General features: G+C 73.8%; 43 protein-coding genes. 23 read left to right on the top strand and 20 right to left on the bottom strand.

The window, feature by feature from the left end:
* Positions 1-153: 153 nt before the first annotated feature.
* Positions 154-1,401, bottom strand: coding sequence for a glycoside hydrolase family 18 protein (locus ACFYU0_RS34745; protein ID WP_351663799.1), 1,248 nt, complete (start codon positions 1,399-1,401; stop codon positions 154-156).
* A 347-nt stretch (positions 1,402-1,748) separates the two neighbouring features.
* On the opposite strand from ACFYU0_RS34745, the gene ACFYU0_RS34750 reads away from it, so the two are divergent.
* On the top strand, positions 1,749-2,921 hold the full coding sequence (locus ACFYU0_RS34750) for an acyl-CoA dehydrogenase (protein WP_389306381.1): 1,173 nt from the start codon (positions 1,749-1,751) through the stop codon (positions 2,919-2,921).
* 416 nt (positions 2,922-3,337) lie between these two features.
* On the opposite strand, the gene ACFYU0_RS34755 is transcribed toward ACFYU0_RS34750, so the two are convergent.
* Positions 3,338-3,775 carry a hypothetical protein gene (locus tag ACFYU0_RS34755; RefSeq protein ID WP_351663795.1) on the bottom strand — a complete coding sequence of 146 codons (438 nt, stop codon included), beginning with the start codon at positions 3,773-3,775 and terminating at the stop codon, positions 3,338-3,340.
* A gap of 290 nt (positions 3,776-4,065) precedes the next feature.
* On the opposite strand from ACFYU0_RS34755, the gene ACFYU0_RS34760 reads away from it, so the two are divergent.
* From ACFYU0_RS34760 to fxsA, 4 genes are all read left to right on the top strand, one after another.
* Positions 4,066-4,506 carry an Lrp/AsnC family transcriptional regulator gene (locus tag ACFYU0_RS34760; protein ID WP_351663793.1) on the top strand — a complete coding sequence of 147 codons (441 nt, stop codon included), beginning with the start codon at positions 4,066-4,068 and terminating at the stop codon, positions 4,504-4,506.
* A gap of 51 nt (positions 4,507-4,557) precedes the next feature.
* Positions 4,558-6,162 carry an amidohydrolase gene (locus ACFYU0_RS34765; protein WP_389306383.1) on the top strand — a complete coding sequence of 535 codons (1,605 nt, stop codon included), beginning with the start codon at positions 4,558-4,560 and terminating at the stop codon, positions 6,160-6,162.
* 534 nt (positions 6,163-6,696) lie between these two features.
* Positions 6,697-7,515, top strand: a complete 819-nt coding sequence (locus ACFYU0_RS34770) for a polyprenol monophosphomannose synthase (protein WP_351663789.1) — start codon at positions 6,697-6,699, stop codon at positions 7,513-7,515.
* Between the two features lie 55 nt (positions 7,516-7,570).
* On the top strand, positions 7,571-8,122 hold the full coding sequence (gene fxsA, locus ACFYU0_RS34775) for an FxsA family membrane protein (protein ID WP_351663787.1): 552 nt from the start codon (positions 7,571-7,573) through the stop codon (positions 8,120-8,122).
* Between the two features lie 89 nt (positions 8,123-8,211).
* On the opposite strand, the gene ACFYU0_RS34780 is transcribed toward fxsA, so the two are convergent.
* The 4 genes from ACFYU0_RS34780 to ACFYU0_RS34795 form a co-directional block, all read right to left on the bottom strand.
* Entirely contained in the window at positions 8,212-8,586 is a 375-nt protein-coding gene (locus ACFYU0_RS34780; RefSeq protein WP_003977404.1) for an RNA polymerase-binding protein RbpA, read from the bottom strand.
* A gap of 255 nt (positions 8,587-8,841) precedes the next feature.
* Positions 8,842-10,191 (bottom strand): MFS transporter, encoded by a 1,350-nt coding sequence (locus ACFYU0_RS34785; protein ID WP_389306386.1) that lies wholly within the window; start codon positions 10,189-10,191, stop codon positions 8,842-8,844.
* Between the two features lie 61 nt (positions 10,192-10,252).
* Positions 10,253-11,029, bottom strand: a complete 777-nt coding sequence (locus ACFYU0_RS34790) for a glycerophosphodiester phosphodiesterase (RefSeq protein ID WP_351663783.1) — start codon at positions 11,027-11,029, stop codon at positions 10,253-10,255.
* The gene (locus tag ACFYU0_RS34795) at positions 11,026-11,679 is read right to left on the bottom strand and encodes a hypothetical protein (protein ID WP_351663781.1); all 654 of its coding nucleotides are present in this window, start codon (positions 11,677-11,679) and stop codon (positions 11,026-11,028) included. The genes ACFYU0_RS34790 and ACFYU0_RS34795 overlap by 4 nt, the downstream gene beginning before the upstream one ends.
* 101 nt (positions 11,680-11,780) lie before the next feature.
* Between ACFYU0_RS34795 and ACFYU0_RS34800 the strand changes: the two genes are divergently transcribed.
* Complete coding sequence (locus ACFYU0_RS34800) at positions 11,781-13,286, top strand: PLP-dependent aminotransferase family protein (RefSeq protein WP_351663779.1); 1,506 nt, start codon at positions 11,781-11,783, stop codon at positions 13,284-13,286.
* An 88-nt stretch (positions 13,287-13,374) separates the two neighbouring features.
* On the opposite strand, the gene ACFYU0_RS34805 is transcribed toward ACFYU0_RS34800, so the two are convergent.
* Complete coding sequence (locus tag ACFYU0_RS34805; protein WP_389306389.1) at positions 13,375-14,976, bottom strand: hypothetical protein; 1,602 nt, start codon at positions 14,974-14,976, stop codon at positions 13,375-13,377.
* 42 nt (positions 14,977-15,018) lie between these two features.
* Complete coding sequence (locus ACFYU0_RS34810) at positions 15,019-15,213, bottom strand: hypothetical protein (RefSeq protein WP_143638022.1); 195 nt, start codon at positions 15,211-15,213, stop codon at positions 15,019-15,021.
* 264 nt (positions 15,214-15,477) lie between these two features.
* On the opposite strand from ACFYU0_RS34810, the gene ACFYU0_RS34815 reads away from it, so the two are divergent.
* The 5 genes from ACFYU0_RS34815 to ACFYU0_RS34835 all read left to right on the top strand — a co-directional run bounded on the left by ACFYU0_RS34815 (position 15,478) and on the right by ACFYU0_RS34835 (position 21,285).
* Entirely contained in the window at positions 15,478-15,870 is a 393-nt protein-coding gene (locus tag ACFYU0_RS34815) for an ankyrin repeat domain-containing protein (RefSeq protein WP_351663777.1), read from the top strand.
* A 300-nt stretch (positions 15,871-16,170) separates the two neighbouring features.
* Positions 16,171-17,589 (top strand): HEAT repeat domain-containing protein, encoded by a 1,419-nt coding sequence (locus ACFYU0_RS34820; RefSeq protein WP_351663776.1) that lies wholly within the window; start codon positions 16,171-16,173, stop codon positions 17,587-17,589.
* 413 nt (positions 17,590-18,002) lie between these two features.
* The gene (locus ACFYU0_RS34825) at positions 18,003-19,133 is read left to right on the top strand and encodes a glycosyltransferase family 4 protein (RefSeq protein ID WP_389306391.1); all 1,131 of its coding nucleotides are present in this window, start codon (positions 18,003-18,005) and stop codon (positions 19,131-19,133) included.
* On the top strand, positions 19,130-20,320 hold the full coding sequence (locus ACFYU0_RS34830; RefSeq protein WP_389306393.1) for a glycosyltransferase: 1,191 nt from the start codon (positions 19,130-19,132) through the stop codon (positions 20,318-20,320). The genes ACFYU0_RS34825 and ACFYU0_RS34830 overlap by 4 nt, the downstream gene beginning before the upstream one ends.
* A complete protein-coding gene (locus tag ACFYU0_RS34835; RefSeq protein WP_389306395.1) occupies positions 20,317-21,285 on the top strand; it encodes an SGNH/GDSL hydrolase family protein in 969 nt (322 codons plus the stop codon). Before ACFYU0_RS34830 ends, ACFYU0_RS34835 begins: the two co-directional genes overlap by 4 nt.
* Here ACFYU0_RS34835 and ACFYU0_RS34840 read toward each other — a convergent pair.
* From ACFYU0_RS34840 to ACFYU0_RS34860, 5 genes are all read right to left on the bottom strand, one after another.
* Positions 21,186-22,055 carry a biotin-dependent carboxyltransferase family protein gene (locus tag ACFYU0_RS34840; RefSeq protein ID WP_389306397.1) on the bottom strand — a complete coding sequence of 290 codons (870 nt, stop codon included), beginning with the start codon at positions 22,053-22,055 and terminating at the stop codon, positions 21,186-21,188. The two genes, ACFYU0_RS34835 and ACFYU0_RS34840, sit on opposite strands and share 100 nt — an antisense overlap.
* A gap of 40 nt (positions 22,056-22,095) precedes the next feature.
* Positions 22,096-22,713, bottom strand: coding sequence for an allophanate hydrolase subunit 1 (locus ACFYU0_RS34845; protein WP_389306428.1), 618 nt, complete (start codon positions 22,711-22,713; stop codon positions 22,096-22,098).
* 5 nt (positions 22,714-22,718) lie between these two features.
* The gene (locus ACFYU0_RS34850) at positions 22,719-23,477 is read right to left on the bottom strand and encodes a LamB/YcsF family protein (protein WP_389306399.1); all 759 of its coding nucleotides are present in this window, start codon (positions 23,475-23,477) and stop codon (positions 22,719-22,721) included.
* A 73-nt stretch (positions 23,478-23,550) separates the two neighbouring features.
* Complete coding sequence (locus tag ACFYU0_RS34855; RefSeq protein ID WP_351664163.1) at positions 23,551-24,381, bottom strand: putative hydro-lyase; 831 nt, start codon at positions 24,379-24,381, stop codon at positions 23,551-23,553.
* Between the two features lie 5 nt (positions 24,382-24,386).
* Entirely contained in the window at positions 24,387-25,706 is a 1,320-nt protein-coding gene (locus tag ACFYU0_RS34860) for an MFS transporter (protein WP_351663770.1), read from the bottom strand.
* 148 nt (positions 25,707-25,854) lie between these two features.
* Between ACFYU0_RS34860 and ACFYU0_RS34865 the strand changes: the two genes are divergently transcribed.
* From ACFYU0_RS34865 to ACFYU0_RS34880, 4 genes are all read left to right on the top strand, one after another.
* Positions 25,855-26,556, top strand: coding sequence for a GntR family transcriptional regulator (locus ACFYU0_RS34865; protein WP_351663769.1), 702 nt, complete (start codon positions 25,855-25,857; stop codon positions 26,554-26,556).
* A 165-nt stretch (positions 26,557-26,721) separates the two neighbouring features.
* Positions 26,722-28,248, top strand: a complete 1,527-nt coding sequence (locus ACFYU0_RS34870; protein WP_389306401.1) for a hypothetical protein — start codon at positions 26,722-26,724, stop codon at positions 28,246-28,248.
* 34 nt (positions 28,249-28,282) lie between these two features.
* On the top strand, positions 28,283-29,161 hold the full coding sequence (locus ACFYU0_RS34875) for a hypothetical protein (RefSeq protein WP_351663767.1): 879 nt from the start codon (positions 28,283-28,285) through the stop codon (positions 29,159-29,161).
* Between the two features lie 37 nt (positions 29,162-29,198).
* Complete coding sequence (locus ACFYU0_RS34880) at positions 29,199-33,863, top strand: hypothetical protein (RefSeq protein ID WP_389306404.1); 4,665 nt, start codon at positions 29,199-29,201, stop codon at positions 33,861-33,863.
* 76 nt (positions 33,864-33,939) lie between these two features.
* Here ACFYU0_RS34880 and ACFYU0_RS34885 read toward each other — a convergent pair whose 3' ends face one another.
* Positions 33,940-34,470 carry a hypothetical protein gene (locus ACFYU0_RS34885; RefSeq protein ID WP_389306430.1) on the bottom strand — a complete coding sequence of 177 codons (531 nt, stop codon included), beginning with the start codon at positions 34,468-34,470 and terminating at the stop codon, positions 33,940-33,942.
* 418 nt (positions 34,471-34,888) lie between these two features.
* Between ACFYU0_RS34885 and ACFYU0_RS34890 the strand changes: the two genes are divergently transcribed.
* From ACFYU0_RS34890 to ACFYU0_RS34910, 5 genes are read left to right on the top strand one after another with little or no spacing between them, the layout of a single operon-like run.
* Positions 34,889-37,714 carry a nitrate- and nitrite sensing domain-containing protein gene (locus ACFYU0_RS34890; RefSeq protein WP_389306406.1) on the top strand — a complete coding sequence of 942 codons (2,826 nt, stop codon included), beginning with the start codon at positions 34,889-34,891 and terminating at the stop codon, positions 37,712-37,714.
* Positions 37,711-38,145, top strand: coding sequence for a roadblock/LC7 domain-containing protein (locus ACFYU0_RS34895; RefSeq protein WP_351663762.1), 435 nt, complete (start codon positions 37,711-37,713; stop codon positions 38,143-38,145). Before ACFYU0_RS34890 ends, ACFYU0_RS34895 begins: the two co-directional genes overlap by 4 nt.
* Positions 38,146-38,154: 9 nt before the next feature.
* Entirely contained in the window at positions 38,155-38,550 is a 396-nt protein-coding gene (locus ACFYU0_RS34900; RefSeq protein WP_351663760.1) for a DUF742 domain-containing protein, read from the top strand.
* Between the two features lie 24 nt (positions 38,551-38,574).
* Positions 38,575-42,213: a hydantoinase B/oxoprolinase family protein gene (locus ACFYU0_RS34905; protein WP_389306408.1), complete on the top strand. Its 3,639-nt coding sequence runs from the start codon at positions 38,575-38,577 to the stop codon at positions 42,211-42,213.
* Positions 42,194-42,799 (top strand): ATP/GTP-binding protein, encoded by a 606-nt coding sequence (locus ACFYU0_RS34910; protein ID WP_389306410.1) that lies wholly within the window; start codon positions 42,194-42,196, stop codon positions 42,797-42,799. Before ACFYU0_RS34905 ends, ACFYU0_RS34910 begins: the two co-directional genes overlap by 20 nt.
* Positions 42,800-42,936: 137 nt before the next feature.
* Here the strand turns inward: ACFYU0_RS34910 and glpK are convergent, their stop codons facing one another.
* The 3 genes from glpK to ACFYU0_RS34925 all read right to left on the bottom strand — a co-directional run bounded on the left by glpK (position 42,937) and on the right by ACFYU0_RS34925 (position 47,287).
* Positions 42,937-44,457, bottom strand: coding sequence for a glycerol kinase GlpK (gene glpK / locus ACFYU0_RS34915; RefSeq protein ID WP_389306412.1), 1,521 nt, complete (start codon positions 44,455-44,457; stop codon positions 42,937-42,939).
* Positions 44,458-44,531: 74 nt separating this feature from the next.
* The gene (locus ACFYU0_RS34920) at positions 44,532-45,281 is read right to left on the bottom strand and encodes an MIP/aquaporin family protein (protein ID WP_389306414.1); all 750 of its coding nucleotides are present in this window, start codon (positions 45,279-45,281) and stop codon (positions 44,532-44,534) included.
* Positions 45,282-45,643: 362 nt separating this feature from the next.
* Positions 45,644-47,287 (bottom strand): GGDEF domain-containing protein, encoded by a 1,644-nt coding sequence (locus ACFYU0_RS34925; RefSeq protein WP_389306416.1) that lies wholly within the window; start codon positions 47,285-47,287, stop codon positions 45,644-45,646.
* A gap of 201 nt (positions 47,288-47,488) precedes the next feature.
* On the opposite strand from ACFYU0_RS34925, the gene ACFYU0_RS34930 reads away from it, so the two are divergent.
* The gene (locus tag ACFYU0_RS34930; RefSeq protein WP_389306418.1) at positions 47,489-48,025 is read left to right on the top strand and encodes an NUDIX domain-containing protein; all 537 of its coding nucleotides are present in this window, start codon (positions 47,489-47,491) and stop codon (positions 48,023-48,025) included.
* Between the two features lie 9 nt (positions 48,026-48,034).
* Here the strand turns inward: ACFYU0_RS34930 and ACFYU0_RS34935 are convergent, their stop codons facing one another.
* Positions 48,035-50,395, bottom strand: coding sequence for a glycoside hydrolase family 31 protein (locus ACFYU0_RS34935; protein ID WP_389306420.1), 2,361 nt, complete (start codon positions 50,393-50,395; stop codon positions 48,035-48,037).
* 214 nt (positions 50,396-50,609) lie between these two features.
* On the opposite strand from ACFYU0_RS34935, the gene ACFYU0_RS34940 reads away from it, so the two are divergent.
* Together ACFYU0_RS34940 and ACFYU0_RS34945 are read left to right on the top strand one after the other, a co-directional pair.
* Positions 50,610-52,577, top strand: a complete 1,968-nt coding sequence (locus ACFYU0_RS34940) for an acetoacetate--CoA ligase (RefSeq protein ID WP_389306422.1) — start codon at positions 50,610-50,612, stop codon at positions 52,575-52,577.
* A gap of 174 nt (positions 52,578-52,751) precedes the next feature.
* On the top strand, positions 52,752-53,645 hold the full coding sequence (locus tag ACFYU0_RS34945; RefSeq protein WP_389306424.1) for a hypothetical protein: 894 nt from the start codon (positions 52,752-52,754) through the stop codon (positions 53,643-53,645).
* Between the two features lie 70 nt (positions 53,646-53,715).
* Here the strand turns inward: ACFYU0_RS34945 and ptsP are convergent, their stop codons facing one another.
* Positions 53,716-55,386, bottom strand: a complete 1,671-nt coding sequence (gene ptsP / locus ACFYU0_RS34950; protein WP_351663740.1) for a phosphoenolpyruvate--protein phosphotransferase — start codon at positions 55,384-55,386, stop codon at positions 53,716-53,718.
* Between the two features lie 76 nt (positions 55,387-55,462).
* On the bottom strand, positions 55,463-55,912 hold the full coding sequence (locus ACFYU0_RS34955) for a PTS glucose transporter subunit IIA (RefSeq protein ID WP_389306426.1): 450 nt from the start codon (positions 55,910-55,912) through the stop codon (positions 55,463-55,465).
* Positions 55,913-56,344 lie beyond the last annotated feature (432 nt).

A 56,344-nucleotide genomic window follows, 5' to 3' on the forward strand; every position in this document is an offset into this window, starting at 1 on the left:
CAGCCTTCGGCCGGGGGGACCCCCAGAGCACGCACCGGACGCCGCGACGCCCGCCCTGCGGGCGAACGACGCGACTTTGCGGACACGACCTAGCGGGCGTGGCGCGGAGACCCTGCTCCTCCGCGCCACGCCCGGACGCCGCACCCGCGAGGGCTAGCCGATCGCCTTGATCAGCTCGCCGTTCGCGGTGTCGCCGCTCAGCTCCCAGAAGAACGTGCCGCCGAGACCCTGCTGGTTCTTGTACGCCATCTTCGTGCCGATGGTCGCCGGGGTGTCGTAACTCCACCAGTCGCTGCCGCACTTGGCGTAGGCCGTGCCGCCCACGGTGCCGGTGGCCGGGCACTTGCCCTTGAGCACCTTGTAGTCCTCGATGCCCTGCTCGTACGTGCCCGCCGCCGGGCCGGTCGCCGTACCGCCCGGCGCCGCCTGCGTGACGCCGGTCCAGCCGCGGCCGTAGAAGCCGATGCCGAGCAGCAGCTTGGACGCCGGGACGCCGAGGCCCCTGAGCTTGGCGATGGTCGCCGAGGTGTGGAAGCCGGCCTTCGGTATGCCCGCGTAGGAGGTCAGCGGGGAGTGCGGGGCGGTCGGGCCGGCCGCGTCCCAGGCGCCGAAGTAGTCGTAGGTCATCGGGTTGTACCAGTCGACGTACTGCGCCGCGCCCGCGTAGTCCGCCGCGTCGATCTTGCCGCCGCCGGTGGCGTCCGCGGTGATCGCCGCGGTGACCAGGCCGCCGGAGCCGAACTTGGACCGCAGCGCGGCCATGACGTTCCTGAACGCCGCCCGGCCGCTGGTGTCGCAGGTGTTGCCGCAGGCGTTCGGGTACTCCCAGTCGATGTCGATGCCGTCGAAGACGCCCGCCCACTTGGGGTTCTTCACCAGGTCGTAGCAGGACTGGGCGAAGGCGGCCGGGTTCCGGGCGGCCTCGCCGAAGCCGCCGGACCAGGTCCAGCCGCCGAACGACCACAGCACCTTCAGGCCCGGGTGCTTCTTCTTCAGCTTCAGCAGCTGGTTGAAGTTGCCGCGCAGCGGCTGGTCCCAGGTGTCGGCCGCGCCGTCGACGGACTCGGCGGCGGTGTAGGCGCGGTCGGTCGCCGCGTAGGAGTCACCCATCGCGCACTTGCCGCCGGTGACGTTGCCGAAGGCGTAGTTGATGTGGGTGAGCCTCGCCGCGGAGCCCGAGGTCTCGATGTTCTTGACGTAGTACTTGCGGTCGTAGGTGCCCCATTCGGTGAAGTAGCCGACGACCTTGGAACCGGCCTTGACGTGCGGGGCCGCCGGGCCGCCCGGGGCGGCGGCGGTCGCGGTGCCCGCGCCGGCCAGCAGTCCGGCGCCGAGGACGGCGGAACACGCGGCGGCGACCAGCGCCCGGAACCGGGCGCGGGGGCGGTGGGGAGTGTGCATCGGGTGGCTCCTCGTGGGGGTGAGGGGAACGCGCGCCGATTGGCATGAACGCGGTAAAGCGTTGGTCATGCACAGTAGGAGGACTAGACCAATAGGTCAATGGTGCGTACCAATCCCGGGTCGATGGCGGAGGTCGATAACGCTTCGGCTGGATTCTTGGAGTAAGCGGTCGTTAACTGGTGACGGGAGGTCGCTGATCGGGCATACTCACGGCACACAGCCGCTGGTCAGCAGCTTCCGAGACCCGGAAGCGGGTGCCTCGGCCGGAACCGGAACGACCAGGCGGAGCCGCCCCACCCAAGGCGCACATCCGCCCCGTGTGCCCGAACAGGGAGGAGACCGACGCCATGTCCGACCGCGACCCGCAGCCGGTGGAGCGTCAACTGCCGACGGAAGAGGCGAGGGACCTGCTCGCACTCGTCCGCGAGCTCGCGCAGCGCGAGATCGCGCCGAAGGCGGCCGAGGAGGAGGACGCCGGGCGCTTCCCGCGCGAGGTCTTCACCCTGCTCTCGGAGACGGGCCTGCTGGGCCTGCCCTACGACTCCGAGTACGGCGGCGGAGACCAGCCCTACGAGGTCTACCTCCAGGTCCTGGAGGAACTGGCCGCGGCCCGCCTGACCGTCGGCCTGGGCGTCAGCGTGCACACCCTCGCCTCCTACGGGCTCGCCGCCTACGGCACCAAGCAGCAGCAGGTCGAGCACCTGCCCGCCATGCTCGGCGGCGGCCTGCTGGGCGCCTACTGCCTGTCCGAGCCGTCCTCCGGCTCCGACGCGGCCTCCCTGCGCACCAAGGCCGTGCGCGAGGGCGACGACTGGGTGATCACCGGCACCAAGGCCTGGATCACGCACGGCGGCATCGCCGACTTCTACACGGTCATGGCCCGCACCGGCGAGGACGGCCCGCGTGGGATCACCGCCTTCCTGGTGCCCGGCGACGCCGAGGGGCTGAGCGGCGCGGCGCCGGAGAAGAAGATGGGCATGAAGGGCAGCCCGACCGCCCAGGTCCACCTCGACGGCGTACGGGTGCCCGACAGCCGGCGCCTCGGCGAGGAGGGACAGGGCTTCGCCATCGCCCTGTCCGCCCTGGACTCGGGCCGGCTGGGCATCGCGGCCTGCGCCATCGGCCTGGCCCAGGCGGCGCTGGACGAGGCGGTCGGCTACGCCGCGCAGCGCCGGCAGTTCGGACGGACCATCGGCGACTTCCAGGGCCTGCGCTTCATGATCGCCGACATGGCCACCCAGATCGAGGCCGGCCGCGCGCTGTACCTCGCCGCGGCCCGGCTGCGCGACGCGGGCAGGCCGTTCGCCAAGCAGGCCGCCATGGCCAAGCTGCACTGCACCGACACGGCCATGAAGGTCACCACGGACGCCGTGCAGATACTCGGCGGCTACGGCTACACCGCCGACTTCCCGGCCGAGCGCTACATGCGCGAGGCCAAGGTCCTGCAGATCGTCGAGGGCACGAACCAGATCCAGCGGATGGTCATCGCCCGTCACGTGGCAGGGCCGGAGGGTCGCTGAACTCGCCGCTGCGCACCGTCGGAGCCGCCAGCCTGATCCACTCCGGGTCGTGGCGGCCCGGCAGGGTGCGGCCTCCGTCGGCCCAGGCGCGCATGAGGTCCCGGTAGATGGGCGGGTCCGGCGGCGCGGACGGCGGAACCGATCCCGCGGGGCGGGGTACGAAGATCCGGCGCTGACGCCCGGTGGCCGTGTGCAAGGCGGTCATGCCCGGTAGAACGCGGCGCGGGCCGGGCGGGTCACCGCCCGGCGGAATCGAGCTTCAGTTCACCGGCGTCCGCTCCCGCGTGCCGCTGACGCGGCCGTACCAGCGGGCGGGCGCTCCGCGAGCGGCTGTCCGAGGGCGTGTCCGTCCCGCACCACGGCGGCTCACGCCGGCCGTGGTGCGGATCGGGATGTCCGCTACGGGGCGGGGCGGCTCAGGCCGCCTGGCTGCCCATCGCCCGCACGCGCAGCGGGCGCGAGCCCGGGCCGCCGACGTGCGAGAAGGGCTGGGTCCGCCAGTCGAGACCCTGGGGGAGCGTCAGCAGCAATGCGGTGTCCTGCTCCTGCGGGGCGAAGGACTCGTCCGCGGGACGGGCCTCGGCCGCGGCGCGGCCGGTGCCGGCGCAGACCGTGAGGCCGAACGGGTTCCACGGCGAGGCGCACAGCGCGTGTTCCGGCAGGAACTCCTCGTCCGCGAGCAGCGCGATGGGCTGCGAGCAGTCCGGGCACAGCACCCGGTACATCTCGAAGGTGTCGTAGGCGTCGAGTTCGTCGGCCAGGTCGGCGTCGGGTTCGACGCCCTCCGGCTCGGGCTCGACGACCGGCTGCTGCCGCTTGGACGCGGATCGACCAGGGCGCTTGACACTCTGCATGGGATTCTCCCCCTAAGGCTGGGCCGTGACGGCACTGCGGCCTCGACCACAGCAAGCACTTCCCGCCACGTCCGGGAGGTAATCACGGCAGCATCACGGAGGATGCCCGGGTGCTGTGGTCTTCGTCACATGCCGCGCGCGGTTGTCCGGTGCGGTGCTTTTGTCCCCCGCCGTCCGCCCGGCCGGCCCCCCGGCGGCCCGTCCCGGGCTTCCGCGCACCCCGCGGACCGGGCATGACCAGCGGTGCCCAGGTATCCGAGGAGATCACGCGCACGGTAGGTTTTGGCGCCATGGAGGAGCTGGACCGTCAGATCGTGCAGCTGCTCGTCACGGACGGGCGGATGAGCTACACAGACCTGGGCAAGGCCACGGGCCTGTCCACGTCGGCCGTGCACCAGCGGGTGCGCCGGCTCGAACAGCGTGGCGTCATCCGCGGCTACGCCGCGGTCGTCGACCCCGAGGCCGTCGGGCTGCCGATGACGGCTTTCATCTCGGTGAAACCGTTCGACCCCAGCGCCCCCGACGACATCGCGGACCGCCTCGCCGGCGTCCCCGAGATCGAGGCCTGCCACAGCGTCGCCGGCGACGAGAACTACATCCTCAAGGTGCGGGTGGCCACCCCGCACGAGCTGGAGGAGTTGCTCGCCCGGCTGCGCAGCCTGGCCGGGGTCTCCACGCGCACCACCGTCGTGCTGTCCACCCCGTACGAGGCGCGGCCCCCGAGGATCTGAACCGGCCGCCCCGGTCCCCACGCGCCCCACGGGCGCGAGAGACTGTGGGACATGAGTGAGCAGTCCGCCGACCCCAAGACCGTCCTCCTGCGCCGCGGAGAGGTGCACAGCCCCGCCGACCCCTTCGCCACCGCCATGGTGGTGGAGCGGGGCCAGGTCGCCTGGGTCGGCTCCGAGGGCGCGGCGGACGCCTTCGCCGACGGCGTGGACGAGGTGGTGGACCTCGACGGCGCCCTGGTCACCCCCGCCTTCACCGATGCCCATGTGCACACCACCGCCACCGGCCTCGCGCTGACCGGCCTCGACCTGTCCGACGCCCCTTCCCTGGAGGCGGCACTCGCCCTGGTCCGCGACTTCGCCGCCGCCCGGCCCGGCGACCGGGTGCTGCTGGGCCACGGCTGGGACGCCGCCCGCTGGCCCGGCGGCCGGCCGCCGACCCGCGCGGAACTGGACGCCGCCACCGGCGGACGCCCGCTCTACCTCTCCCGGATCGACGTGCACTCGGCGGTCGTCACCACCGCCCTGCTGGACCTGGTCCCCGGCGACGTCGCCCGCGAGGACGCTCCGCTCACCGCCGACGCCCACCACGCCGTGCGCGAGGCCGCCCTCGCCGCCGTCACCCCCGCCCAGCGCGCCGAGGCGCAGCGCACCGCCCTCGCCCACGCCGCCTCCCTCGGCATCGGCTCGGTGCACGAGTGCGGCGGCCCGCGGATCTCCTCCGAGGACGACTTCACCGCCCTGCTGCGGCTCGCGGCCGAGGCGCCCGGGCCCCGTGTGATCGGCTACTGGGCCGAGCAGAACGTCGACAAGGCCCGCGAGCTGGGGGCGCTCGGCGCCGCCGGAGACCTCTTCGTGGACGGCGCCCTCGGCTCGCACACCGCCTGCCTGCACCAGCCGTACGCCGACGCCGGGCACACCGGCACCGCCTACCTGGACGCCGGCGCCGTCGCCGCCCATGTCGTCGCCTGCACCGAGGCGGGGCTCCAGGCCGGCTTCCACGCCATCGGCGACGCGGCGGTGACCGCGGTCGTGGAGGGGGTGCGCGCGGCCGCCGAGAAGACCGGCCTCGGCCGGATCCGCGCGGCCCGGCACCGCGTCGAGCACGCCGAGATGCTCACCCCCGAGGCCGTGGCCGCCTTCGCCGAGCTGGGCCTGATCGCCTCCGTGCAGCCGGCCTTCGACGCGCTCTGGGGCGGCGAGGACGGCATGTACGCCCGGCGGCTCGGCGCCGAGCGGGCCCGCACCCTCAACCCGTTCGCCGCCCTGCTGCGGGCCGGGGTCCCCCTCGCGTTCGGCTCCGACAGCCCGGTCACCCCGCTCGACCCCTGGGGCACGGTCCGCGCCGCCGCGTTCCACCGCACGCCCGAGCACCGGGTCTCCGTGCGCGCCGCGTTCACCGCTCACACCCGCGGCGGCTGGCGCGCCATCGGCCGTGACGACGCCGGCGTCCTGGTGCCCGGCGCACCCGCCGACTACGCCGTCTGGCACACCGGTGAGCTGGTCGTCCAGGCCCCCGACGACCGGGTGGCCCGCTGGTCGACCGACCCGCGCTCCGGCACCCCCGGCCTGCCCGATCTCAGCCCCGGCGGCGAGCTGCCCCGCTGCCTGCGCACCGTGGTCGGCGGGCGGACGGTCTTCGTACGGCCGGGCGAGTGATCTCCCGGGGTGGCGAGACGGCGCTCATCGGCCGCCGCGGCCTCGCCCTACCTGGGAATCCTCCGGGTCCACCCCGGTAAGCGCTACTCCCGCGCAGGTCAGACGGCTGTTGACAGTCGACGGCCGGGGGCCGGTAGGTTCGGCGGAGTCCACCACCGGACGCCCGACCGTGGAGTGTTCGCGCACTCGTCGCAGCGCCGCTGGGTCAGGGACGGTGTGCCCCACCGGGCACCGTCACTGGCAGCCAGGCTCAGCGCCCGCGCCGACGGGGGAACGCTCCGGCCGGTCGGCAAGGTGTGACCCGGGTGGGGCCCGGTCGCTCAGTAGACAACGGCTTTCGGTCGACCCGCAGCCAGCGGGTCCCAGGTCGGCCCGAAGGGCGCCGGGCCCCCATCCGCAGCGGAACCCGGATGCCGAAAAGCACATTCTTACCCCACGCTTGAGGAAACAACACCACCGTACGACCGTGCCGTCGCGTCATCGCAGGCCGCGGCCACTATGGTGGACGCCTGCGTACGACATGAAGGGGCAGCAGTGAACGACGGCGACGGGACCCTCGCGGCCAAGGCCCAGGGGAGGCAGTTCGGTCCGCTCGGCACGGCCTTGGTGATCATCCCGACCTACAACGAGGCGGAGAACATCAAGTCCATCGTCGGCCGGGTGCGCAAAGCCGTCCCCGAGGCGCACGTGCTGGTGGCGGACGACAACAGCCCCGACGGCACGGGCAAGCTGGCCGACGAGCTGGCCGCCGAGGACGAGCACGTCCAGGTCCTGCACCGCAAGGGCAAGGAGGGCCTGGGCGCCGCCTACCTGGCGGGCTTCCGCTGGGGCCTGGAGAACGGCTACGGCGTGCTGGTCGAGATGGACGCCGACGGCTCCCACCAGCCCGAGGAACTGCCCCGGCTGCTCACCGCGCTCAAGGGCGCCGACCTGGTGCTCGGCTCGCGCTGGGTCCCCGGCGGCCGGGTGGTGAACTGGCCCAAGTCCCGCGAGTTCATCTCCCGCGGCGGCAGCCTCTACTCCCGCCTCGCCCTCGACCTGCCGCTGCGCGACATCACCGGCGGCTACCGCGCATTCCGCCGCGAGACCCTGGAGGGCCTCGGCCTGGCCGACGTCGCCTCCCAGGGCTACTGCTTCCAGGTCGACCTGGCCCGGCGCGCGGTGAAGGCCGGATACCACGTGGTCGAGGTGCCCATCACCTTCGTGGAGCGCGAACTCGGCGACTCCAAGATGAGCCGCAACATCGTGGTCGAGGCGCTGTGGCGGGTCACCGCCTGGGGTGTCGGGGACCGCGTCGGCAAGGTTACCGGCAAGGGCGGCCAGGACCGGTCCCGGTCGCACGGCTCGCGCTGACCGTCCCGCCGCCCCGCTTATCCCGCGCTGAGCCGCGCCCAGGCACACTGGGAGCATGACGACTGGCGTTCCCACCTCCCCGTCCACCACCCGGCCGCGCCGATCCCGGCTGCGCAGGTACCTGCCGCTGGGGCTGGTCGTGTGGCTGGTGCTGGAGGTCTGGCTGCTGACGCGGGTCGCCGGCGCGGCGGGCGGCCCCACCGTGTTCCTGCTCCTGGTGGCGGGCGTCGTCGCCGGCTCGGTGATCATCAAGCGGGCGGGGCGCCGGGCCTTCCGCAACCTCAACGAAGCGCTCCAGCGCGGCGGCTCGCCGTCCCGCGGCGGCGGCAACGGACTGCTGATGCTCGGCGGTCTGCTGCTGATCATCCCGGGTCTGATCTCCGACCTGGCCGGACTGCTCCTGCTGCTCCCGCCGGTGCAGCGGGCCGTGAGCCGCTGGACCGAGCGCACTCTCGACCGCAGGCTCCGCCGCGTCGTCCCGGGCGGCCTGGGCGACGCCTTCCAGCAGGCCCGCATGCACCGGCCCGACGGCAAGGTGGTGCAGGGCGAGGTCATCAGGGAGGACACCGCCGAGCCCGGCGGGCAGCGCCCCCCGCTGACCCGCTGAGGTCCGCCGGCCCGGTCGGCCGGGACATGGGAAAACCGCGGGCGCCGTACGTGATCACGTACGGCGCCCGCGGTATTGCGTGTCTCGCGTTACGCGCTCTTGCGGCTGTCCCTGGGGTGAACCGCGATGTTCATCGCCCCCGAGCGCAGAACCGCCAGGCGCTCCTCGAGGACCTCTTCGAGTTCCTCACGGGTGCGCCGCTCCATCAGCATGTCCCAATGGGTACGCGCGGGCTTGGCCTTCTTCTCTTCAGGGCCGTCGCCGTCCACCAGGAGTGCCTGGGCCCCGCAGACCTTGCACTCCCACTCCGGCGGGATCTCCGCCTCGACCGAGAAGGGCATCTCGAACCGGTGCCCTTTCTCGCATGCGTACTCCACGGCCTGGCGCGGAGCCAGGTCGATACCGCGGTCCGTCTCGTAGCTGGTCACTACGAGGCGCGTACCGCGAAGAGCTCGCTCACTCATGAATCGTGCCTCCCGGGCTTGTCGCCCACAGGACAGGTGTCGCTGTCGTCGTCATCCGGTCAACGTCCGGTCGGCGGTAAAGATTCCCGTTCCGGGTCATGCGTCGCCGTCGTAGCCGCCCCTTGTTCTACCCACAGGCGCCCGGTTTGTCACATCTGCTCACAGATGTCACCCAGCGTTTCGGCATCTTTGACGCGCAGTAACGGTACGCCTGGCAGGCCAAACGCGTACACTACCGCCCTTTCGTGTCGAGTGCTAAATCGTGTCCGGAACCGGGTTACCCGCTTTCTCGATCGCACGCCGCACGGGTACCCGGGCGAGCAGCGCGAACCCGAGCACGAAGAAGGCCACCAGCGAGATGATCGCCGAGCGGTAGCTGCCGCTGAGCTGGTAGGTCACCCCGAACAGCAGCGGGCCGAGCCAGCTCATCCCGCGGTCGCTCATCTCGTAGGCCGAGAAGTACTCCGCCTCCTTGCCGGCCGGCACCAGATGGGAGAAGAGCGACCGGGACAGCGCCTGGCTGCCGCCGAGCACCAGCCCGATGCTGGCGGCCAGCACGAAGAACCACACCGGCACCCCGGCGGGCAGGAAGTACCCGGCCCCCAGGGTGAGCGTCCAGGCCACCAGCGACCCGAGGATCGTCCGCTTGGCCCCGTACACCCGCGCCAGCCGCCCCATGGCGAGCGCCCCCGCCACGGCCAGCACCTGCACCAGCAGCACCGCCGTGATCAGCGTGGACTGCCCGAGCCCCAGTTCCTCGGAGCCGTAGACGGAGGCCTGGGAGATCACCGTCTGGATGCCGTCGTTGTAGACGAGGTACGCCAGCAGGAAGGCCAGCGTCAGCGGATGCCGGCGCATGTCCCGGAGCGTCGCCGCGAGCTGCCGCAGGCCGGGGGTGACGGCGGCGCCCTCCACGCGCGTGTGCCGGTCGCGCAGCCGGCGCAGCGGCACGAGGGTGAAGACGCCCCACCACAGCCCGGCCGAGGCCAGGCAGACGCGGACGGCGGCGGTCTCCGTCAGCCCGAAGGAGTCGTGCGCCGAGTACAGGACCAGGTTCGCGACGAGCACCAGGGACCCGGCCGCGTAGCCGAAGGCCCAGCCCCGGGAGGACACCGCGTCGCGCTCCGCGGGCGGCGCGATCTGCGGCAGGTAGGAGTTGTAGAGCATCATCGCCACGGACTGCGCCGCGTTGGCGACGACGAGGAGCGCCCCGCCGAGCAGGTACCGGTCGCCGTCCAGGAAGAACATGCCGGTCGTGGCCGCGGCCCCGGTGTACGCCGCCGCCCCGAGCAGCGGCTTCTTGCGGCCCGTGCGGTCCGCCGCGCTGCCCACCAGGGGCATCACCACCACCGCGAGGATCACCGACAGGGAGACCGAGTAGGCGAAGAACGAGCCGGCCCGGACCGGGATGCCCAGGGGGTGCACATAGCCGTCGGCGTCGGCCGCGTGCTTGGCGACCGAGGTGAGGTACGGGCCGAGGAACACGGTCAGCACGCTGGTCGAGTAGACCGAGCACGCCCAGTCGTAGAAGTACCAGCCGCGCTGCTCGCGCCGCCGGCCCGCGGCTTCGCCGGCCGTCCCCGCCCGCACGGTGTCGATGCCCACCCGTGCCCTCGCTTCCCCGCCGCAGTGCCGTGCGAAGGCCGGGACGCGGGTGCCGGGGCGCTCAGACCCAGACGCCGCGGTCCTCCATGACCTTGCGCAACGTGTCGATGTGATCGGTCATGATGCCATCGACGCCGAGGTCCAGCAGCCGGTGCATCCGCTCCGGCTCGTTGACCGTCCACACGTGCACCTGCAGCCCGCGCGCGTGGGCGGCGCGCACGAAGCGGTGGTCCACCACCGGCACCCCCGACTGCGCTTCGGGCACCTGGGCGGCCACCGCCGACCTGCGCACCGCGGCCGGCAGCCCCCAGGAGCGCAGCCGCAGGCTGAGCACCCCCCGCGTGCCGAACGAGGTGGCCAGGCGCGGCCCGGCCAGCCGCTGCGCCCGCAGCACCCGGGCCTCGGAGAACGAGCCCACGCACACCCGGTCCCAGGCGCCCGTGCGCTCGATCAGCTCCAGCAGGGGGCGCAGCGCCGGTTCCGCCTTGACGTCCACGTTCCAACGGGCCCCGGGGAAGGTCTCCAGCAGTTCCTCGAACAGCGGCACCGGCTCCCGCCCCGCCACGCGCGCGTCCCGCACGTCCTGCCACGGCAGGTCGGCTATGCGGCCCGCGCCGTCGGTGACCCGGTCCAGCGTCGCGTCGTGGAAGGCGACGAGCCTGCCGTCCGCCGTCGCGTGCACGTCGGTCTCGATGTACCGGTAGCCCAGCTCGACGGCGCGCCGGAACTGGGCCACCGTGTTCTCCAGCCCGTCGGCCGCCCCGCCCCGGTGGGCGAAGGCGATCGGGCCCGGATGATCGAGGTAGGGGTGGCGCGGGGGCTGCGTCGTGAGGGTCACGGACGCAGTATCGCCCCATCGGGTGTCACCGCGGCGACGACGGTGCTGCCGCCCGGTGCCGGCGGGGCGGCGAACACCTTCAGGAACAGCTGTGCCAGGGGTCCGATGGACACCGCGTAGAGCACGGTCCCGATCCCGATGGTGCCGCCCAGGGCGAACCCGGTGATCACCACGGTGACCTCGACCACGGTCCGCATCAGCCGGATCGAACGGCCGGTGCGCCGGTGCAGCCCCGTCATCAGCCCGTCGCGCGGGCCCGGTCCGAAACTCGCCGCTATGTACAGGCCGGTCGCCGCGCCGTTGAGCACGATGCCCGCCACCAGCAGCGGGACGCGCACGGCGAGGGTGCGCACGTCCGGCAGCAGGGCCAGGGTGCCGTCCATGGCGAGACCGACCACGAAGACGTTGGAGACGGTGCCGAGGCCGGGCCGCTGGCGCAGCGGGATCCACAGCAGCAGCACCACCGCCCCCACGGCGATCGACACCACGCCGATGGTCAGGCCGGTGAGCTCCGCCAGCCCCTGGTGCAGCACGTTCCAGGGTTCGAGGCCCAGGCCCGCCGCCACGAGCAGCGCGGAACTCGCGCCGTACAGCGCGAGTCCCGCGTACAACTGGATCAGCCGTCGTCCGAGACGGCCGGAGGTGGACACGACATACCCCCCTGGGTGGTGACAGTGGACTGACGCATGTCACTCTGGAGCCAGGGAGGACATCCCATCCATGGCCAATCCGGGGAAGGTGGACTGATCGCATGGCGCATTGGACCTCTGCGGTGGGCGCCGCGCAGCTCGCCAGACTGCTCACGTCCCAGCAGGACCGCCCGGCGGGCCCCGGCAGCCGCCGCCCGCCCGCCTACCGCGCCCTGGCCGACGGCATCCGGCTGCTGGTCCTGGAGGGCCGGGTCCCCGTGGCCGCCCGCCTCCCCGCCGAGCGCGAACTCGCCCTCGCCCTCACCGTCAGCCGCACCACGGTCGCCGCCGCCTACGAGGCGCTGCGCGCCGAGGGCTTCCTCGAGTCCCGGCGCGGAGCCGGCAGCTGGACGGCCGTGCCGGCCGGCAACCCGCTGCCCGCGCGGGGCCTGGAGCCCCTGCCGCCCGAGGCCCTCGGCTCCGTCATCGACCTGGGCTGTGCGTCGCTCCCGGCCCCGGAGCCCTGGCTCACCCGTGCCGTCCAGGGCGCTCTGGAGGAACTGCCGCCCTACGCCCACACCCACGGCGACTACCCGGCCGGTCTGCCCGCCCTGCGTTCGATGATCGCCGAGCGCTACACCGCGCGCGGAATCCCCACCATGCCCGAGCAGATCATGGTGACGACCGGCGCGATGGGCGCCATGGACGCGATCTGCCATCTCTTCGCGGGCCGCGGCGAGCGCATCGCCGTCGAGTCGCCGTCGTACGCCAACATCCTCCAGCTCATGCGGGAGGCGGGCGCGCGGCTCGTGCCCGTCGCCATGGCCGAGGGACTGGCCGGATGGGACCTGGACCGCTGGCGGCAGGTGCTGCGCGAGGCCGCGCCCCGGCTGGCCTACGTCGTCGCCGACTTCCACAACCCGACCGGCGCGCTCGCCGACGAGGACCAGCGGCGGCGGCTGGTGGACGCGGCCCGCTCGGCGGGCACCGTCCTCGTCGCCGACGAGACGATGACCGAGCTGTGGCTCGACGAGGAGTACGACGCCGGGATGCCGCGCCCGGTCTGCGGCTTCGACCCGGCCGGTTCCACGGTCATCACGGTCGGCTCGGCCAGCAAGGCCTTCTGGGCGGGCATGCGCATCGGCTGGGTGCGGGCGGCCCCGGACGTCATCCGCAGCCTGGTCGCCGCGCGCGCGTACGCCGATCTCGGCACCCCCGTACTGGAACAGCTGGCGGTGAACTGGCTCTTCAGCACCGGCGGCTGGGAGCAGGCGGTCGCGCTGCGCCGGGCCCAGGCCCGCGAGAACCGCGACGCCCTGGTGGCCGCGCTGCGCCGGGAACTGCCCGACTGGGAGTTCGAGGTCCCCAAGGGCGGCCTGACCCTGTGGGTCCGCGCGGGCGGCCTGTCCGGTTCGCGGCTGGCCGAGGCGGGGGAGCGGGTCGGCGTCCGGGTGCCTTCGGGCCCCCGCTTCGGCGTCGACGGCGCCTTCGAGGGGTACGTACGCCTGCCGTTCACGGTGGGCGGCGCCGTGGCGGACGAGGCGGCGACCCGCCTGGCGGCGGCGTCCCACCTGGTGAGAACGGGCGCGACGGGGGACGCGGAGTCGCCCCGGACCTTCGTGGCGTAGCCGCCACTCCGCTGTGGCCGGGGCGGGGGAGGCGCCCCGGAAGCGCGGGTCCGCCGAACGCCCACGCCCGGCTGCGGCTGACGGCGGCTCAGGAACTCTCGGCGGCGACCGCCTTGGCGGCCACCGGCTCCGCCGCGACCGCCTCGACGGCCTCGCCGTCGACCGGCGTCGTACGCGGCGGCAGCAGCCCCAGCACGGCCTGCCGGTCCGTGTCGCTCGTCGCGTCGTCGTAGGGGTCCGGCGTCGCCGGCACCTGAAGCCGGTGCACCGGCCCCGTGCCCAGTCGCGCGTACCCGCGCCCCGGCGGCATATGGGCCGGCGGACTCGTGTGCGGCGGCATTCCCAGCACCGCCTCCACCTGCTGCGGGGCCGCGGGCCCCAGCACGACACGCGCGCGCGTGTGCTGCCGTACCGCCTCGCTCAGCGACTCCGCGCTGTCGAACTGCTCGGCCACCACCACCGTCACGTTGGCGGCGCGCCCGTGCCGGAGCGGCACCTGCAGGAACGTCTGCGGATCCCTGCGGTGGTCCGCCTCCGCGAGGTGGGTGAAGACGGTCGGCCGGTCCAGCAGGATCCACAGCGGGCGCCGCGTGTCCTCGGGCGGCGGGTCGCCCGCCTGCCGGGCGCGGTTGACGGCGGTGAGCCGCCGCTCGGTCTCCTGCGCGGCCCATTCCAGGCTGGCCAGCGCCCCGGCCGGCGCGCACTCCACGGCCAGCACGCCGTCCCGGCCGATCAGGCACGCGTACTCACCGGTGCCGCCGCCGTCGACGACGAGCACGTCGCCGTGCTGGAGGGCCTGCAGGGCGATCGAGCGCAGCAGGGTAGAGGTGCCGCTGCCGGGGTCGCCCATGGCCAGCAGGTGCGGCTCGGTGGAGCGGATGCCGGTGCGCCACACGACCGGCGGCACGTCGCGCCGCTCCTCCTCGTAGGAGAGCGGCAGCGTGCGCTGGACCTCGCTCGGGTCGGTGAACCCGAGGACCGTCTCGCCGGGCGTGGTGACGAACCGCTGGGCGGCGATGCCGGCGGGCAGCGGCTCGAGGACGGACACCGTGAGCCGGTTGCCCTCCTCGTCCCAGCCGAAGTGGTACTCGCGGCCCCGCCCGGCCTTCGCGGCGAGCAGGTGCTCGACTCGCGCGCGGGCCGTGGCCTCGCCGTCCGGGAAGTACGCGGGATAGCGGATCACGAGGTGGGCGACGCGTCCGCCGTCGTCGAACTCGTGCGCCTCGAAGGCCCTCGGCCACTCCCCGCCGTGCGCGTACAGCGGCGCCGGGTCCTCGGCGGTGGTGAAGTACGGCACGAGGGCTTCGTAGAGCGACTGGAGGCGCTCGGCCTGTGTCTCGTCCGGCCCTTCGGGCGCCGGCGGCGTGCGGTCGCGGCCCTGCCAGGCCGCCGCCGCCATCACCGTGATGACGGCGAGCAGCGGTCCGTACGGCATCAGCGCCACGACCAGGACCACGGAGGCCGCGAGGAACAGCAGTGGCCCGCGCTTGTCCTTGGGTGTCTCGGCCCACCTGCGCCGTCCGGCCGAGGCCAGCCGGCGCAGCCCGCGCGAGATCGTGATCAGCGGGTGGAGGACGTCGGTGGCGCTGTCGGCCGCCGTCCGGGCCAGTTCCCGGCTCCGGGCGATCTGCGTCCGGGCGATCTGCGCGCTGTCCTTGCTCAGAATGCGGGGAAGAGGGCGCCGGGCCACTGCTGTCTCCTGTTGGTGTGCGTACGGGCGGGGGTACGGGCGTCAGAACTTGATGCCGCCCAGCAGGCTCGCCAGGCTCTCCCCGCCCGCCTTGATGCTCGGGGCGATGGCCGTGCTGGAGAGATAGAAGCCGAACAGGGCCGAGACGCAGGCATGCGAGCCCTTGAGCCCGTCCTTGCGGAAGAAGAGGAAGACGACGACGCCGAGCAGGACGACGCCGGACATGGAGAGGATCATTTGAGACCTCCTGGTGTCGAGGGGGACAGTCACCGTGAGTTCTTCCAGGATCACAGGATGTATCTATACGATAAAAGGTGCAACTGGGTGAATTGCGGTGCTTTTCCCTCGACCGGTGGAGCCGTGGGCGGGCCGCTTGATCCGGGCGCTTGCGTCCACCGGTGTCTCGGGTGATCTTCACCTCGGGCGGTTCGGGCCATGCGAGGCGCGAGCCAGTACCCTTGCGATTCACCTGAACGGTTGCAACGAGAGGCGGTCACGTCGATGAGTGACGTTCCCGACCCCGAGGTCGTGGAGCTGGCGACCAAGATCTTCGATCTGGCGCGGCAGGGGCGGACGGACGAGCTCGTGGCGTATGTCGACGCCGGTGTGCCCGCCAACCTCACCAACGACCGGGGCGACTCCCTGGTCATGCTCGCCGCGTACCACGGTCACGCCGACGCGGTACGCGCCCTGCTCGCCCGGGGCGCCGAGGCCGACCGGATCAACGACCGGGGTCAGACCCCGCTCGCGGGAGCCGTGTTCAAAGGTGAGACGGAAGTGATCAGAGCGCTCCTGGAGGGCGGCGCCGACCCGGCCGCGGGGACCCCCTCGGCCGTCGACACGGCGCGCATGTTCGGCAAGGCGGAACTCCTGGAGCTGTTCGGCGCGCACTGAAGCGGCCGTTCTGACCAGGCACGACACGGACAACGGGGGAGGCGGTACAAGGCCGCCGGAAATACGGTCGCGGCAGCTCACAGCGCGGGTCATCATGACGACGTGATTCACGGACGCGATGGCCGGGCAGGTGTTGCCGCACCGCGCGGACCGTGACGCGGTCCGCATGGGCCACCGACGAGAGGCAGAGAGAGATGGTCTACAGCAAGCAAGAGACGGCGGGCGCTCCGACGTTGTGTCACGCGGCCAGGTAATGCGTGTTTCCCGGTTGCGTCGACGCTTGATGTGAGGCTGTTTCCCATGTTCGATCCGGTCATAGCGCCCAGCGGTACGCTGCTCGGCCTGCTCCAGCGGGGCCGCGGCGACGGCACGCTGCACGCGCTCACCGCCCCGCGCGCCGAGGCGCTCGCGGCCCTGAACCACTGTGTGCTGCGCGACCCCCGCCACGACTGGCAGGTGGAGAACCGCTCCCTCTACTACGCCCGGCTCTACCTCGACCTGAACGGCGAACTGGACGCCGTCGAAGCGCACCTCTTCGGCGCCGAGGACGTCCTCGACACCGAGGAGTCCCGCACCGGCCTCGCCCTGGCCGTGCTCGGACACCTCGCCTCCTACGGCAGGCGGGACGCGCTCGAACTGCTGCGCAGGTACGCCGCTCACGGCTCCAACTGGGCCTGGGCCCTCGACGAACTGGCCCTCCGGGACGACGACGCGGGCCTGCGCGCCCTCGCCGCCCCGGTCCTGGCCCGCTTCGCCACCGACCCGGAGGGCGAGGCCGAACTGGCCGCCGCCGTCCGCGACGCCTTCGAGCCGCGGCCCTGGCGGCTGTGGGCCGAGGATCCGCGCGCGTCGGTCGCCACACGCGTGCGTGCCGCCCAGGAGACCGGTTGCTTCGACCGCTGGCAGCGCCAGATGCGGCCCACCGGGCCACGTCCGGGCTGGAGCGTGCGAGCCGTCTTCGAGTGGGCCCAGCAGGGCATCGAACGCGGCGCCGCCCTCCATGTGCCGGCCGCCCGCTGCCTCGTCGCCGTGGCCGGTCCGGACGACCGGCCGGAGATCCTCCAGGCCGCCCGGTCCGGCACCGACGGGGCCCGCTGTACGGCCCTGCGCTACCTCGCCGACAGCAACGATCCCGACGTCCTCGGTCTGATCGAGGCAGCGGTGGCCGACGGAACGTCGGTCGTCGTCGAGGCCGCCGTCGACGCCTTCGAACGGATGCGCAGCATCGCCGCCGTCCAGCGGGCCCGGCGCTGGGCCCAGCGCCCCGACGCCCTCGGGGCCGCCGCCGGCCGGATGCTCGCCTGCCGCGGCGGGGCCCAGGACAGCGACCTCGTCCTCGGCGCCCTGCGCGAGGCCGTACGCGGCGAGGGGCCCGACGCGCCCACCCTGTGGACCCTGGTCGACGGCGCCGGACGCCTCGGCATCGCCTGCGCGGCCCCGGTGCTGCGCCACGTCTACCGCGAGACGGCCTCCTCCCACCTGCGCGGCCGCGCCGCCCGCGCCCTGGCCGCCACCGACCCCTCCTTCGCCACCGGCTTCGCCGTCGAGTGCCTGTGGGACTGCGAGGAGACCACCCGGGAGATCGCCGCCCGGCACGCCGAGACCGGCGACGTCCGCGTCGTGGAGAGGCTCCGCCGCCTCGCCGCCGACCCGGCCGAGGAGGACGAGGTGCAGACGGCGGTCCGCAGCCGCTTCGGACCGGACGCGCAGATCATGTGACGCGGACCTTCCAAGCTCGGATCGTCCAAGCTCGGATCGTCCACGCCCGGATCGTCCAACCTCGGATCGTCCAATCTGGACCGTCCACGCCCGGATCGTCCAACCTCGGATCGTCCAATCTGGACCGTCCAAGCCCGGACCGCCCGCACCCGGACCAGGCCGGAGCCACGGCTCCGGCGGGCGCCGGCCGGGGACGCGTGCCGGGGGACGCGCGCGGCGGCCGGCACGGGTGCCGTACGTACGCCGCCCGGGTGGACGGCCCGCCCGTGGGTGAACACCGGGTGACCCGCGGGGCAGGCGGGCATGGCGGCCGTGCGGCCCGCACGGGTGCGGAATCCAACGCTCACAGGACGTTCCCCGGCCGGAAAGATCGACGTTGACGCGGCCACGTCCGGCACGGCGACAACACCCGTATGCGTGTCGTCATCGTGACCGAATCCTTTCCCCCCGACGTGAACGGCGTCGCCCACTGCGCGCTCCAGACCGCCCGCCACCTCGTGGACCGCGGTCACCATCCGCTCGTCGTCGCTCCCGCCACCGCACCCGGCACCAGGGCCGACGCCCTGGCGGAGCCGTGTCCCGTCGTCCGGATCCCCTCCCTCCCGCTCCCCGGCTACCCGCAGGTCCGGGTCGCCCTGCCCAGCCGGCGGCTCGCCGCCGCGCTCACCGGGCATCGGGCCGACCTGGTCCACCTGGCCGGCCCGTTCGTCCTCGGCGTCCGGGGCATGGCGGCCGCCGCCCGGCTCGGCATACCCGCCGTCGCCGTCTACCAGACCGACCTGGCCGGATACGCCCGTACCTACATGGGCGCCGGCGAGGCCGCCGCCTGGCGGCGCATCCGCTCCGTGCACACCGCCGCCGACCGCACCCTCGCCCCGTCCAGCGCCGCTCTGCGCGACCTCGAGGCACACGATGTGCCCCGGGTCCGGCTGTGGCCGCGCGGCGTGGACACCGTCCGTTTCCGGCCGGACCACCGGGACGAGGCGCTGCGCCGCGAACTCGCGCCGAACGGCGAGGTGCTCGTCGGCTACGTCGGCAGGCTCGCCCCCGAGAAGCAGGTCGACCTGCTGTCCGGTGTCTGCGGGCTGCCGGGCGTGCGGGTCGTGGTGGTCGGCGACGGACCCAGCCGCGCCCACCTGACCGAGGCCCTGCCGGGCGCGGTCTTCCTCGGCCGGCGCACCGGCGACGACCTAGCCCGGATCTTCGCCTCGCTGGACGTGTTCGCGCACACCGGCCCCTTCGAGACCTTCTGCCAGACCGTCCAGGAGGCCATGGCCAGCGGCGTGTCCGTGGTGGCCCCCGCCGCCGGCGGTCCGCTCGACCTGGTCGCCCACGGACGCACCGGCCTGCTGGTCCCTCCGCGTGACGCGGTCGCCGTACGGGAGGCCGTGCGCGCCCTGGCCGCCGACGCGGGGCTGCGGGCCGCCTATGGCGCCACCGGGCGGGCGACGGTCGAGGGACGCACCTGGGCCGCCGTCGGCGACCGGCTGATCGAGCACTACGAGGACGTGCTCGCCGCCCGGAAGACGGCGGTGGCGGCATGACCGGCACAACCGGCACACCCCTGCGCATCGTCCGGCTCGCCAACTTCGTCACCCCGGCCTCCGGCGGCCTGCGCACCGCCCTGCGGGAACTGGGCAGGGGCTTCCGGGCGGCGGGCCACGAGCCGGTGCTGGTCGTGCCGGGCGAACGGCACACCGACCGCGACACCGAGCAGGGCCGGGTCATCACCCTGCCCGGACCGGTGGTGCCCGGCACGGGCGGCTACCGCGTCCTGGCCGACCGGCGGCGTCTGGCCGCGCTCCTGGAGCGGCTGGCCCCGGACCGCCTGGAGGTCTCCGACCGCACCACCCTGCGCTGGACCGGCCGCTGGGCGCGCCGCGCGCGGATACCCGCCGTGATGGTCTCCCACGAGACCGCCGACGGCGTCCTGCGCACCTGGGGCCTGCCGGAGCACCTCGCCCGGCGGACCGCCGACGCCCTCAACACCCGTACCGCGCACGTCTACGCGCGCGTGGTGTGCACCACGGAGTTCGCCGAGCGCGAGTTCGTGCGCATCGGCGCGCGCAACGTCGTACGCGCCCCGCTGGGCGTCGACCTGACGGAGCGGCACCCCGGTCTGCGCGATCCCGGGCTTCGGGCCCTGCACGCGCGCGGCGACGAGGCGCTGCTCGTCATGTGCTCGCGGCTGTCGGTGGAGAAGCGGCCCGGCACCGCCCTGGACGCACTGGAGGCGCTGCTGCGGCGCGGCCGGCGGGCGGTGCTGGTGGTGGCCGGGGACGGGCCGCTGCGGGCGCGGCTGGAGCACCGGGCGCGCGAACGCGGCCTGCCGGTGGCCTTCCTGGGCCATGTCGCGGACCGGGCGGACCTCGGCGCGCTCCAGGCGTCCGCCGACGTGTGCCTCGCGCCCGGGCCCGCCGAGACCTTCGGGCTGGCCGCGCTGGAGGCCATGGCGTGCGGGACGCCCGTGGTGGCGAGCGCGTCCTCGGCGCTGCCCGAGGTGCTCGGTTCCGCGGGCGTGGCGGCGGCCGACCGGGGCGAGGCCTTCGCGGACGCCGTGGAACTGCTGCTGGCGCGCTCCGGGCCCGAACGGCGGGAGGCGGCACGCGCGCGTGCGGAGTGCTTCGGCTGGGGCGCGGCGGTGGAGGCGTTCCTCGCCGCGCACGACGCGGAGGTGCTCGGGCGCGCGGAGGCTCCGGCCCGCCCCGCGACCCGCGAGGGCGCGTCATGAGACCCGTGCGTTTCGTGGCGCTCGGCGACTCGCTCACCGAGGGCGTGGGCGACCCGCTGGGGGAGGCCTGGCGCGGCTGGGCCGCCCTGCTGGCCGCCGCCCTCACCGAGGACCCCGGCCGGACGGAGTTCACGAACCTGGCCGGCAGCGGGGCGCGGACGCACGACGTGCGCGCGTCGCAGACCCCGGCCGGGCTCGCGCTCCGCCCGGACCTGGTCTCCGTCGTCGTCGGCGTCAACGACACGCTGCGCCACACCTTCGACATCGACGCCGTGGCCGTCCGGCTCGACCAGGTCTACGCGGCGTTCACCGGCCAGGGCGCCACGCTGCTCACCGCCTGTCTGCCCGACCCCGGCGCGATGCTCGGACTCCCCGGCGCCCTGGCCCGCCCGCTGGCCCGACGGCAACGGGCGGTCAACGCCGTCGTGCACGCGCTGTCCGGCCGGTACGCGGCGGTCCACCTGCACGCCTCGGAGGGCGCCTGGCTCGGCGACCGCGCCCTGTGGAGCGCGGACCGGCTGCACCCGGGCGAGCGCGGCCACCGGCAGCTCGCCGTCCGCTTCCACGCCCTCCTCGCCGCGGCGGGTCTGGCCACCGGGGCGCCGCCGTCCACCGAACCGGAGTTCCCGGCCCCGACCCGCGCGGCGAGCCTGTGGTGGCTCGCCACGGCGGGGACCGGCTGGGTGGCCAGGCGCTGCACCGATCTGCTGCCCCAGCTGCTGCGGCTGGCGGCGGACGAGGCACGGCACCGCGCGCGGGGCACCGCCGACCAGCTCGACCTGCGCGCGTCCGCCGCGGTGTCGCGGGCGCTCGCCGCCCTGCCCCCGGCCCGGTGCGTCGAGGGCGCCCGGACCGGCTTCGGGGATCAGCGGCGCCGTACCGCCACGAACCGCACCGGGGTGCCCGGGACCGCATGCGCGGCCGCCGGGAGGTCGGCCGCGCGGACCACGGCGATCACCGGGTAGCCCCCGGTGGTCGGGTGGTCGGCGAGGAAGACCACCGGGCGGCCGTCGGGCGGGACCTGGACCGCGCCGAGCACCATGCCCTCGCTGGGGAGTTCGCCCTGGCGGGCCCGCTCCAGGGCGGGCCCCTCGGTGCGCAGGCCGATGCGGTTGCTCGCCGGGGACACCCGGTACGCGCGCGTGGTCAGCGTCCGCAGCGCCCCCGCCGTGAACCAGTCGTCGCGCGGGCCCGTCGTCACCCGGAGCACCAGCTCGGCCGGCGGCCCCGGCTGCGGGACGGGGTCCACGCGCGCGGGCGGGCCGGCCGGGACCCCCAGCGGCAGCACCGTGCCGTCGGTGAGGGGCGCCGGACCGAGGCCGGACAGCAGATCGCGGGAGCGGCTGCCGAGGACCGGTTCCACGGCGATGCCGCCGGACACGGCCACGTAGGCGCGCAGGCCGGCCACGGCCGTGCCCACCTCCAGCAGTTCACCGGCGGGCACGGTGACCGGGGCGCCCCAGGCGACCGGCCGTCCGGCCACCGTGACCGGGCACGGCGCCCCCGCGACGGCGACGGTCACCGTGGAACGCGGGCGCAGCGCGCAGCCGTTGACCGTGGTCTCCAGGACCGCCGCGTCCGCCGGGTTGCCGGCCAGCCGGTTGACGAGGGCCGCCGCGCGCGGATCGAGCGCCCCGGAGCGGGGCACGCCGAGGTGTGCGTACCCGGGGCGCCCGCGGTCCTGCACGGTGGTGAGCGCCCCGGCCCGCACCACGACGAGCGCGCGGTCGCTCACGTGTCCTCCCCGGCTGCCGGGCACGCCCGCGCGTGCGCCCTCACGCGTCGCCCACCGGTGTGAAGCGCACCCGTGTGCCCGGTGAGAGCAGCGCGGCCGGTACGCGCGCGTGGTCCCACAGCACCGCGTCCGTGGTGCCGATCAGCTGCCAGCCGCCCGGCGAGGAGCGCGGGTAGACACCCGTGTACGGTCCCGCCAGCGCCACGGCGCCCGCCGGCACCGCCGTGCGCGGGGTGGCCCGGCGCGGGACGTCGTAGCGGGCGGGCAGCCCGGTGAGGTAGCCGAAGCCTGGCGCGAACCCGCAGAAGGCCACCGTGAACTCGGTGTCCGCGTGGATCCGGACGGCCTCGCGCACGGACACCCGCCAGCGGGCGGCGACCTCCGCGAGGTCCGGGCCGTCGTAGCGCACGGGCAGTTCGACCCGCTCGGGCGTCTGCGGGGGAGCGGCGGGCGTTTCCGAGCAGGCCAGATCGGATGCCAGGCGGGCCGGGTCGGCGAGCCCGTCGAGCAGGACCGTACGGGCCGCCGGGACGATCTCGCGTACGGTCAGCGACCCTTCCGCCCGCCGTCGCAGCAACTCCGCGTGCAGGGCCCGCGCCTGCGCGCCGGAGGCGACCTCGACCAGGAGGGCGTCGTCGCCGACGGGGAGTGCCGTCAGGCCGCTCATGCGAAGGCCTCCACCCGCACGCCCGCCGCCACCAGCCGCTCGCGCACCCGGCGGGCCAGATCCACCGCGCCGGCCGTGTCGCCGTGCAGGCACAGCGAGCGGGCGCGGACCCGGATCCGCGCGCCGGAGTGAGCGATCACCGAGCCGGAGCGCGCGAGACCCACCGAGCGCTCCACGACGGTCTCCGGATCGCTCACCACGGCGCCCTCCCGGCCGCGCGGCACCAGCGTGCCCGCGTCGGTGTAGGCGCGGTCGGCGAACGCCTCCGTGACGGTCGGCAGGCCCGCCTTCCCGGCCAGCTCCAGCAGCCGGGAGCCGGGAAGGCCGAGCACCGGGAGCGAGGCGTCCGCCAGCAGCACGCCGTCCACCACCGCCGCGGCCTGGTCCTCGTCGTGCACCACCCGGTTGTAGAGCGCGCCGTGCGGCTTGACGTACGCCACGCGCGCGCCCGCCGCCCGGGCGAACACCTCGAGGGCGCCGATCTGGTAGGCCACTTCGGCGGCCAGCTCGGCGGGCGGCACGTCCATCGCGCGCCGCCCGAACCCGGCGAGGTCCCGGTAGGAGACCTGCGCGCCGATCGTCACCCCGCGCGCCGCGGCCAGCTCGCACACCCGGCGCATGGTGGCCGCGTCGCCGGCGTGGAACCCGCAGGCCACGTTGGCGCTGGTGACGACGGACAGCAGTTGCTCGTCGTCGGTCAGCCGCCAGCGGCCGAAGCCCTCGCCCAGGTCGGCGTTCAGATCGATCGCGGTCATGGTCCCTCGTATCTTTCCGGTCCTCGTGTCGGGTGCTGTCCGGGCCCCGTGCCCGGTGTGCCGCTCGCCGGCGTCAGTCGACGCCGACCACGCGGTACTGCTCGTCCCGCGCGTCGGTCAGGAACATCTGGCCCGGTGCGTGGGTGATGGCGAACGGCGGCCGGGACGCCATCACCGCCGCCTGCGGGGTCACCCCGCAGGCCCAGAACACCGGGATGTCGTCGGGCGCGGCGTCCACCGGGTCGCCGAAGTCGGGCCGCCCGAGGTCCTCGATGCCGAGGGCCGCCGGATCGCCGCAGTGCACCGGGCCGCCGTGCACGGCGGGCAGCAGGCCGCTCTCCCGGATCGCGGCGCGCAGGTGCTGCGGCGGCACCGGACGCATGGACACCACCATCGGCCCGCGCAGCCGGCCCGCCGGGCGGCACTCCCTGCCGGTCACGTACATCGGCACGTTGCGGCCCTGCTCGACGTGCCGGATCGGGACGCCCGCCCCGGCCAGCGCCCACTCGAAGGTGAAGCTGCAGCCCAGCAGGAACGACACCAGGTCGTCCCGCCAGTACGCGCGCGCGTCCGTCGGCTCCTCGGCCAGTTCGCCGTTCCGCCACACCCGGTAGCGCGGCAGGTCGGTGCGCAGATCCGCGCCCGGGGCGAGCACGGTGGTGGCGGAGCCCGCGTCCGTGACGTCCAGCACGGGACACGGCTTGGGGTTGCGCTGGCAGAACAGCAGCATGTCGTAGGCCCAGTCGGCCGGCACCGCGATCAGGTTGGCCTGCGTGTGCCCGGCCGAGACACCCGCCGTGGGGCCGGTGAGCCCCGCCCGGAAGCGGGCCCGCGCTTCCTCGGGGCTCCACGCGTGCGCGTGCTCGTCGACGAGGGTCACGGGCCGGTCGGAGGTACGGTTCACCCGCGTCACGCCAGCTCCTTCCCGCGCGTCTCCGGCAGCCCGAGCAGGGCGAGCGCCGCGAGGCCGTAGCCGATCGCGCCGAAGACCAGCGCGCCGCCCACGCCCCAGCTGTCCGCCAGGAAGCCCACCAGGGTCGGGAACACCGCGCCCACCGCGCGGCCGGTGTTGTACGTGAAGCCCTGCCCGGTGCCGCGCACCTCCGTCGGGTACAGCTCGCTCAGGTAGGAGCCGAAGCCGCTGAAGATGGCCGACATGCAGAAGCCGAGCGGGAAGCCGAGCACCAGCAGCAGCGTGTCGGCGCCGTGCGGGATGTCGGCGTAGGCGAGCACGCAGATCGCCGAGAGCAGCGCGAACAGCCAGATGTTGCGGCGCCGGCCGAGCCGGTCGGTGAGGTGTCCACCGGTCAGGTAGCCGAGGAAGGCCCCCGAGATCAGCAGGGTCAGATAGCCGCCGGTGCCCACGACGGACAGGCCGCGCTCGCTCTTGAGGTACGTCGGCACCCAGGTCGCCAGCGTGTAGTAGCCGCCCTGCACGCCCGTGGACAGCAGGCTCGCGAAGACCGTCGTGCGCAGCAGGCCCGGCTCGCCGTTCGAAGCCGGCCGGAAGATCGCCGCGAACGAACCGCGCCGGGGGCTCTGTTCACGGGCGGCCGTCGCCTCGGGCGCGTCGTGCACCCGGCGGCGCAGCCACACCACGAGCAGCGCGGGCAGCGCCCCGGTCCAGAACATGATCCGCCAGGCCAGGTCGTCGCCGGCGACGGAGAAGACCAGCGTGTAGACGACCGCCGCCAGTGCCCAGCCGACCGCCCAGGAGCTCTGGACGGCGCCGAGCGTGCGGCCCCGGTGCCGGGCGCTCGCGTACTCGGCGACCAGGATGGCGCCCACTGCCCACTCGCCGCCGAAGCCGAGCCCTTGCAGGGCGCGGAACACCAGCAGCGTCTCGTAGTTGGGTGCGAAGCCGCAGGCCACGGTGAAGACGGCGTACGTGATCACGGTGATCATCAGCGCCCGGACCCGGCCCAGCCGGTCCGCGACCACCCCGGCCACCGCCCCGCCGATCGCGGAGACCACCAGCGTGACGGTGGTGAACAGGCCGGTCTGGCCGCTGTCCAGACCGAAGTACGCCGCGAGCGCCACCATGCTCAGCGGCAGCGTGAAGTAGTCGTAGGAATCCAGGGCATATCCGCCGAAAGCTCCGGCGAACGCCTGGCGGCCGCGCGGGCCGAGGGCCCGCAGCCAGCCGAACGCGCCGTCTTCGGCGACGCGTTCGCCTGTGGCCGGCCGGAGGTCCGGTGTCGCGGACCGGGGCGGGGGAGTCGTGCTCATGGGCACCTCGCAGAAGGGGGACGGGGGGTGCGGTGAACCGAGCCATGCCGTGCGGGAGTTGTGCCGTGCCGAGCACCGTAGAGGATCGTTCAACGATCCTTCAATACCCCTGTTGTCTCGTCCTCCCGACTGCGATTGAATTCCGGGCATGGCAGAGCAGCTGACGGGACTGGCCGACGACCGCGCCCTCCTGGGGCGCACCAGCACCGCCGAACGGGTCTCCGACATCCTCCGCAGCCGGGTCGCCGAGGGCTATTTCCCGCCGGGCACCCGCCTGTCCGAGGACGCCATCGGCGGCGCGCTCGGGGTCTCCCGCAACACCCTGCGCGAGGCGTTCCGGCTGCTCACCCACGAGCGACTGCTCGTCCACGAACTCAACCGCGGCGTCTTCGTCCGGGTCCTGACCGTGGAGGACGTCGAGGACATCTACCGCGTCCGCGAACTCGTCGAATGCGCCGTCGTCCGCGGCCTCGGCGAACCGCCCTACGCGCTCGACGGCCTGGCCGCCGCCGTCGCCGAGGGGCAGCTCGCCATGCAGGGAGATGACTGGAAATCGCTGGGCACGGCCAATATCCACTTCCACCGCGAACTGGTGGCGCTGGCCGGCAGCGAACGCACCGACGAGCTGATGCGCAGCGTCTTCGCCGAACTGCGGCTCGCCTTCCACGTCGTCGACCACCCGCGCCGGCTGCACGAGCCGTACCTCGCCCGCAACGGCCAGATCCTGCGGGCCCTGCAGGCCGGCGACCGGGACGAGGCCGAGGGGCTGCTGAGGACCTACCTCGCCGACTCGCTGGAGCGGGTCGTGGAGGTGTACCGCCGCCGGGTCGGCGAGGACGCCTCCTCCTGACGCCGGGATCCCGTCTCCTGTCGGCGCCGGGAGCCCGACGAGTCCTGGTGACGCCGGGAGCCCGTGGCGCGCGGTGCTGTCATCCGCACCCGTCGAGCGTCTGTGACGGCCGTCGCTTCTGCGTCGTTTGGGTCGTTGTCAGACCGAGGACCTAGTCTGTGCACCGTGACTTCGCCTGCATCGACGGACAGCGTTCCGCCCCAGCTCAGCGCGGGGCCGCGCCCGGCGCCGGGCCCGGCCGCCGACGAGGGGCTGGCGCGGCGGCTGCGCGCGCTCGCCTGCACGGCGCCGCTGCACGACCTCGACGCGCGCAAGGCCAACCTCGCCGGCGAGTACTCGGTGTACGGGATGGCCGAGGTGGCCCTGTCCGCCATCGACCTGGTCACGCTGAACATGGACTTCGACACGGGCGCCGACCACGAGCAGATCGTGGCCCGGCTCGTCCCGCGCATCGCCGCCCAGGCCCCGCACCGGCCCACCGCCGAGCACGAGCGCGTGGCCCGCTGGGTCCTGGAGAACCTGATCAACGTCGGCAGCGTGGATCGCGGCTTCCGCGCGGTGTACGGCACGTTCGCGCCGGACGGCACCTACGTCCGCCGCGACTACGACTTCAAGCTGATCGAGGAGGTCCCCGGCCCCGGCGGCACGGTCTACCTGCGCACCACCGACGAGGCGGTCAACGTCCTCGTCGGCGCCCTGGACACCGACGTCACCAGCGCCCAGATCGCCGCCGAGGTCAAGCTCGAGGTGCTGATCAACCGCGGCCGCCTCGCCGACGCCCAGCTCGCCGCCGAGCAGGCCCGCTACCGCACCGTGCAGTACTCGGAGACCCTGCGCCGCGCGCTGGAGGCCACCCGGCGCAACGTCCGCGCGGTCGACTGGCTGAACGCCGTGCCCGACATGATCGCCGAGGCCCTCGACCACGTGGCCGACCGCTACCGGCACGAGAACGCCATCCTCACCAACATCCGCAAGGCCCGCGACGAGACCGAGGACCCCGGCAACAAGCGCCGCGCGGCCGAGCTGGTGGACATCGTCAAGGACTGCATCCGCCGGCACACCCAGCTTCAGTCCCGGCTGCTGGAAGCGGGCCCGCTGTTCCGCGCCGAACAGGACAGACAGGCGTTCGCCCCGGCCGCGTCCACGTCCGGGACCGACCTGTACGGCCACCTCCTCGCTCCGGCGCTGCCGCTGCCGCTGGAGCGTGCGGTGCGCGTCACGGACGCCTTCTTCGTCCACGCCACCGGACTGCGCACCCCGGTGTCGGTGCGGGTCGGCGACCTCGTGGACATACTGCTGACGCCGCCGGTGGAACGGGAGCACCTCGGCGCGGAGATGCCCGAGCCCGACCTGATCGCCACACCGGACGACAGCCGGTTCAGCGAGGAGCAGCTCGCCGCCGCCATGGAGCTGCTGGACCTGCCGGCGGACGCCCCGCGCCGACTGTCCGGGCTGCTGGCCGAGGCGCGCGGACAGGACCCCGAACTGCCCTACCTGGTGGCGCTGCTGGCCGTGCACGCGGCCAGCCCCGCGGTCGGCACCGCCTACCGGCAGGGCGAGCAGAGACTGCTGTTCGCCGTCGACGACGGGACCGAACTGGACGATCCCGAGTTCGGCGGGGCCGACCTGATCGTCGGAACGGCGCTGCTGGACGCGGCGGGAATGGCCGCCGACCGGACGGAAGCAGCATGAGTGAGCAGCGAGACCGCGACAAGGAGCCCAGACCGTGACCGAGCACGTCGAGTGGAGTGACACGCAGGCCCCGGCCCCGTCGGCGTCCGCCGCCGTCACCCCCGCCGACGCCGCCGACGCGGCGCGGCTCGTCGCCTTCGGGCTGCAGCCCAGACTGCAGCCCGCCCGCGACCAGGAGTACACCGATCTGCTGCGCCGCTACCGCGAGGAACCGGCGTTCGCGCGCCTGGCCGACGCCGTCGCCGCCGGCCTCGGCCTGATCGTGCTGGAGGTGTCCCCCCGCGCGGGCATGGCCGTGACCGCCGCCGAGGACTCGGTGTTCGCCGTCCGCATGGGTGACTACGCGCGTCGCACCGCCGCCGACTCCGGGGACCGCTTCCTGCACGGCCTGGCCCACCTGGCCGTCGCCGCCCTGGCGTTCCCGCGCCCGGAGGATCTGGCCGACGACTCCTACATCGGCCGGATCACCGTCAACGGCGTCGACGCCTTCGTACGGCAGGCCTGCCGCCGCCTGGAGGAGCGGGCCGAGGAACGCGGCGAGAACACCGACCCGGCCACCGACGCGCCCGGTCTGGAGGCCGCCTGGCGGATCTGGGCCCGGCGCAGCGCGACCGGCGCCACCAAGGACGCGCGCCGGCCGGCCGCCTCGACCACGGGCATCGTCGCCAAAGCCGCAGCCTTCCTCACCGAATCCGGCTTCCTGCAGCGCACCGGGGACGACCACGGCGGCACCTACCGCACCACGGCGCGCTACCAGCTCCAGGTGCGCGACCTGGCCGGCGGCGCCGCGATGGCCGAGCTGCTGGAGCTGGGCGTCGTCCCGGTCACCGACGGCTCGGCCAGCCTGCTGCCCGCCGAGGACACCGAGGACCTGGACCTGGTGGCCGACGCCGGGCTCCCGTTCCACTCCTGATCCACCGCCTTCCTGACCAGACTTACGAGAGTCCGCCATGTACGAGCTGTCCCGGGTCCGCCTCTACTCCATCGGGCCGGCCGGTGCGCGCTACGCCGACACCGTGCTCGACCTGCGGGGCGTGGGCGGGCCCGTGCCCGACCCCGCGCCCACGCAGGCGGAGTTCTTCGCCGAGGAGCCCTCCGGCCCGCCGCGCCGGCCCGCGCCCGCGGGCGTGCTCTTCCTGGAGAACGGCGGCGGCAAGTCCGTCCTGCTCAAGCTGATCTTCTCGGTGATGCTGCCCGGCCACCGCAACACCCTCGGCGGCGCCAGCTCCGGCGTGCTGCGCAAGTTCCTGCTCGCCGACGACTGCGGGCACGTGGCGCTGGAGTGGCAGCACGTGCAGACCGGCGAGTGCGTCGTCGTCGGCAAGGTCAGCGAGTGGCGCGGACGCCAGGTCTCCAGCGACCCGCGGAAGTTCGCCGAGGCCTGGTACTCCTTCCGGCCCGGCCCCGGCCTCAGTCTGGACAACCTGCCCGTCGCCGAGTCCACCGCGGTCCGGCCGCCCGTCGAGGGCAGCTCGGGCGCCCAGGGCCGGCGCCGCACCATGAAGGGCTTCCGCGACGCCCTCACCGAGTCCGGCAAGGCCTACCCCCACCTCGAAGTGCACTGGGAGGAGATCCACGACCGCTGGATCGAGCACCTCGGCGACCTCGGCCTCGACCCCGAACTCTTCCGCTACCAGCGGGAGATGAACGCCGACGAGGGCGAGGCGGCGGGTCTCTTCGCGGTCAAGAAGGACTCCGACTTCACCGACCTGCTGCTCCGCGCGGTCACCGACACCCGGGACACCGACGGCCTCGCCGACCTGGTCAGCGGCTTCGGCGACAAACTCGGCCGGCGGGCCGAGCTGACCGCCGAGCGGGACTTCACCGCGGGCTCCGTCGACCTGCTCGGGAGGATCGTCGAGGCCGCCGAGACGCGCTCACGCACGCGTGACGTGCACGCCGGCGCCGAACGCCGCACCCGCACCCTGGCCCGGCGGCTGTCCGCGAGGGCCGTGCGGGAGCGGGTGCGCGCCGCCGACCTGGCGCAGCGCGTCACGGCCGCCGCCTACGCCGTCACGCACTCCGAGGGGGCCCGCGAGCGCAGCTCGCTCGTCGCCGCCGAACTCGCCTACCGGCACGCGTCCCTGGCGCTCGCCGCCGCCGAGAAGGCCGCCGCCGCGCAGAAGCGCGAACTGGCCGACGCGCGCACCCTGCACTCCGCCTGGCAGGCCGCCGAGGCCGTGCTGCGGCACCGCGCCGCCGCCGACCGGGTCACGCGCGTGTCCGCCGCCATCCAGGAGGCGGAGCGGGACGCCGCCCCCGCGCTGGCCGCCCGCGCCAAGGCCGCCGTGGACCTCGTCCGCGCCCTGCACGCGGCCGCCGAGAGTGCCGAGAGCCTCGCCAACGAGGGGGAGGAGCGCTCGGCGGCCCTCCAGGAGATCGGTGAGAGCGGCTACCGCGACTCCACCGCCGCCGCCACCGAGGGCCAGCGGGCCCGCAGCGAGGCCGGGCACCTGCGCCAGCGCCTCGCCGAGGTCGAGCAGGAGACGGCCGAGGCGGTGCGCGCGGGCTGGCTCGACGACAGCGCGCCGGACGCCGACCCGGCCCGCGCCGCGCTCGCCGCGAGCGACGCCGAGAAGACCGCGGTCGCCGCCTGGGACGCGGCCCGTGAGGCCGCCCGCAAGGCCACCGAGCACGCCCGTGAGGCGGCCTCCGCCGAGGCGCGCGCCGAGCTGACGGCGGCCCGAGCGGCGGACGCCGCGACCGCCGCCGAGCGCGCCTACGACGCCGAGCGGCGCCTCGCCGAGACGCTGGCCGCCGAGGACCGGCTCGCCGAGCTGCTGAGCCTGCCGGCCGCTTCCGGAGCGGCCCGCCCCGGGGTGCCGGCGCCCAGGAGCGAGACCGACGGACCGTCGGTGCGGACGGCGGAACCGGCGGCAACCCGTCCGCGCGCCGAGGGCACGATGGGCCCCGAGGAACTCGACCGCTTCGCGGACGAGCTGCGCGAACTCCTCGACGACGCCGTATCGGCCGCCGAACGGCACCTGTTCGAACTGCGTACGGCCGCCGCCGACGACGCCCGCATCCTCGGCGCCCTGGGCGACGGCGGACTGCTGCCGCCCGGGCCGGACGTGCTGGCCACCGTCGAGTTCCTCGGGGAGCACGGCATCCCCGCGCTGCCCGGATGGCGCTACCTCGCCCAGGCCGTCGACTCCGCCGACCACGCGCGCGTGCTCGCCGCCCGCCCCGAACTGGTCGACGGTGTGATCATCACCGACCCCGCCACGCACGCGCGTGCCCGCGAGGCGCTCGGCGACGCCGCCCTGCTGCCCCGCTCCGCCGTGGCGGTCGGCACGGCGGCGGCCCTGCTGGCCCCGACGCCGGCGCCCGGCGCCACCTCCGGCGACGTCTTCCTCGTGCCGCCGAACCCCGCCATGCACGACGAGCACGCGGCGGACGAGGAGCGGCAGGCCCTGCGCGCACGGGCCGCCGAGCGCGACGAGGAGATCCGCGCGCTCGCCGCCCGGCTCGGCCGCGACCGCGAGCTGTCGGCCCGCCTCGCCTCCTGGCGCACCGGCTGCCCGGCCGGACGGCTGACCGAGCTGAGCGCGGCGGCGCAGGAGGCCCGCGCGTTCGCCGAGGAGAGCGAGGCCGAACTCGCCGAGGCACGCACCGCCCGCGCGGAGGCCGACGAGACCGCCGCCGAAGCCACGCAGGTCCGCGACGAGCGGCAGGAGGCCGCGCAGCGGGCCCGGCGCGCCGCCGACGCCCTCGCCGGGCTCGCCTTCCGGCTGCGCGAGCGCGCCGGCTGGCAGGTCAGGCTCCGCGAACTCGCCGACGAGGCAGCCGAGTCGGAGGCCCGCGCCCAGGCCTGCCTGGAGCGCGCCCGCGCCGCCGACGAGGACCGCCGCGCCGTCCAGCGGGCCGCCGACGACGCCCGCCGCACCGCGCGTGCGCTGCGCGCCGAACGCGCCGAGATCGCCGGCGCACCCGACGACGTGCCGGCGGCGGACTCCGATGACCCCGAGGCCTCGCTGCCCGCCCTGCGCGAGGCGTACCGAGCCGCCTCCCAGGTGTACGAGAAGGTCGGCGTCGGCGCCGACCTGCGGGCCGAGCAGGCCCGCGCGGAGAGCGACGAGAGCGCCGCCCGCGCCGAACTCGACCGCCTCAGCAACAAGGTCCGCAGCCGCGCCGAGCAACTGCTCCAATCGCCGGACGGCTCCGACGGCCCCTCCCGGCAGGCGGCCGCCGCACGTGCGGAGGAGCTGGTGCAGCTCCTGGAGACCCGGATGTCCACCGCGAGCGAGCAGCTCGGCCGGCTGCGCGGCGAGGCCGAGCGGCACGCCCCCGAGGAGGGCGCGGCGCACACCGAGCTGTCCGCGGAACTCACCCCGCGCGACGCCGAGCACGCCCAGGCCCTGCTGCGCACCGCCACGGCCGAACTCGCCGCCCGCACCGAGGCGCTGGCCGAGGCCCGGGACGCGCACACCGAGCTGCTGGAGGCCCACCGGGCCGCCGAGGACGCGGCCGGCGACTTCGACGAGATCGCCGTGATGCTCCGCGACCTGCTGCGCGAGCACACCGCCGAAGAGGAGCAGGAGGAGCCCGAGCCCTACCCCGGCACTCTGGAGGAGGCCCGGCACGCGGCCGCAGAGGTCCGCCGCTCACTGCGCGGCTGCGCGGCCGACCTGTCCGCCGCCGAGGCGGCCGTGCGCGAGGCGAGCGACGTGCTCGTGCGGCACGCCAACTCCACCCGGTACGAGCAGGTGCGCACCCCCGCCCGGCAGCAGATCCGCGAGCTGCCCGCCTCCGCGCTGCCCGAGCACGCCCAGAAGTGGGCAGCCGCCTTCGCGCCCCGGCTGCGGGTCCTCACCGACGAACTGGCCCAGTTGGAGCGCAACCGGGACTCGATCGTCGACCGGCTCCGCGGGCTGGTCGAGTCGGCTCTGGCCACCCTGCGCTCCGCCCAGCGGCTCTCCCGTCTCCCCGAAGGGCTCGGCGAGTGGTCGGGACAGGAGTTCCTGCGCATCCGTTTCGAGGAGCCCGACCAGGCGACGCTCACCGAACGGCTCGGCGACGTCATCGACGAGGCCACGCGCGCGGCCGTGAAGAAGAACTCCGACATGCGGCGCGACGGCATGTCGCTGCTGCTGCGCGGAGTGGCGGCCGCGCTGCAGCCCAGGGGCGTTGCCGTGGAGATCCTCAAGCCGGACGCGGTGCTCCGCGCCGAACGCGTCCCCGTCGGCCAGATGGGCGACGTGTTCTCCGGCGGGCAGCTCCTCACCGCCGCCATCGCCCTGTACTGCACGATGGCCGCCCTGCGCTCCAACGACCGGGGCCGGGACAAGCACCGGCACGCGGGGACGCTGTTCCTCGACAACCCGATCGGCCGCGCCAACGCCACCTACCTGCTGGAGCTCCAGCGGGCGGTGTCCGACGCGCTGGGCGTGCAGCTCCTGTACACCACCGGCCTGTTCGACACGACCGCGCTGGCCGAGTTCCCGCTGGTCATCCGGCTCCGCAACGACGCCGACCTCAGGGCGGGCCTGAAGTACATCAGCGTCGAGGAGCACCTCCGGCCCGGCCTGCCGCAGCAGCCGCAGGCCGGGGACGAGGTGCGCAGCGAGATCACGGCGACCCGCATGTTCAGGCGGCCGGCCTCCGCGACCTCCTGATCCAGGCCCGGAGGCTCGCGAGTACGGGCCGAGCCGGGGAGCCGGCCGGGCCGGGCCTCCCGTCCGGCCGGCTCGGTCAGGGGTGCGACAGCTGCCCGGCGCCGCCCCGCCGGCGTATGCGAGCCTGCTCCCGCAGGGTGGCGCGCTCCTGCCGCCGGCGGGACCGGCGCTCACGGCGCAGCGCCCGGGCCGTGCTGCTCGGCTCGGAGACGACGCCGTACCGCTGGTTCCACACCTGACGGGTCACCCAGACGTCGGCCACGCCCCAGGTGGCGACGATCGTGCTGACCACGCTGCTGATCACCATCGGGAAGGCCAGCCAGGAGTCGGCCATCGTGCACAGGAACGCCACCACCGCCTGGATCAGCGTCACCGAGGCGATCAGCACCGCCCGCACCGCCGCCGTACGCACCGGGTCGGGCAGCCTGCGTCGCCGCGCGGGCTCCTCGACCCACAACTGCCGCTCCTGCTGCCTGAATTCGCCGGTGGACTCCTCGGCGTGCCCCTGCGCCGGAATGTCCCGATCCGACGCTTCCGGGTGCCGCCGCACCGACGGTCGCTCCGCCACGCTCTCCGCGGTCGCCCCGCGCCGCTCCGCCGTGCCCATCACCGTGTCACTCCCCACCGCCGGCAGGCCCCTTGCCCTGATGTCCGAAGACGCCGACTCCCACTGGCTGCCCGGCTTGCGCACTTTTACGCCGCCGGGATGCGGGATGCGGCTCCTGCGTCCGATTCCGCCCCCATTTCCCATCAGGAAAGACGAGTGACGAGCCGCGAAGATTCCCACCGGCGAAAACTTCCGGCCAACCCGTTGTCCGTACTCCTCCGGCCGGTCCGGTCACCGGCCCCCGTACACCGGGCGCAAAGTCCCGCAATGCCCGGACAACTCGCCATCTCCCGTAGCCGATGCGGCAGTTCGCCTGGCACACGCGTCTTCGAGTTATCTGTGCGGCGGTAGTAGGCTCGCGCCGTTTGTTGACGCACATGTGTACCCCCGGCCCGCGGGGGTCGAGCTGGGGGAGGCCATGCGCTTTCGCGGGAAGTCGATCCGCCGGAAGATCGTGGCGCTGCTTCTCGTGCCGCTGGTGTCCCTGACCGCCGTCTGGGGCTTCGCCACGGTGCTCACAGGACGTGAGGTCACCCGGCTCTTCAGCGTGTCCGACATCGTGCGGGACGTCGGTTACCCCGTCGAGGACGCCGCCCGCGGCCTCCAGCAGGAACGCCGCCAGACCCTCGTCTACCTCGCCGACCCGCGTGCGGCCGACGCCCTGTCGGCGCTCCAGCGCACCCGCACCGCGACCGACCGGTCCCTCGCCGAGGTCCGCGGGCACGCCCGGGACCAGGACGTCCTCGACGGCATGGACGGGGACGACGGCGAGCGTCTGACCACGGTCCTGGACGCCTTCGACGGACTCGACGCCCTGCGCCGCGGCGTCGAGGCGCGCACGGTCAGCCGGGCCCAGGCCTTCGACCGCTACAACCGCCTCGTCGACCCCTGCTACACCTTGCTGGCATCCCTCGACGGCATCGACAGCGTCGAGATGAACGAGCAGGCCCGTGCCCTCGTCAACCTCACCCGCGCCCGCGAACTCCTCTCCCGGGAGGACGCGTTGCTCGGTTCCGCGCTGGTCGTCGGCAAGGTCTCCCGCGACGAGACCCGCCTTGTCTCCGACCTCGTCGCCCAGCGCGACCTGCTCTACGACATCAGCCTGCCACTGCTCCCCGCCGCGGAACGCGACCGGTACGAACGCTTCTGGGAGAACGCCACCACGGCACCGCTGCTGGCGGCCGAGCAGTCCGTCACGGGCAGCGGCCCCGGAACCCCGCGCGGCGTCACCGCCCGGAGCTGGGACTCCACCGCGGCCGGCGTCCTCGACGAGCTAGGCACCCTCGACGACCAGGCCGGCGACCGGTTCCAGGACCGGATGCGGCCCGTGGCGGTCGGCGTGATCGTGCAGGCGGCCGTCGCGGGCGTCCTCGGCCTCGTCGCCCTCCTCGTGTCCCTCGTCCTGTCCGTGCGCGTCGGCCGGGGCCTCGTGCGGGACCTGCGCAAGCTGCGCCTGGACGCGCACGAGGCGTCCGGGGTGCGGCTGCCGAGCGTGATGCGCCGCCTCTCGGCCGGTGAACAGGTGGACGTGGAGACCGAGGTGCCACGCCTGGAGTACGACAGGAACGAGATCGGCGAGGTCGGCCAGGCGCTCAACACCCTGCAGCGCGCCGCCGTCGAGGCCGCGGTGAAGCAGGCCGAACTGCGGTCCGGCGTCTCCGAGGTGTTCGTGAACCTCGCCCGCCGCAGCCAGGTCCTGCTGCACAAGCAGCTCACTCTGCTCGACACCATGGAGCGCAGGACCGAGGACACCGACGAACTCGCCGACCTGTTCCGGCTGGACCACCTCACCACCCGCATGCGCCGGCACGCCGAGGGCCTGGTGATCCTCTCCGGCGCGGCGCCGTCGCGGCAGTGGCGCCGCCCCGTGCAGCTCATGGACATCGTCCGGGCCGCGGTCGCCGAGGTGGAGGACTACGAGCGCATCGAGGTCCGGCGCCTGGCGCGGGTCGCCGTCACCGGCCCGGCCGTCGCCGACGTCACACACCTGGTGGCCGAACTCCTCGAGAACGCCACGGTCTTCTCGCCGCCGCACACCGCCGTCCAGGTCCTCGGCGAACGGGTCGCGAACGGCTTCACCCTGGAGATCCACGACCGGGGTCTCGGCATGACCGCCGAGGCACTGCTGGACGCCAACCTCCGGCTCGCCGAGACACCCGAGTTCGAGCTCTCGGACACGGACCGGCTGGGCCTGTTCGTGGTCAGCCGCCTGGCCCAGCGCCAGAACGTCCGGGTCTCCCTGCAGCCGTCGCCCTACGGCGGCACCACCGCCGTCGTCTTCATCCCCGACCTGCTGCTGTCCGACGACGTCCCCGACACCAATGGCATCGGCTTCCGCCTCGACCGCCCGGCGAAGGACACCGGACAGGCCGTGGGCCTAGGCCCCGCTCGCTCCCAGGCCCCCGTACAGCTCCCCGGCCTGCCGACCTCCCTGCTGGACGGACCGGTCGAACTCGAGGGGCCGGTGGACCTGGACACCATCGACGACTTCCCCGGCGCCCTGACGGACGAGGAGAGCGTGCGCGGCGGCCTGTTCCGCTCCCGCCGCACCCGCGACCAGGAGGAGCGCCGGACCGCACGACCGGACGGGCCGCACCGGCCGGTCCCCCCGCACGGCGCCGACAGCCCGGACCCCGACCGCACCGGCGGCCCCGTGCCGCTGCCGCGGCGCCAGACGCCCAAGCTGGTCAGCTCGCATGGCCGGCCCGTCGCCGAGCAACGCGCCCGGCGCGACGACCCCGACGACCGGATCACTCCGGGCCCGCGCCGCCCCGACGCCGTGGGACCGGCCCCGCTTCCCGCCCGCCGGCGTGGCACGGCGGTCCGGCGGACCCCCGCTCTTCCCGACCGCACGGCCGAGCAGACGGCCCGTGCGGGCGACGGCGAGGAACAGCCCTCCGGGGCCCCGGCGCTGCCCCGGCGGACCCGGCCCGCGTCGGCAGCCTCGGGCCGCGGCCGGGGCGAGGCCACCCCGCCCGCGGACGGCCCGGCCCCGGAGCCCGCGTCCGGCACCGGTCCGCTGCCCCGGCGTGTCCGGCAGGCCAGCCTGGCCCCGCAGCTGAAGCAAGAACCCCCTCGGCGCCCCGAGCACGCCGAGGAGCCCGCCGACCGCGACGCCGACGAGGTCCGCGACCGGATGGCCTCACTGCAACGGGGCTGGCAGCGCGGCCGTGAGGAGAACGCCTCGGGCGACGACCAACGCAATGGCACAGCACAAGGAACGACTAAGGGGGACGGTCGATGACCGCACCGAAGGCCACCGGCCAGACGGAGCCGAACAAGGGCGAGCTGAACTGGCTCCTGGACGACCTCGTCGACCGGGTCGCCAGCATCCGCAAGGCCGTCGTGCTCTCCGGGGACGGGCTGCCCACAGGGGTGTCCAAGGACCTGACCCGCGAGGACAGCGAGCACCTGGCCGCCGTCGCCTCCGGCTTCCACAGCCTCGCCAAGGGCGTGGGCCGCCACTTCGAGGCGGGCAGCGTCCGGCAGACCATGGTCGAGCTCGACGACGCGTTCCTGTTCGTCACCGCCGCCGGCGACGGCAGCTGCCTCGCCGTCCTCTCCGACGCCGACTCCGACGTCGGGCAGGTCGCCTACGAGATGACACTGCTGGTCAAGCGGGTAGGCGTGCACCTGATCACCGCGCCGCGCACCGATCTGCCCGCAGGCGGGTAGTGGGATGACATGAGCGGAGACGGTCAGGGAAGCAGCCACTGGTTCGACGACGAGGCCGGACCGGTCGTCCGCCCGTACGCCATGACGCGCGGCCGCACCACGAGCGCCGGCCAGCACCGCCTCGATCTGATCGCGGTGGTCGTCACCGAACCGGGCGCGGAGGACCCGGATACGGACCCGACGCTCGCCCCCGAGCACGTGGAGATCGTCGGGCTCTGCGCCGGGGCGCCGCAGTCCGTCGCCGAGATCGCGGCGGAACTGAACCTGCCGGTCGGCGTCGTGCGCGTCCTGATCGGGGACCTCGTGGACGCGGAACTCGTCCATGTGACGCGTCCGGTACCCCCGGCCGAGCTGCCGGACGAGAGTATTCTGCGCGACGTGATCAACGGCCTCCGGGCCCTGTGACCGGCGCGGATGCGGAGTGACGACGTGACTGGCTGGCAGTTCTGGGTCGACCGAGGCGGCACCTTCACCGACATCGTCGCGCGCCGCCCGGACGGCCGGCTGCTCACGCACAAGCTGCTGTCCGACAACCCCGAACGGTACGCCGACGCGGCGGTCGCGGGCGTCCGGGAACTGCTGCACGGCTCCCAGGAGCCCGTCGACGCCGTACGCATGGGCACCACCGTCGCCACGAACGCACTGCTGGAACGCAAGGGCGAGCGCACCCTGCTGGTGATCACCCGCGGCTTCCGCGACGCGCTGCGCATCGCCTACCAGAACCGCCCCGCCATCTTCGCCCGCCACATCCGGTTGCCCGGGATGCTGTACGAGCGGGTCATCGAGGCCGACGAACGCATCGCCGCCGACGGGACCGTGCTGCGCGCCCCCGACCTCGAGGCGCTCGCGGGACCGCTCCGCCAGGCGTACGACGACGGGATCCGCGCGGTGGCCGTCGTCTGCCTGCACAGCCATCTGCACCCCGCCCACGAACGCGCGATCGGCGACCTCGCCGCGCGCACCGGTTTCCCGCAGATCTCCCTGTCCAGCGAGACCAGCCCGCTGATGAAGCTGGTCCCGCGCGGTGACACCGCCGTCGTCGACGCCTACCTGTCCCCGGTGCTGCGCCGCTACGTGCGCCACGTCGCCGACGAACTGCGCGATGTACGGCTGATGTTCATGCAGTCCAACGGCGGACTCACGGAGGCCGGACAGTTCCGCGGCAAGGACGCCGTCCTGTCCGGACCGGCCGGCGGCATCGTGGGCATGGCGCGCATGTCGCAGCGGGCCGGTTTCGACCGCGTCATCGGCTTCGACATGGGCGGCACCTCCACCGACGTCTCCCACTTCGCCGGCGCTTACGAACGCGTCTTCACCGCCCGGATCGCCGGCGTCCGGCTGCGCGCCCCGATGCTGGACATCCACACCGTCGCCGCCGGCGGCGGCTCCGTGCTCCACTTCGACGGCTCCCGCTACCGCGTCGGCCCCGACTCGGCCGGCGCCGCCCCCGGGCCCGCCTGCTACCGCGCTGGCGGCCCGCTCACCGTCACCGACGCCAACGTGATGCTCGGCCGGATCCCGCCCGCCCACTTCCCCGCCGTGTTCGGCCCGGACGGCGGCCAGCCCCTCGACGACGCCGTCGTCCGCGACCGCTTCACCGCCCTCGCCCACGAGATCCGTGAGCGCACCGGCGACGACCGCACGCCCGAGCAGGTGGCCGAGGGCTACCTGCGGATCGCCGTCGCCAACATCGCCAACGCCGTGAAACGGATCTCCGTCCAGAAGGGCCACGACGTCACCCGCTACGCCCTGACCACGTTCGGCGGAGCGGGCGGCCAGCACGCGTGCCGGGTCGCCGACTCCCTGGGGATCCGCACCGTCCTCGTACCCCCCATGGCCGGTGTGCTCTCCGCGCTCGGCATCGGCCTCGCCGACACCACGGCCATGCGCGAACAGTCGGTCGAGGCGCCCCTGGAGGCCGCCTCGATGCCGGGCGTCCGCGAGACGGCGGACGCCCTGGAGAGCGCCGCCCGCGCCGAACTGCGCGCCGAGGACGTACCGGACGACCGCGTCGAGGTCACCCGGCGCGCCCAGCTCCGCTACGACGGCACCGACACCACCCTCACCGTCGAGCTGACCGACCCCGGCACCATGACCCACGCCTTCGAAGAACGTCATCGCGCCACGTACTCCTTCACCCTCGACCGCCCGATCGTCGTCGAAGCCCTCTCCGTCGAAGCCACCGGCATCACCGCACCCCCCGACCTCTCCGCCCTCGCCCCTTACGAAGGCCGCCGCGCCGCACCGCGAACCGTCCGGCTGCACACCGGCGGCGCCTGGCACGACGTACCCCTCCACCGCCGGGAGGCCCTTCCTCCCGGCGAGACCGTCACCGGACCGGCGATCATCACCGAGCCCGGCGCGACGACCGTCGTCGACGACGGCTGGCGGGCCGCGGCCGGAGACGACGGGCATCTGGTCATGGAACGCACGGCGATTACGGAGAGTTCCGATCTCGACACGAAAGTGGACCCCGTCCTGCTCGAGGTCTTCAACAACCTCTTCATGTCGATCGCCGAACAGATGGGCGCCCGGCTGGAGTCCACGGCCCAGTCCGTCAACATCAAGGAGCGGCTGGACTTCTCCTGCGCCCTGTTCGACCCGAGCGGGAACCTGGTGGCCAACGCGCCCCACATCCCCGTCCACCTGGGCTCCATGGGCACCAGCGTCCAAGAGGTCATCCGCCGCCGCGGCGCCTCCATGCGCCCCGGTGACACCTACGCCGTCAACGACCCGTACCACGGCGGCACCCACCTGCCCGACGTCACCGTGATCACCCCGGTCTTCGACACCGAGGAGGCCACGGTCACGCGGAGTGAGCCGGAGATCCTCTTCTACGTCGCCTCCCGCGGCCACCACGCCGAGATCGGCGGCATCGCCCCCGGCTCCATGCCCGCCCACAGCCGGACCATCGACGAGGAGGGCGTCCTCTTCGACAACTGGCTGCTCGCGCAGGACGGCCGGTTCCGCGAGGAGGAGACCCGCCGCCTGCTCACCGAGGCGCCCTGCCCCTCCCGTAACGTCCGCACCAACCTCGCCGACCTGCGCGCGCAGATCGCCGCCAACCGCAAGGGCGTCGACGAGGTGCGCCGCATGATCGACGAGTTCGGTCTCGACGTCGTCCAGGCCTACATGCGGCACGTCCAGGACAACGCGGAGGAAGCGGTCCGCCGGGTCGTCGACGCCCTGGACGACGGGGAGTACGCCTACGAGACGGACTCCGGCGCCGTCATCCGCGTCCGTGTGCGGGTCGACCGCGCCGAGCGGCGCGCGACGATCGACTTCACCGGCACCTCCGCTCAGCTCGCCACCAACTTCAACGCCCCCTCGTCGGTGGTCAACGCGGCCGTCCTCTACGTCTTCCGCACCCTGGTCGCCGACGACATCCCGCTCAACGACGGCTGTCTGCGCCCGCTGGACATCGTCGTACCGCCCGGCTCCATGCTCGCCCCCGAGCCGCCCGCCGCCGTCGTAGCGGGCAACGTGGAGACCTCCCAGGCCGTCACCGGCGCCCTCTACGCCGCACTCGGCGTGCAGGCCGAGGGCTCCGGGACGATGAACAACGTGACCTTCGGCAACGAACGCCACCAGTACTACGAGACCGTCGCCTCCGGCTCCGGCGCGGGCGACGGCTTCCCCGGAGCCGACGTCGTGCAGACCCACATGACCAACTCGCGGCTCACCGACCCCGAGGTGCTGGAGTGGCGGCTGCCCGTACGGCTCGAGGAGTTCGCAGTCCGGCGGGGCAGCGGCGGTTCCGGGCGCCGGCGCGGCGGCGACGGCGCCGTCCGCCGGATCCGCTTCCTGGAACCCATGACGGTCTCCACGCTTTCCCAGCACCGCCGTGTGCCGCCGTACGGCATGGCCGGCGGCGAGCCCGGCGCTCTCGGCTCCAACCGGGTGGAACGCGCCGACGGCACGGTCACCGATCTCGGCGGGAGCGGCTCGGCGGAGGTGGGCCCGGGCGACGTTCTCGTCATCGAAACCCCCGGTGGCGGCGGCTACGGCCGGCCGTCACCCGAACCCGATCAAGCAGGAGAAGAGACGGATGATCTTCGGGCGTTCTGAACGCGGCAAGCCCCCGGTCGAGCCCGTCACGCTCAAGATCCTGGTGGCCGGCGGCTTCGGGGTGGGCAAGACGACCCTCGTCGGCGCGGTCAGCGAGATCAGGCCGCTGCGCACCGAGGAACTGCTCACCGAGGCCGGACGTCCGGTCGACGACACCAGCGGCGTGGAGGGGAAGCACACCACCACCGTGGCCATGGACTTCGGCCGCATCACCCTGCGCGAGGACCTCGTGCTCTACCTGTTCGGGACACCCGGACAGGAACGGTTCTGGTTCATGTGGGACGAGCTGTCGGAGGGCGCGCTCGGTGCCGTGGTCCTCGCGGACACCCGCCGGCTGGAGGACTGCTTCGCCGCCGTCGACTACTTCGAACGCCGCGCGATCCCGTTCGTCGTCGGCGTCAACTGCTTCGAGGGTGCGGCCCGTTACCCCGCGGAATCCGTGCGGCAGGCCCTCGACCTGGACGAGGACGTGCCGGTCGTGCTGTGCGACGCACGGGACCGGGAGTCGGTCAAGGAAGTGCTCATCGGCGTCGTCCAGCACGCGATGAGGCACGCGGCGGGCCGTCGCCGGGCCCTCGCCACCTGACCGCACCCCGCCACTCGGTCCACGGCACGGCCCGTACCCCCGCCGACAGGGGTACGGGCCGTGGTCCCCGCGGACACCCGACGCGCGTGTGAGGTGCTCACACGTCCCGCACGCGCGCGTGCCGGGCGCCCTCGCCCCTACACGTCGTCCTCCTCGAGCCAGCCGAAGCTCTTCTCCACCGCTCTGCGCCAGTTGCGGTACTCACGGTCGCGCACCGGCGCCTCCATCGCCGGGGTCCACTCGGCGTCCCGCTGCCAGTGCGACTTCAGCTCGTCCAGGTCGTCCCACACGCCCGTCGCCAGACCGGCCGCGTAGGCGGCTCCCAGGCACGTGGTCTCGGACACCCGCGGCCGGATCACCGGAACCCCGAGCACGTCGGCCTGGTGCTGCATGAGCAGGTTGTTCCTCGTCATGCCGCCGTCGACCTTCAGGGTCGTGATCCGTACCCCGGAGTCCTGGTACATGGCGTCCACGACCTCCCGCGTCTGCCAGCTCGTCGCCTCCAGCACCGCGCGCGCGAGGTGCGCCTTGGTGACGTAGCGGGTCAGACCGGTGACGACGCCGCGCGCGTCGGAGCGCCAGTAGGGCGCGAACAGCCCGGAGAAGGCGGGCACTATGTAGGCGCCGCCGTTGTCCTCGACACCGGCGGCCAGGGTCTCGATCTCGTCGGCGTCCCGGATGATGCCGAGCTGGTCGCGGAACCACTGGACCAGCGCGCCCGTTATCGCGATGGACCCCTCCAGGCAGTACACCGGCGCCTCTCCGCCGATCTTGTAGCCCATGGTCGTCAGCAGCCCGCTCTTGGACGCCACGGGCCGGTCGCCGGTGTTGAGGAGCAGGAAACTGCCGGTGCCGTAGGTGTTCTTCGCGGTGCCGACGTCGTAGCAGGCCTGCCCGAACACGGCCGCCTGCTGGTCGCCCAGCGCCGAGGCCACGGGGACCCCCGCGAGCGGGCCGACTGCGGTGCCGTACACCTCGGCGGAGGACCTGATCTCCGGCAGGACCGCCTCGGGCACGTTCATCGCGGAGAGGATGGCGGGATCCCACTGGAGCGTGTTCAGGTTCATCAGCATGGTGCGGCCGGCGTTCGTGACGTCCGTGACGTGCCGGCCGCCGTCCGGGCCGCCGGTGAGGTTCCAGATCAGCCACGAGTCGATGGTGCCGAAGGCGATCTCGCCGCGTTCGGCGCGCTGCCTGAGGCCGGGCACGTGGTCCAGCAGCCAGGCCGCCTTCGGCCCGGAGAAGTAGCTCGCCAGCGGGAGTCCGGTCGGCTCCCGGAAGCGGTCCTGGCCGTCGGTGCCGCCCAGTTCGCGGCACAGGGCGGCGGTACGGGTGTCCTGCCAGACGATGGCGTTGTGCACGGGCTTGCCCGTGGCCCGGTCCCACAGGACGGTGGTCTCCCGCTGGTTGGTGATGCCGAGCGCGCTGAGCCGGTCGGCGCGCAGCCCGGCCTTGGCCAGCGCACCGGCCACCACGGCCTGCACCTTGGACCAGATCTCGGTGGCGTCGTGCTCCACCCAGCCCGGCCTGGGGAAGATCTGGCGGTGCTCGCGCTGGTCCACGGCGACGATCGCGCCACCGTGGTCGAAGATGATGCAGCGGCTGGACGTGGTGCCCTGGTCGATGGCGGCGACGTACTTCTCGGCGGTGTCCGTCATGGCTGTCCCTGGGTCGCTGGGTCGGGTCGCTGGCTCGGGCCTTCGCGGCTCGGTGTGCGTGGTCGTGCAGCCGGTCAGAAGGCGATGTTGTAGACGAGGCCCGCGAGCGCGCCGCCGATCAGCGGGCCGACGACCGGGATCCACGAGTAACCCCAGTCGGACGTGCCCTTGTTCGGGATCGGCAGGAAGGTGTGCACGATGCGCGGGCCGAGGTCGCGGGCCGGGTTGACGGCGTATCCGGTGGGGCCGCCGAGGGACAGTCCGATGCCGACGACGAGCAGTGAGACGATCAGCACCGTCGTGCCGGACTCGCCGAGTCCCTTGGTGAGACCGAAGGCGAGGACGGGCAGCACGAGCGACATCGTCGCGATGATCTCGGTGACGAGGTTGGCGACCGGGTTCCTGATCTCGGGGATGGTCGCGAAGACGCCCAGCGTCGGCACCGGTTCGTCGGCGGTCCCCTCCGTGGTGCCCTCCTTGCGGACGTTGGCCTGGAACTGCGCGAGGTACACCAGATAGGCGAGGACGGCGCCGAGCATCGCGCCGACGACCTGGCCCAGCAGATAGACCCAGACCTTGTCCCACTTGCCGGTGTCCACGGCGATGCCGATGGTGACCGCGGGGTTGAGCTGCCCGCCGGACAGGGGCGCGGCGGTGTAGGCGCCCGCGAGCACGCCGAATCCCCAGCCGAACGCGATGACCACCCATCCGGAGGCCCGGGCCTTGGAGTACCGGAGGGTGACGGCGGCGCAGACACCCGCGCCGAACAGGATCAGGATCGCGGTACCGATGATTTCGCCGACGAATATGTCTCCGTTGCTCATGGCGGCTCCCTTGACGCCGGCCTGGGGCGAACGGCCCCGGCCCTCCGTGCAGGAACGGTTCCTTGGCGACTTCAGCCGAAGGCAGGGAGGGCCCCGCGCCCCGCCCGGCGTCCGTGACGAGCGTGCCGACGCAGCCGGATCGCCTCGATGGCGGGCCGATGGGCGCGGAAAAAACCCACGGCGCAGTGCCTGAATACGCCGTGAATGTACGGCGATGTCGGCTGACACCGGGAAGTGTTCACCGGCACCGGGAGGCCGTCAAGGTCGCCGACGGCAACGATGGCGGCGTTCACACGGGCGCGACTTCCGGCGGCGCCCTTCCCGCAGGCGGGGGCCCGAACGGCCCTGTGCGGCCGGGCCGTTCACCCGAGCGGCTCGGCCGCCGCCCGGCCGGCCCGGGCCGGCGCCGCCCCGCGCCGGACCTCCTGCCCGGGCAGTCCCGCGCGCACGAGCACCCAACTCGTTCCGGCCAGCGCCTTCGCGGCCTTCTTCACCGGCGCGAGAGCGGCCGCGGCCTGCCGGTGGTCGAATACGCTCCCGGGCCGGCACACCACGGTCGAGAGGGACAGCGTGACCAGGCGGCCGCCCGCCGACCAGGGAACGTCGAGCAGGGCGGTGGCCAGCGGCTCGAGCGTCTCCTCGTCGGTCAGCACCAGGAAGTCGTCCCCGCCGATGTGGCCCACGCGCGCGTGCCCCGCGGCGGCCTGCTGCAGCGCCCGGCCCACCGAGCGGATCAGCTCGTCACCCGCGGCGAAACCGGCACCGTCGTTCACCTGCTTGAAGTGGTCGATGTCGAGCCAGCTGAGCGCGAACGCCCGCCCCTCGGCGATGCGCCGGTCCACCTCGGCGGTGATGGCGTCCGAACCGGGCAGCCGGGTGAGCGGGTTCAGGCCCGCCGCCTCCTCCACCCGGGTCTCGGCCAGCGCGCGTACCAGGTCCGCGAGCCGTACGACGCCCACGCACCGGCCACCGTGGTCGACGACGGCCACGTCGTCCGAGGTGCGGTCGCTGCCGCCGACCGCCACGACGTCCAGCACCTCCCAGGCGGTGGCGTCCGCGCCGACCGCGCGCGGGGCGTCGCCCAGCTTGTACGCGGGCCGGTCCGCGTACAGGGCGTGCCCGTAGCGGCCGGACATCGACAGCAGGAAGCGGGAGCGGTGCACCGAACGGACGGGCACTCCGGCCTGGTCCACGAGCAGCACCCCGGAGACCTCCGGTGAACCGGTCAGCAGCGCACGGACCTGCCCCGCCGAAGCGGTCACCGGCAGCACGGCGGCGGGCCGCACGAACTCCCGTACCGGCGGGCCCGGCCGGGGCTGGGCCGAGGCCGCGGCGGAGCGGGGCGGAACGTACACGTCCGCCGCCGGGATCCTGGCCGGCGGCGCGAACAGCTCGCCCTGGGCGAGCTGCGCGCCGGCCGACAGCGCGGCCGTGCACTGCAGCTCGGTCTCCACGCCCTCCACCGCCACCAGGGCGCCCAGTTGCTCGCACAGGGTCCGCATGGACCGCACAGCGGCCGGCCGTGCCAGCAGCGAGGCGTCGAGCTTGACCAGGTCGGGCGAGAGGTCGGTGAGCAGCCGCAGGGGTACGTCCCCGTCCCCGATGCCGTCCGCGCTGATCCGGAACCCCTGCTCACGCAGCCCGCCCACGGCCTCCAGCAGCGCTCGCTGCGGCACATGGGTGCAGGGCGGCACGATGTCGAGGGTCACCTCCCAGGGCATCCGCCCCTCCGCCCGGACGGCGTCGTGCAGCCGGGCGAGGCCGCCGAGGTCGGCGAGCGTGGCCGCGAACACGTTGAGGTGCAGCGGCAGCAGCGTCTCCTTGCGGGCCGCCGCGCGGAGCGCCAGCACGGCCAGCCTGCCGTCGAGCTCGGGGTCCCGGCGCGCCTCGGCCAGGACGTCGCCGGTCTCCGGGCGGGCGAGCACCTCCAGTGCGGTGACCGCGCCGGTCCGCAGATTGACCACCGGCTGGAAGGCGAAGCGGAGAGTATCCGTCCAGGAGTGCACGGGAGCATGATGGCGCTGCCGGAACGCGCCCAGGCCCAGTTCATAAGACGTTCACGCAGCATTCCCGGGTGATCACGGAGCGTGCGGAGTGCCCGGTGCGGGCACCTCCGAGGCATCCCGGCCGGGCCGCCTGGTTCCACTTCCGCTTCCTGTTCGTCAGTGCCGGAAGAAGTGCCTCCTCTGATCGGATACAGTCCGCGCGTGTCCGAAAATCAGCATCCCATCGCCAACTCCGCGCCCGGCTCGCACTGTTCCGGCTGCGGAGCGCCCTACGGAGAGGGCGTGACGGGCTGGCCGCGCACCTGCCCCTCCTGCGGCACCGTCGCCTACCGCAACCCGCTTCCGGTCGCCGTGGCGCTCCAGCCCGTCTACGACACCACCGGCACCGCCCTGGTCGTCATCACCCGGACCGTCGCCCCCGCGCGCGGAGGCACGGCACTGCCGGGCGGCTACGTCGACGACCGGGAGGACTGGAAACAGGCCGTGGTGCGCGAGCTCAAGGAGGAGACGGGCATCGACGCCGCCGCCCGGGACGTCCGCCTCGTGGACGCCATGAGCTCGCCCCACGGACACCTGCTGCTGTTCGGACTCCTGCCCGAACGTCCGGCCGAAGGGCTCCCGGAGTCCAGCGCCACGGACGAGACCGAGGGCTGGCACCTCCTGCGCCGACCCGAGGAACTCGCCTTCCCGCTGCACACCCTTGCCGTACGGGGCTGGTTCGAGGGCCGCTACATCTGAGCCGCCCGCTCAGCCGAGCCCCCGTACCCGCACCGGGTGGGGCGGCGCCGCCGCGCCGTCCTCCCGCTCCCAGGTCACCACCACCCGCCGGCCCTGCCGGCGGGCCGCATACCGCTCGATCTCCGGCTCCACCCAGCCGTCGCCCGCGTCCCGGACGACCAGCCCGCCCCCGGTCCGCCCGGCGACGGGCGCCCACACCTCCAGTTCCAGCTCCCCGTCCGCGCCCCTGACCGGAACGACCGCCCCCGCGCGCGCCAGCACCGGTATCCGTGACAGCGGCGTGTCCAGGACGACCTGCCCCGGACCCTCGTACGCCTCCTCCGTCACGGTGTCGTACCAGCGGCCCCGGGGCAGCCGCACCGCGCGCCGCCCCGCGCCGGGGCCCAGAACCGGCGCCACCAGCAGCTGGTCACCCAGCAGGAACGCGTCCTCGCAGTCGCGCAGCGCCCGGTCCTCGGGCGACCCCCACCACAACGGCCGCACATAGGGCGCGCCGGTGCGCCGCGCCAGATGCGCCAGCGTCACGAAGTACGGCAGCAGACGCCGGCGCTCCAGCAGCGCCGCGCGCGCGTGCCCCAGCACTTCCGCACCGAACTCCCACGGCTCCCTGCGGCCCGCCCGCGGACCGGCGTGCGTCCGGAACAGCGGCAGATACGCGCCGAGCTGGAACCAGCGCAGGTACAGCTCCGGCGACGGACTGCCATCGTGACCGCCCACGTCGGGCCCCGAGTAGGGCACCCCGCACAGACCCAGGCCCAGCACCAGTGACAGCGAGGCCCGCAGCCCGGGCCAGCCCGTCGCCACGTCCCCGGACCAGGTGCCGCCGTAGCGCTGCATGCCGGCCCAGCCGGACCGGGAGAACACGAACGGCCGCTGCTGTGGCGACAGCTCCCGCAGCCCCTCGTAGCCCGCCCTGGCCATGCAGAGCGCGTACACGTTGTGCGCCTCCCGGTGGTCGCCACCGCGCCCCTCGACGGCGTGCCGCGCCGAACGCGGCAGCGTCGTCTCACCGAAGGCGCTGAACGACGTCGGCTCGTTCATGTCGTGCCAGAACCCCGCGAAACCCTGCCCCAGCCGCTCCTCGTACAGGCCGCCCCACCACTTGCGCACGCGCGCGTGCGTGAAGTCCGGGAAGACCGACTCGCCGGCCCACACCTCGCCCCGCACCCTCCGCCCCGAGCCGTCCCGCACGAACGCGTCCAACGCCGAACCGCTGTCGTACACGGCGTCCCCCGGCACGGCCTTCACCGCCGGGTCGACGATCGACACCAGACGGACGCCGTCCCGGCGCAGCTCCTCCGCGAGCACCGGCAGCTTGGGGTAACGCTCCTGGTCGACGGTGAACACCCGATGGCCGTCGTAGTGGTCGACGTCCAGGTGCACGGCGTCCAGCGGCAGATCGCGCTCCTGGTACCCCGCGACGATCCGGCGCACCTCCTGCTCACCGCCGAAGCCCCACCGCGCGTGCTGGTGGCCCAGGGCCCACGTCGGCGGCAGCGCGGGCGCCCCGGTCAGCGAGGCCCAGGTGAGCAGCACGCGCGCGGGCGTGCCCACCATCACCCAGCAGCGCAGCGGCCCCCCGTCCATGCGCAGCTCGCAGCGCCCCGCCCGGTCGTGCCCGGACCCGGCGCCCTCCTCGCCCTCCCGCAGGCTCACCGTGCCGTCCCACGTGGTGTCGTGGAACACCAGATGGCTCGCGGCGTCGGCCACGACCAACTGCACCGGCATGGTCACGTACAGCGGATCGTCCCCCGGGCCGAACGCACGGCCCGGATCGGTGTTCCACAGCCGGTAGACGCCCTTGCGCAGGCGCGGACCGCTCGCGCGCCCGCCCAGACCGAAGAAGCGGGCGTCCGCCGCCACCTCGGACCGCTGCATCCACCGCGCAGGGCCCCCGTCGGCCGGCTCCCACCACCGCGGCGGCATCTCCCGCCGCAGCACCACACCGCCCGGAGTGCACACCTGCAGCGCCCCGTGCCGCGACACGACGACCGTCACCCGCTCGGCGACCACCCGCCAGCCGCCGTCCTTGTCCGGTTCCAGCACGGCCCGCGGATCGGGCTCCGGGGCCGCGCCCGCGAGGGCGTACGACGGCTGCGGACCCGCCCCGTCCCACCCCCAGAACACGGCCCCGCTGACCGTCACGGTGATCCGCAGGTCGGACCGGCTGAACCGGATCACACCGCCCCCCGGACCCGGCTCCGCCCCCTGCACCCGCCCCGGGACCCGCGCGCGCTCGGCCCCCCGCCGGGGCAGCCCGGCGGCGTCGATCCGCCGTCTGCGCCACGCCGCCCGCACCGTGCGCAACCCCTGAGCCGCCCGCCCCGAACCACCAACACTCACCGAACGCACCAGGTCACGACCGTCCATGCTGTTCACCCTGCCACTGACCGCCCCGCGCGCGTGTGTCGTTCAACTGCCGTTCACCCGTGCCCGGACCACATCTTCACGACACGGACTATGTGGGGCCCGCCCTGGTGCAGAAGTCGATCACATGGCATCGTCCCTGTCAGCCGCGTCACGCGCACACCCCAGCCCGTGCGCGGACCGACGCACACGACGCGTACAGCCCGGGAGCCGCCCCATGTCGACCGCGAACCCCAAGCCGCTCTGGCAGCCCGCTCCCGAGCGGATCGCCCAGGCCCGCATCACCCAGTTCCAGGCATGGGCCGCCGAGCACCACGGCGCCCCTGCGGAGGGCGGCTACCCCGCACTGCACCAGTGGTCCGTGGACCAGCTGGACACCTTCTGGAAGGCCGTCGCCGACTGGTTCGACGTCCGTTTCTCGACGCCCTGGACGCGCGTGCTCGGCGACCGCGCGATGCCCGGCGCCGAGTGGTTCCCCGGAGCCACCCTGAACTACGCCGAACACGCCCTGCGCGCCGCGTCCGACCGCCCCGACGAGCCGGCGCTCCTGTACGTCGACGAGACCCACGAACCACGCCCGGTGACCTGGGCCGAGCTGCGCCGCCAGGTCGGCTCCCTCGCCGCCGAACTCCGCGCCCTCGGCGTCCGCCCCGGCGACCGGGTCAGCGGGTACCTCCCGAACATCCCCGAGGCCGTCGTCGCCCTCCTGGCGGCGGCCGCCGTGGGCGCCGTGTGGACCTCCTGCGCCCCCGACTTCGGCGCCCGCAGCGTCCTCGACCGCTTCCAGCAGATCGAGCCGGTCGTCCTGTTCACCGTCGACGGCTACCGCTACGGCGGCAAGGAGCACGACCGCCGCGAGACCGTCGCCGAACTGCGCCGGGAACTGCCCACCCTGCGCGCCGTGGTGCACATCCCGCTGCTCGGCACCGAAGCGCCGGAGAGCGCCCTGGAATGGTCGGCGCTGACCGCCGCCGACACCGAGCCCGTCTTCGAACAGGTCCCGTTCGGCCATCCGCTGTGGGTCCTGTACTCCTCCGGGACCACCGGCCTGCCCAAGGCCATCGTGCAGTCCCAGGGCGGCATCCTGGTGGAGCACCTCAAGCAGCTCGGGCTGCACTGCGACCTCGGCCCCGAGGACCGCTTCTTCTGGTACACCTCGACCGGCTGGATGATGTGGAACTTCCTCGTCTCCGGCCTGCTCACGGGCACGACGATCGTCCTGTACGACGGCAGCCCCGGCTACCCGGACACCGGCGCCCAGTGGCGCGTCGCCGAACGCACCGGAGCCACCCTCTTCGGCACCTCCGCCGCCTACGTCATGGCCTGCCGCAAGGCGGGCGTGCACCCCTCCCGCGACTTCGACCTCTCCCGCGTCCAGTGCGTCGCCACCACCGGCTCGCCACTGCCGCCGGACGGGTTCCGCTGGCTGCACGAAGAGGTCCGCGAAGACCTGTGGATCGCCTCCGTCAGCGGCGGCACGGACGTCTGCTCCTGCTTCGCGGGAGCCGTGCCGACCCTGCCGGTGTACACCGGCGAACTCCAGGCGCCCGGCCTCGGCACCGACCTGCAGTCCTGGGACCCGAGCGGGAAACCCCTCGTCGACGAGGTGGGCGAGCTCGTCGTCACCAACCCCATGCCGTCCATGCCGGTCCACTTCTGGAACGACCCCGACGGCAGCCGCTACCACGGCAGCTACTTCGACACCTACCCGGGCGTCTGGCGGCACGGCGACTGGATCACCCTCACCTCGCGCGGCTCGGTGATCATCCACGGCCGCTCCGACTCCACCCTCAACCGGCAGGGCGTACGCATGGGCTCGGCCGACATCTACGAAGTGGTCGAAAGGCTGCCCGAGATCAAGGAGTCCCTCGTCATCGGCGTCGAGCAGCCCGACGGGGGCTACTGGATGCCGCTCTTCGTGCACCTGGCGCCGGGCGCCGCCCTCGACGAGGCACTGCTGAACCGCATCAAGCAGGCGATCCGCGAACAGCTCTCGCCGCGCCACGTGCCCGACGAGGTCATCGCCGTCCCCGGCATCCCGCACACCCTCACCGGCAAGCGCATCGAGGTCCCGGTCAAGCGCCTCCTCCAGGGCACCCCCCTGGAGAAGGCCGTCAACCCCGGCTCCATCGACAACCTCACCCTGCTCGGCTTCTACGAGGAGCTGGCCCGCAAGCGCGCCTGACCTCCCCGCTCACCCGCGAACGGCCCCGGACTTCACCCGCCACGCCGGCGAAGCCCGGGGCCGGACGCTTCGAAGCCCCCGCGAATCCCCGCGCGAACGTCTCCGCCCCGGCCCGTTGTCAGTGTCCCCGGTTACTGTGAGTGAGCATTGATCGACAGCGCACTTGGGGGAAACATGGCGCACACCGACCAGCAGACGATGCGACGCGCCCTGCGCCGCGAGATCGCCGGAACCATCGGCCTGCTCACCGACGAACACGACTTCGGCGCCATGCGGCGCTACCGCAGCTTCGTCTTCGACGACCACACCACCTACCTGCGACAGGTGGAATCCCTGCTGAAAAGCCGGGCGGCCCAGGGCGGACACACCACGCTGGCCCTGTTCGATCCGGAGGACTACGCGGCGTTCTGCGCGGCGACCGGCCTCGACCCGGAAGCATCCGCCAGCCGCGCCCGGTTCACCGCACACCTGGCGGCCACGGGCCCCACCGTCCCCTACGACGGCCGCCCCCTCACCGCGCTCGTGCCCGACCTCGTCGACGAAGCCGTACGCCAGGCCACCTGGGAGTACGCCACCATCCTCCTGACCCGCCTCGGCCCCTGCGCCACCTGCGGCGAGGACATCGGCCGCGCAGCCTTCACCCGCGCGTCCGGGCTCATCGTCCGCATCCTCGACAGCGCCCCGCCCGGCGACCGCCACCTCGTCTGCAGCGTCTCGGCGCCGGCGGAAACCCTGGTCGCCGTCCTCCACGCCGACCAGGGCGCCGAGGGCACCGCCGAACTCGACGAGGGGGAAGCCCTCGAATTCACCAGCGTCCTCGCCCTCGGCCTCGCCACCAAGAGCCCCGGCGGCCTGGTCATGCGCGTCAGCTCGCCCGGTACGGCCGACCGCGTGCACGGCTGGCGGCTGCGCGGAGGCGACCTCGTACCCCTCAGCGCGGCCGAGGTCTTCGACGCCTACTGCACGGACGCCGAATCCGGCGACCTCATCAGCCCCGAACCGGACGTCGACTACTGCGCACCGCCCGACCTCGGACAGGAGGGCACGCCACCGGAGCACCGCCACTGAACGCACCAGGGGCGCCCCACCTGGTGGTGAGGCGCCCCTGAACCGGCGATCCGGCGCGAGCCGGAATCGACTACTCCCCGGACAGCACCGCCTGCGCGGCGCTGCGTGCCTCCGCGGCGCTGTCCGCCGCCCGCGCGGCGGCGGCCGCCCGCTCGCACTGCGCCAGCGTGTACTTCGCCAGGGTCGCCCGCACGTACGGCAGCGACGCCGCGCCCATCGACAGGGAGGTGACACCCAGACCGGTCAGCACACACGCCAGCAGGGGGTCGGACGCGGCCTCGCCGCACACCCCGCAGCTCTTGCCCTCGGCCCTCGCCGCCTCGGCGGACAGAGCCACCAGGTCGAGCAGTGCCGGCTGCCACGGGTCCTGGAGCCGTGACACCGCACCCACCTGTCGGTCAGCGGCGAAGGTGTACTGCGCGAGGTCGTTGGTCCCCAGCGAAAGGAACTCGACCTCCTGGAGGATCGAGCGCGCCCGCAGAGCGGCGGACGGGATCTCCACCATCGCGCCGAACTTCGCCCGGAGCCCCGCCTCGCGGCAGGCGTCCGCGAACGCCTTGGCGTCCGCACGGTCCGCCACCATGGGCGCCATGACCTCGAGGTAGACCGGCAGCCCTTCCGCCGCCCTGGCGAGCGCGGTGAGCTGCGTGCGCAGGACGTCGGGATGGTCGAGCAGCGTCCGCAGACCCCGCACGCCCAGCGCCGGGTTCGGCTCGTCCGCCGGGGTCAGGAACTCGAGCGGCTTGTCCGCGCCCGCGTCCAGCACCCGCACCACCACACGGCCCTCGGGGAACGCCTCCAGCACCTGCCGGTAGGCCTCCACCTGCTTGTCCTCGGACGGCGCGTTCTTGCTGTCGTCCAGGAACAGGAACTCCGTGCGGAACAGACCGACACCCTCGGCCCCGGCCTCCACGGCGGCCGGCACGTCCGCGGGCCCGCCGACATTGGCGAGCAGCGGCATCTTGTGCCCGTCGGCCGTGGCGCCGGGACCGGTTGAAGCCGCCAGCGCCGCCTTGCGCTCGGCCGCCGCCGCCTCCAGCTGCGCCCTCTTCTCGGCGCTCGGGTTCACGAAGACGTCCCCGGTGCTGCCGTCGACGGCGACCACCTTCCCCTCGGCCAGCTCCCCGGCACCCGGCAGCGCCACGACGGCCGGAACCCCCAGGGCACGGGCGAGGATCGCGCTGTGACTGGTCGGACCGCCCTCCTCGGTCACGAAACCGAGGACGAGCGTGGGGTCGAGCAGCGCCGTGTCCGCGGGCGCCAGATCGCGCGCCACCAGCACATAGGGCCTGTCACTGTCCGGGACACCGGGCATCGGCACGCCCAGGAGCCGGGCGACGATGCGGTTCCGGACGTCGTCCAGGTCGGCCACGCGCCCGGCTAGGTACTCCCCGGCGCCCGCCAGCAGTTCGCGGTACGCGGCGAACGCGTCGTACACGGCGCGCTCGGCCGTGCTGCCGACGGCGATCCGCCGTTCCACGTCCGCCATCAGCTCGGGGTCCTGGGCCATCATGGCCTGCGCCTCGAGGACCGCCTGGGCCTCGCCGCCGGCCAGATTGCCGCGCGCCATCAGATCGGCCGCCACGGCGTCCACCGCCTGGCGGGCCCGTCCCTGCTCGCGTCCCGCCTCGTCCGCGGGTATCTGCTTGGCAGGCGGCTCCAGCACCGCCGTCCCCATGTGCCGAACCTCGCCGATCGCCACACCGTGGCTCACGCCGACGCCTCGCAGCGTTGTCTCCATCTCACCGTCTCCGATAGTGCGGCGGGGCCGCCGCCGCGATGGTCGTCCTGTACGCCGCCGGACGGCGGCCCTCCCGTCAGTTCCAGGAGAAGAGGCTGTCGCCGGCCTTCACGTCGCCGCTGTCCCGCAGATCGGAGAGGGACTCGGCGGTGGCCTCGAGGGCCACGACCGGACACACGGGGGACTTGCCGGCCGCCTCGACCGCGGCCGGGTCCCAACGCACGATGCTCTGCCCACGCGTCACGGTGTCGCCTTTGGCGACGAGCAGCTCGAAGCCCTCGCCGTTGAGCTGGACGGTGTCGATGCCGAGGTGGGTGAGCACACCGTGCCCGGCTGCGTCGACCACGACGAAGGCGTGGGGGTGCAGGGAGACGATGACGCCGTCCACCGGTGCCACGGCCTCGGAGGGCTCACGTACCGGGTCGATGGCGGTGCCCGGGCCGACCATGGCCCCGGAGAAGACCGGATCCGGTACATCGGCCAGTCCGATGGCCCGACCGGCGAGAGGGGACGTCACGGTGGTCATGGGAAGCCTCCCAGGAGTGGAGCTGCAGGTGGGGCCGTCACTGCCTGTCCCGTAAACGGCGCGCTGATCAGCAGCGTATGCCAAAGGAAGTGACGGTTCCGTACGGAACTTACCAGCTAGTGGTCTAGACCACCAGCGCCGTCGATTTGCATGGCCTTCGAGGCCCCGTGTACTGTCGTACTCCTGCCTGGGGCGGTGCGGCGCGAAAGTGTCGCGGCCCGGCAGCAACCAAACTGGTCAGATCCTCTCTCGGGATCCCTTCTGCATGTCCTGCGGAGGGTGGTCAGAGAGTCGGAAAAACACTGATAGAGTTTGGAACACCGAAGGGAAGCGCCCAGAGGAAAGCCCGAGAGGGTGAGTACAAAGGAAGCGACCGTTCCTTGAGAACTCAACAGCGTGCCAAAAATCAACGCCAGATATGTTGATACCCCG

Origin of the sequence: Streptomyces sp. NPDC003720 (assembly GCF_042875075.1) — a bacterium.
GTDB lineage: Bacteria > Actinomycetota > Actinomycetes > Streptomycetales > Streptomycetaceae > Streptomyces.

Excerpts from the sequence above, each read along its gene's own strand:
- ACFYU0_RS34745 (WP_351663799.1), bottom strand. The coding sequence starts at position 1,401 with ATGCACACTCCCCACCGCCCCCGCGCCCGGTTCCGGGCGCTGGTCGCC.
- ACFYU0_RS34750 (WP_389306381.1), top strand. The coding sequence starts at position 1,749 with ATGTCCGACCGCGACCCGCAGCCGGTGGAGCGTCAACTGCCGACGGAA.
- ACFYU0_RS34755 (WP_351663795.1), bottom strand. The coding sequence starts at position 3,775 with ATGCAGAGTGTCAAGCGCCCTGGTCGATCCGCGTCCAAGCGGCAGCAG.
- ACFYU0_RS34760 (WP_351663793.1), top strand. The coding sequence starts at position 4,066 with ATGGAGGAGCTGGACCGTCAGATCGTGCAGCTGCTCGTCACGGACGGG.
- ACFYU0_RS34765 (WP_389306383.1), top strand. The coding sequence starts at position 4,558 with ATGAGTGAGCAGTCCGCCGACCCCAAGACCGTCCTCCTGCGCCGCGGA.
- fxsA (WP_351663787.1), top strand. The coding sequence starts at position 7,571 with ATGACGACTGGCGTTCCCACCTCCCCGTCCACCACCCGGCCGCGCCGA.
- ACFYU0_RS34780 (WP_003977404.1), bottom strand. The coding sequence starts at position 8,586 with ATGAGTGAGCGAGCTCTTCGCGGTACGCGCCTCGTAGTGACCAGCTAC.
- ACFYU0_RS34800 (WP_351663779.1), top strand. The coding sequence starts at position 11,781 with ATGGCGCATTGGACCTCTGCGGTGGGCGCCGCGCAGCTCGCCAGACTG.
- ACFYU0_RS34810 (WP_143638022.1), bottom strand. The coding sequence starts at position 15,213 with ATGATCCTCTCCATGTCCGGCGTCGTCCTGCTCGGCGTCGTCGTCTTC.
- ACFYU0_RS34815 (WP_351663777.1), top strand. The coding sequence starts at position 15,478 with ATGAGTGACGTTCCCGACCCCGAGGTCGTGGAGCTGGCGACCAAGATC.
- ACFYU0_RS34820 (WP_351663776.1), top strand. The coding sequence starts at position 16,171 with ATGTTCGATCCGGTCATAGCGCCCAGCGGTACGCTGCTCGGCCTGCTC.
- ACFYU0_RS34825 (WP_389306391.1), top strand. The coding sequence starts at position 18,003 with ATGCGTGTCGTCATCGTGACCGAATCCTTTCCCCCCGACGTGAACGGC.
- ACFYU0_RS34830 (WP_389306393.1), top strand. The coding sequence starts at position 19,130 with ATGACCGGCACAACCGGCACACCCCTGCGCATCGTCCGGCTCGCCAAC.
- ACFYU0_RS34835 (WP_389306395.1), top strand. The coding sequence starts at position 20,317 with ATGAGACCCGTGCGTTTCGTGGCGCTCGGCGACTCGCTCACCGAGGGC.
- ACFYU0_RS34850 (WP_389306399.1), bottom strand. The coding sequence starts at position 23,477 with ATGACCGCGATCGATCTGAACGCCGACCTGGGCGAGGGCTTCGGCCGC.
- ACFYU0_RS34860 (WP_351663770.1), bottom strand. The coding sequence starts at position 25,706 with ATGAGCACGACTCCCCCGCCCCGGTCCGCGACACCGGACCTCCGGCCG.
- ACFYU0_RS34865 (WP_351663769.1), top strand. The coding sequence starts at position 25,855 with ATGGCAGAGCAGCTGACGGGACTGGCCGACGACCGCGCCCTCCTGGGG.
- ACFYU0_RS34880 (WP_389306404.1), top strand. The coding sequence starts at position 29,199 with ATGTACGAGCTGTCCCGGGTCCGCCTCTACTCCATCGGGCCGGCCGGT.
- ACFYU0_RS34885 (WP_389306430.1), bottom strand. The coding sequence starts at position 34,470 with ATGGGCACGGCGGAGCGGCGCGGGGCGACCGCGGAGAGCGTGGCGGAG.
- ACFYU0_RS34890 (WP_389306406.1), top strand. The coding sequence starts at position 34,889 with ATGCGCTTTCGCGGGAAGTCGATCCGCCGGAAGATCGTGGCGCTGCTT.
- ACFYU0_RS34895 (WP_351663762.1), top strand. The coding sequence starts at position 37,711 with ATGACCGCACCGAAGGCCACCGGCCAGACGGAGCCGAACAAGGGCGAG.
- ACFYU0_RS34900 (WP_351663760.1), top strand. The coding sequence starts at position 38,155 with ATGAGCGGAGACGGTCAGGGAAGCAGCCACTGGTTCGACGACGAGGCC.
- ACFYU0_RS34910 (WP_389306410.1), top strand. The coding sequence starts at position 42,194 with ATGATCTTCGGGCGTTCTGAACGCGGCAAGCCCCCGGTCGAGCCCGTC.
- glpK (WP_389306412.1), bottom strand. The coding sequence starts at position 44,457 with ATGACGGACACCGCCGAGAAGTACGTCGCCGCCATCGACCAGGGCACC.
- ACFYU0_RS34920 (WP_389306414.1), bottom strand. The coding sequence starts at position 45,281 with ATGAGCAACGGAGACATATTCGTCGGCGAAATCATCGGTACCGCGATC.
- ACFYU0_RS34935 (WP_389306420.1), bottom strand. The coding sequence starts at position 50,395 with ATGGACGGTCGTGACCTGGTGCGTTCGGTGAGTGTTGGTGGTTCGGGG.
- ACFYU0_RS34940 (WP_389306422.1), top strand. The coding sequence starts at position 50,610 with ATGTCGACCGCGAACCCCAAGCCGCTCTGGCAGCCCGCTCCCGAGCGG.
- ACFYU0_RS34945 (WP_389306424.1), top strand. The coding sequence starts at position 52,752 with ATGGCGCACACCGACCAGCAGACGATGCGACGCGCCCTGCGCCGCGAG.
- ptsP (WP_351663740.1), bottom strand. The coding sequence starts at position 55,386 with ATGGAGACAACGCTGCGAGGCGTCGGCGTGAGCCACGGTGTGGCGATC.
- ACFYU0_RS34955 (WP_389306426.1), bottom strand. The coding sequence starts at position 55,912 with ATGACCACCGTGACGTCCCCTCTCGCCGGTCGGGCCATCGGACTGGCC.